A 55,655-nucleotide genomic window follows, 5' to 3' on the forward strand; every position below is an offset into this window, starting at 1 on the left:
GGGCGGGGTTTGTGGGGGTTTGGGGTGGGTGGGGTGGCCCCGGGTGTGGGGCGCGGTGGGCGCTGCGTCAGGATGAGACCGATACGCAGGCACAGCCGAGGAGCTCACGATCGCCAGAAAGCCTCAACCCGAGGGCGGCCAGGCCCCCGTCGTCCAGCGGGTCCGTATCCGGTACGCCAAGCGTGGGCCGCTGCGGTTCACCTCGCACCGGGACTTCGCCCGGGCCTTCGAGCGCGCGCTGCGCCGGGCCGGCGTGCCGATCGCCTTCTCTCAGGGGTTCACCCCGCACCCGAAGATCTCGTACGCCTCGGCCGCCCCGACGGGAGTGGCGAGCGAGGCCGAGTACCTGGAGATCGGGCTCCGTGAGCCGGTCGACCCGGCACGGCTGCGTGAGGCGCTCGACGCCGCTCTCTCGCCCGGGCTCGACGTGATCGACGCGGTGGAGGCCGTCGGTGGCAGCCTGGCGGACCGGATCGAGGCGTCGTACTGGCGGATCGAACTGCCCGAGGTCGACCCGAAGGTGCTCGCGGAGGCCGTGGCTGCCTTCACGGCTGCCGAGGAGATCCAGGTCGAGCGGATGACCAAGCAGGGGCGGCGTACCTTCGACGCCCGTGCGGCAGTGGTGTCGATCGATGCCATGGCTCCGGCTGAGACGCCTTCCGGGGCGGCGGCCGTACCGTGTGCGATACTCGAACTGGTCGTGCGGCAGGTCACCCCGTCCGTTCGGCCCGATGACGTCCTGTCCGGCCTCCGTGCGGTGGCCGCCCTGGAGCCGCCGGTCACCCCGAAGGTGATCCGGCTGGCGCAGGGCACGCTGACCGCGCAGGGCGAGATCGTCGATCCGTTGGAAGCGGATCGCGACGGGGCAACCATCGGAGAGCGCTGACCGTCGGTCAACGCTCTGGCAGGCAGACTTCGGCGGTCGCGCGTTTGCGCGCCCGGCGGAAACACCTTTGCGGCAACCCTGCGTGGCAGCGCTCACCCGCGCCCGGGGCGGCCAGAACTGGAGAACGTCCATGCTCGAGAACGAGCCCGAGGGCGGCGAACGGACCGGCGCAGAGCCGGCCGGGACGACCGCCGACAGCGCCACCACCGCCTCCGGCAGCGCCGCGAGCGCGACCTCTGCCGGCGCCGGGGGAGCCACCACGGAAGGCACCGTGGAGGGCGTCGCGGAGACCAAGCCGCCCGCCCGTAAGCGGGCCAGCCGCCGCAAGGCCGCTCCGCTGAACCAGCCGGAGCAGACCGACGCGCCGGTCGAGGCGTCCACAACGGTGACCGGCAGCGGCGAGTCGCCGCAGGCCGAGGTGCTCGCGCCGGTGGCCGGTGAGTTGGACACCGCGCCGAAGACCACCCGGCGGCGTCGTAAGGCGACGCCGGCGAAGGCGGTCGAGGAGCCGGTGGCCGCGGCCGGTGTGGAGGCCGCCTCGGAGGAGGTCGTGCCGCCGGTCAAGGTGACCCGGACCCGCCGTCGCAAGGCCACGCCGGCTGCCGAGACCGTCGCGCCGGACGAGACCACCGCCGCGGGGCAGGCGCCCGCGGACGGCGTGATCGACGGACCGGTCTCCGCGCCCGGTGGCGACCTGATCGCCGAGGGACGCGCCGACATCGACGGCGGCGAGACCGCCGCACCGGGCGAGGCCGTCACCGCGGGTACCGCCGCCGAGACTGCACCGCAGGCCCCCACCGGCCGGCGCAGGGCCACCACCAGCAGGACCAAGGCCGCCGGCGCCGGCAAGGCGAGCACCGGCGGCATCGGTGAGACCACCGGCGAGGACGTCGAGGACGCCGAGGCCGAGGCCGTGGCAGACGCGAGCGCCGCGGCTGCGCGTACCGAAGAGGTGAACCTGGCCCGCAGCGGCGGCCCGGCCGACGCGACGGGCGTCGTGTCGACGGGTGCCGCCGTGCCGCGCGCGGCCGAGGAGCCGGCCGAGACGCCGCCGGCCACCAGCCGCCGGCGTCGTGCCGCGCTCTCCGCGCCGACCGTCCTGTTCATGGCGCCGCAGCCCGACGAGGCGCCGGCCGTCCAGGTGACGTACCCGGCCGCCGAGGAGCCGATCGAGGAAGCGGTCGAGACCGGCCGGCGCCGCCGTCGCGGCCGCCGTGAGGTCGAGCCGGTCGAGGCCGAGGTCGAGCCGGAGGTCGCCGAGGAGGAGCTCGCCGCCGAGGCCGAGGAGACCGCCGAGGGGGACGAGGACGACGAGACGGCCGCGGGCCGGCGTCGCCGCCGCCGGGGCCGCCGGGGTCGTGGCCGGGGCAAGGGCGGCGCGGACGAGGCCGACGACGAGGACGTCGAGGAGCCCGCCGCGGCCGAGGCCGAGGGTGAGGCCGAGGAGCCGGCGGAGGACGAGGAGGCCGAGGGCGAGGGGATGACCCGTCGCCGTCGCCGTCGTCGCCGCCGGGGCGCCGGCGAGGCGGACACCGCCGCCGAGGACGGCGTGCCGACCGTCGTCAAGATCCGTGAGCCGCGCAAGCCGGTCGACGAGGTGCAGGGTGTCTCCGGCTCGACCCGGCTGGAGGCCAAGCGGCAACGCCGGCGGGACGGCCGCGAGCAGCGGCGTACGCGGCCGCCGATCCTGAGCGAGTCGGAGTTCCTGGCCCGCCGCGAGGCGGTGGACCGGGTGATGGTGGTCCGCCAGCGCGGCGACCGCACCCAGATCGCGGTGCTCGAGGACGGCGTGCTCGTGGAGCACTACGTCACGCGGAACTCGTCCGGCACGATGGCCGGAAACGTCTACCTGGGCAAGGTCCAGAACGTTCTGCCGAGCATGGAGGCGGCCTTCGTCGACATCGGGCGCGGGCGCAACGCGGTCCTGTACGCCGGTGAGGTCAACTGGGACGCCACCGGCCTGGAGGGCCGGGCCCGCTCGATCGAGCAGGCGCTGCGCTCCGGCGACTCGGTCCTGGTGCAGGTGACCAAGGACCCGATCGGGCACAAGGGCGCGCGGCTGACCAGCCACATCGCGCTCTCCGGCCGGCACCTAGTCTACGTGCCCAACGGCAACGCCTCCGGGATCAGCCGCAAGCTGCCCGACACCGAGCGCAAGCGGCTGCGGGACGTGCTGAAGAAGCTGGTGCCGGACGGCGCCGGGGTGATCGTCCGGACCGCGGCCGAGGGTGCCAGCGAGGACGAGCTGGCGCGCGACGTCAAGCGGCTCCAGGCGCAGTGGGAGGACATCCAGGCCAAGGCGACCGAGGGCGGCGCTCCGGTGCTGCTCTACGAGGAGCCGGACCTGGTCATCCGCGTGGTCCGGGACCTCTTCAACGAGGACTTCCGCGAGCTGGTCATCGAGGGCGAGCCCGCGTACGACCTGGTCGAGTCGTACCTGTCGCACGTGTCGCCGGACCTGGTGGCGCGGCTGCGCCGGCATGCCGGGGTGGCGGACGTGTTCGCCGAGTACCGGATCGACGAGCAGATCCTCAAGGGGCTGGACCGGAAGGTCTTCCTCCCCTCGGGCGGCTCGCTGGTGATCGACCGCACCGAGGCGATGACTGTCGTCGACGTCAACACCGGCAAGTACACCGGCTCCGGTGGCAACCTGGAGGAGACGGTCACCCGCAACAACCTGGAGGCGGCCGAGGAGATCGTGCGCCAGCTGCGGCTGCGCGACCTCGGCGGCATCGTGGTGATCGACTTCATCGACATGGTGCTGGAGTCGAACCGGGAGCTGGTGCTGCGCCGGCTCACCGAGTGCCTCGGCCGGGACCGTACGAAGCACCAGGTCACCGAGATCACCTCGCTCGGCCTGGTGCAGATGACCCGTAAGCGCATCGGCGCGGGCCTGCTGGAGGCGTTCAGCGAGACCTGCGAGTGCTGCAAGGGCCGGGGCGTGATCATCCACACCGAGCCGGTGCCGGAGAAGCCGCGCGGCGGGGCGGGGGAGAAGGTCAAGGCGGTCGCCTCGGCGGTCGCCGCGCCGGCCGAGGAGAAGGGCCGCCGCCGGGGCCGCAAGGCCGCCGCGGAGAAGCCCGCGGTGGAGGCCGCGCCGGAGCAGCCCTCCGCGCAGCCGCAGGCAGTCACCGAGACGCCGGCCGGCCCGGAGCGGACCGTCGCCGAGGTGGTCGAGACCGACGACGACTACTACGACACCCAGGGCTACGACCTGTCCCGGTTCGAGACGGACACGCCCGCCGCCCCGGCGATCGCGGACAGCCAGGAGGGCGACTCGGCCCGGCTGGCCGCCGCCGACGACCCGGACGCGATCGGTGACGGAGACAACGACGACGACAGCGGCGCCCCGCGTCGGCGGGCGCGCCGTGGTGGTGCCCGGCGGCGTACGCGGCCGTGAGGCTTTAGCGCGCTGACCTGCGCGAACAGGGCCCCCGATCCGCCGGGAAGAGGCGGGGCGGGGGCCCTGTCGTGTCCGCCGAGCAGGGCGGAGAGGCACCGACCGGCAGCCCGGTTTGGGGGGCGGGCCGGGTATGGCGTACGCTTGCCTGCGGCGCACTTTGGTGTGCCGAGTTCCCGCGTGCCCGCGCCGCCGGTGTCACGGCTCCCGGCGAGACGCCGTGGGAACGACCGTCGACGGTGTGACAGCCGGCAACGGTGCAATAGACGCCAGCAGCCTCAACGACAGGGAGTCCGCCTCCGATGTACGCGATCGTCAAGACCGGCGGCAAGCAGTACAAGGTCGCCGAGGGCGACGTGATCGAGGTCGAGAAGCTCGCCGGTGCCCCCGGCGACGCGGTGAAGCTCACCGCGGTGCTCCTCGTCGACGGTGACGACCTGGTGACCGAAGCGGCGAAGCTCGCCAAGGTCGCGGTGTCCGGCGAGATCGCCGCGCACACCAAGGGCCCGAAGATCCGGATCCACAAGTTCAAGAACAAGACCGGCTACCACAAGCGCCAGGGTCACCGCCAGCCGCTGACCCAGGTCAAGGTGACCGGCATCTCCAGCGGGAAGTAGGTCGTCCTCCAATGGCTCACAAAAAGGGTGCGTCCAGCTCGCGTAACGGCCGTGACTCCGCGGCCCAGCGGCTCGGCGTGAAGCGCTTCGGTGGTCAGGTCGTCAGCGCGGGTGAGATCCTCATCCGTCAGCGTGGCACCAAGTTCCACCCCGGTGACCTGGTCGGCCGTGGCGGCGACGACACGCTGTTCGCGCTGGCCGCCGGCTCGGTGCAGTTCGGCACCAAGCGCGGTCGCAAGACCGTCAGCATCGTGCCTCAGCAGTAGTTCTGTAAGCGTTGCGGGCCGCGGACCTCGAGTCCCGGCCCGCTTCGCTTTTCCCCGTGCGGGGCGGACCCCGCTGGAAGGATTGGCGTCGTGACGACGTTCGTTGACCGGGTCGTCCTGCACATGCAGGCCGGCGACGGCGGGCACGGCTGTGTCTCGATCCACCGGGAGAAGTTCAAGCCGTTCGGCGGGCCGGACGGCGGCAACGGCGGCCACGGCGGCAGCGTGTCGCTGGTGGTCGACCCGCAGGTCACCACGCTGCTCGACTTCCACTTCCGGCCGCACCTGAAGGCCGAGAACGGCAAGGGCGGCGCCGGCTCGAACCGGGACGGCGCCAACGGCCGTGACCTGGTCATCAAGGTGCCGAACGGCACCGTCGTGCAGAGCCTCGACGGCGAGGTGCTGGCCGACCTGGTCGGCGTCGGCACCACGTTCGAGGCGGCCCGGGGCGGCCGGGGCGGGCGCGGCAACGCCTCGCTGGCGAACGCCCGCCGCAAGGCGCCGGGCTTCGCCGAGCTGGGTGAGCCCGGCGACCGGCTGGACGTCGTGCTGGAGCTCAAGAGCGTCGCCGACGTGGGCCTGGTCGGCTTCCCGTCGGCGGGCAAGTCGTCGCTGATCTCGGTGATCTCCGCGGCCAAGCCGAAGATCGCCGACTACCCCTTCACCACGCTGGTGCCCAACCTGGGCGTGGTGCGGGTGGACAACCACACCTTCACCGTCGCCGACGTGCCGGGCCTGATCCCGGGCGCGGCCAGCGGCAAGGGCCTGGGCCTGGAGTTCCTCCGCCACGTCGAGCGCTGCGCCGTGCTGGTGCACGTGATCGACACCGCGACGCTGGAGCCCGGCCGCGACCCGCTCGCCGACATCGACGCCATCGAGTCGGAGCTGTCCCAGTACGGCGGCCTGGCCGACCGGCCCCGGCTGGTCGCGCTCAACAAGGTCGACGTGCCGGACGGCAAGGACCTCGCCGACATCGTCCGCCCCGACCTGGAGGCGCGCGGCCTGCGCGTGTTCGACGTCTCGGCCGCCACCCGGGAGGGCCTGCGGGAGCTGACGTACGCGATGGCGGAGCTGGTCGACCAGGGCCGCCGGGCCGCCCCACCGGCCGAGCCGACCCGGATCGTGATCCGCCCGAAGGCGGTCGACGACGCCGGCTTCACCATCGAGGCCGAGCCGGACGGCTCGTACACGGTGCGCGGCAGCCGGCCGGAGCGCTGGGTGAAGCAGACCAACTTCGACAACGACGAGGCAGTGGGTTACCTGGCCGACCGGCTGGCCCGCCTCGGCGTCGAGGAGAAGCTCGCGAAGGCCGGCGCGCAGGCCGGTGACCTGGTGCGCATCGGCGACCGGGAGTTCGACTGGCAGCCGACGCTCTACGCCGGTGTCGACTTCGTGCCCGGTAACCGGGGCACCGACGTACGGCTGGAGGAGAAGTCGAACCGTCCGTCGGCGTCCGACCGGCTGGCGGCCCGCAAGGCCCGCCGGGTCCGGCCGGAGGACGAGGTCGAGGCCGCGCCCGCGGCGGAAGCGGACGCCGAGTAGCCGTTTGCGGGTCGGTGGCGGGAAACCTGCGCGAAATCCGGCCGATCTAGCGTACGGACATGTTGATCGAGTCCCGTCCCGCCACCGATCCGGAGATCGCCGCGCTCGTCGTCGCCCAGCAGCGTGAGCTGCGCGACGCGGACGGCGGGCTGGACGGGCAGGTCACAGTCGTGCACACCGACATCCACTACCTGGCCGCCGTGGTGGGCGGCCGGGCGGTCGGCTGCGGCGGCCTCCAGGCGCTCGACGCCGGCACCGGCGAGCTGAAGCGGATGTACGTACGGCCGGCGTACCGGGGGCGGGGCATTGCCCGGCAGCTGCTCGTGGCGCTGGAGGAGCTGGCGTTCCAGCAGGGGCACCGCACTGTGTGCCTGGAGACGGGCACCTACCTGCCGGCCGCAATCGGGCTCTACCGGTCCAGCGGTTACGAGCCGATCCCGGTCTACGGCGAGTACGTGGACAACCCGTACAGCGTCTGCTTCGCGAAGCGGCTGCCGGTGGCGGCCTGACGCTCAGGCGCTCGTCTGCGCGTGCGGCGCGGTGACCGGCTTCGACTCGGGGCTGGCGTGCTGGCGCAGCACGATGCTGAGCAGGATCAGCACGCCCACGGCGAGGAACTCGCTCTGCCAGTTCTGCATCGACTGGAACCAGAAGTCGCTGGTGCCGAGGAACTGCCACGCGCTGATCGGGGCGGCGCCGCTCTCCAGCGCCTGCTCCTGGTTGTAGGCGGCCACACCGCCGAACAGGTGCCCCAGGAACGCGCCGCCGAAGATCATCAGCAGTGCGACGGCGAGGCTGTTGCGGTAGACCACGAGCGGCAGCCCGCCGGCGCGTACCGGCCAGGGCGAATCGGGGCGGGCGTGGTCGCGGTTGTCCTCCGGCCGGTCCGTCTGGTCCTCCGGCTTCGACTCGGCCGAGCCCTTCTGCACCAGGTACGCGGTGAGCAGCACGTAGCCGCCCATCTGGAGGAACTCCGACTCCCAGTTCTCGAACACCGCCTCGGCGAAGTGCCCGGTGCCGAGATAGGCCCACCAGCTCAGCGGCTCGGCGCCGTACCGGCTCAGCTCCTCGTTGTGCACCTGCCAGCCGAACACGCTCTGGAGCAGCAGGAAGACCAGGAACGCGCCGAGCATGGCGACCGAGAGCATGTTGTCGCGCAACCACCGTGGCATCGCCGGACCTCCTCGACCCGCTCGCGGTTGCCCTCCTGCCCGGCGTCGGGCCGGGGCAAACGCCGCACCGGCGTGTCGCGCCTGGTCAGGGGCGGTCGAAGGGGGCCTCCACCCGAGTGCCGGTGCCGAGGTTGTTGTTCAGCAGCAGGCCGGCGGCGAGCATGCCGAAGCCGAGGACCAGGTGCAGCCAGTTGTCGGCGTCGTTCACCGGTACGAAGTTGACCGACGTGTCCCGGTCGATGGCGAAGCCGTACAGCCACAGCACCAGGTAGAGCGCGCCGCCACCGGCCAGGAACACCCGTGCCCCGGCCAGCCGCCGGGCCATCACCAGACCGACCAGGCCGAACAGCAGGTGCACCAGGTTGTGCAGCACCGAGACCTGGAACACCCCGAGCAGCTTCGCCTCGGAGTGGTGCCCGGCGAACGTCATCTCGCCGTAGTGCGTGGTGATGCCGGGCACGAAGCCGAGCACGCCGATCAGCGCGAAGAGAGCCGCCGCCGCGAGGGCTACCTTCTGCACCGCAGGCCGGGCGGACGCGTGTTCGCGCACGTCACGTGCCATCCCTGTCACCCCCGTGGAACTCGCCGCCGCCCCGGGCGGGCAGGCACCTCATTGTCTGACCGGGGCGGGCCGGTCCCGCAGAGAATTCACGAATCAGGCATGGAGCCACCGACCTGGGGTAGGGCACTTGTCACGCGGAAACAAATCCGCGTACCCCCCGAAGACACCCGCTGGGAAGTACGAGCGGAAGGGACACCATGACTCAGGATCTTTCCCCCAGTTCGGCCACGTACCAGTCGACGAACGGTGGTGGCGGTGTGCGTGACCAGGCCCGCCAGGTCGGCTCCGACGCCGCGAACGCGGGCGGCGCCGTCGCGCAGACCGCCAAGGAGCAGGGCCGGGAGGTGGTGGGCGAGGCCAAGCGGCAGGCCCGCGACCTCTACGGCGAGACCCGCAGCCAGGTCACCGCGCAGGCCGGTCAGCAGCAGCAGCGCGCCGCCAGCGGACTGCGGTCGCTCGCCGACGAGATGCGCACCATGGCGCAGCAGGGTGGCGGCTCCGGGCCGGTCACCGAGCTGGCCCACCAGGCGGCCGAGCGCGTGCACGGCGTGGCCGGCTGGCTGGAGCAGCGCGAGCCGGGCGACCTGCTCAACGAGGTGAAGACCTACGCCCGCCGCAACCCCGGCACGTTCCTCGTCGGTGCGGCGCTGCTCGGCGTGGTCGCCGGTCGGCTCACCCGCAACATCGCCGCGATCGGCGACGACAGCACGGCGCGGCCGGCGTACGACCCGGACCGCACCGCCGTCATCCCGACCGCGCGTGAGGTGCCGGACCAGGTGCCGCCGGGCGGCTACCTCGACCCGACGCCGGGCAGCTACGCCGAGCCGGACCCGGGCTACTCCGCGCCGGGCGCGACCTACCCGGCCGGCGGCGCCCCGAACACCTGGGCCGACCCGGCGGGTGGCACCGGTCAGCCGCTGCCGCCGCCGGAGCGCACCGACCCGCTGCCGGGTGTCCCGTCGACCGGCGCTCCCCGCCCGTGACCGGCCGCACCGGCAGAAGGGAGGCGACGGCATGACCGTACCCACGCAGGACCCCGGCTATCAGGCGGCTGGTGCCCCGCCTCACGCCGACGAGGTGCGCGGCAGCTCGCTCGGCGACCTGATGCGCCAGGTCACCACCGACCTGTCCACGCTGATGCGCCAGGAGGTCGAGCTGGCCAAGGCGGAGATCCGCCAGGAGGGCAAGAAGGCGGGCAAGGCCGCCGGACTGTTCGGCGGCGCCGGCTTCGGCGGCTACATGGTGGCGCTCTTCGTCTCGATCGCGATCTGGCAGTTCCTCGACAACGTCATGGACTCCGGGCTGGCCGCGCTGATCGTGGCCGTCATCTGGGCCGCTGTCGCGGCGGTCCTGTACTCGATGGGCAAGAAGAACGCCGAGCGGATCCGCGGCCTGAAGCAGACAAACGACAGCGTGCAGCGCATCCCCGACGCGCTCAAGCCGCACCCGGAGGGAGTCATCCGATGAGCACCGATCCCGAGCAGATCCGCCGCGAGATCGAAGCCACCCGCAACAACCTCAGCTCGGACGTGGACGCCCTGGCGTACAAGGTCAGCCCGAGCCGCATCGTCGACGACCGCAAGCAGCGTGTGCGCAGCGCGCTGACGAACGTGAAGGACAAGGTGATGGGAACCGCTTCGGACCTCGGCCACAGCACCGGCCACGCCGCCCACTCGGTGGGCGACCACGCCTCCTCAATGGCCTCCTCCGTGGGCGACAAGGCGCAGTCCGCCGCCGCCACGGTGAGCGACGCCGCCCACCGTGCGCCGCAGGTGGTGCGGCGCAAGTCCGAGGGCAACCCGATCGCCGCCGGCGTGATCGCCTTCGGCGTCGGCATGCTGGTCTCCTCGCTGATCCCGGCCACTCGCCGCGAGCAGCAGGTCGCCGCGCAGGTCAAGGAGAAGGCCGCCGAGCACGGCGGGGTGGTGAAGGAGAAGCTGGGCGAGGTCGCCGGTGAGCTGAAGGAGGAGCTGCGCGAGCCGGCGCAGCACGCCGCCGAGTCGGTGAAGGCCACCGCGCAGGACGCCGCGCACACCGTCAAGGACGACGGCCGCGCCGCCGCCCACGACGTCCGGCACAGCGCCGAGCAGGTGCGGTCCTGAAGGTCCGCGCCCTCGGTAAGGAAGGGCCCCTTCTTATCGCCAGGCGATAAGAAGGGGCCCTTCCTTACACCTCGGCGCGCAACGGTGGGGGCAGCGCCCCGGTCTCCACCCAGAGCACCAGATCGTCGGGGCGGCGCCGCGTCATCCGCCGGCGCAGGACACGTGTGGGGTGGGCCGCCGTCCGCATCCGGGCGCCCGCGTAGGGCACCCCGCCGCGCAGCCGCCGGCCCACCGCCAGCCACGCGCACAGGCCGCGTTCCAGCACCCAGGCGGGAGCCGCCAGGCTGGTGTGCGCCGGGAAGACCCGGGCGCCGCCGGCCCGTCGCCGGCCCAGCTCCGCCACGGCCACCGTCGCCAGCCCGGCGCGCAGCAGCAGCCCGGGCCGGCGGGTGGCGAGCGCGACCGCCGTCGCCGGCAGCACCGCCAGCGCGGCGAGCAGCCACACCGGCCGGGCCGTCTCGTCGTACGCCTGGCGGACGCGCTGCCCGAGGAAGTGCGCGGCGGCGGGCGGTAGCCGCCGCACGTACAGCCACGCCGGGGTGGCGGTGCTGCCGCCGTACGCGCGCACGGTGCGGACCAGCTCCAGGTTCTCGAAGAGCACGTCGGGGTCGTAGCCGCCCATCGCCAGGAACGTGCTCCGCCGCACCCCGAGCGTGCCCGGCCAGTCCCCGCCGAACACGCGGGCCAGCAGCGTCCGGCCGGTGTCCCACCAGGCGTGCCAGGGCAGCGGGTCGAAGTGGTTCTGCGGCCGGACCAGGTCCACCCCGTCCAGCAGCTGGTGCACCGCGCACAGGGCCGCCCGGTCGTACCGGACGTCGTCGTCGGCGATCACCACGTGCTCGTGCCGGGCCAGCGCGACGCCGGTGAGCACGCCGAGCACCTTGCCGTTGCGCCCGCGCAGCGCCGGGTCCGGCGGTACGTGCCGGACCAGCCCGCGCCAGGCTTCGGCGTGCCGGGCGAACAGCTCCGGCGCCGATCCGTCGACCACCACCACGTCGACCCACCGGCTCAGCTCGCGCAGGTACCCGGTCAGCTCGTCCAGGCCGCCGTCGTCGTGGGCGCGCAGCGGCAGGACGTACGCCATCGGCAGCCGGACCGGCGCGGACGCGGCGCCCTCGTCGCGTGGCGGCGCGGCGGTCGGTCGGGTCATGTCGTCTCCCCTCGTGCCGGGTGACGCGACTTGCCCGGAATGCGGCTGCTGAAACCGTTTCGGGCGGGCTGTGTCGGGTAGCGCAGCCGGATATCGCGGCCGGCGAGATCGACCCCGGCTCGGCCCGGTTCAGCGCGGTGGGCGTACCCCACCGGCCGGGCGTGCGCCGTCGGCCGGGCGTACCCCGTCGAGCACCAGCCCGGCGGGCGGCAACGCCGGCATGGAGCCGAGGTCGAGCGCCAGGTCCTGCGGCGGTACGCGGTAGCTCATCGCGCCGGTCAGGTTCGTCACCGCCCGCTTCATCAGCTCGATCGTGATCCACTCACCGGCGCAGCGGTGGCCGGTGAAGTGGTCGCCGCCGCCCTGCGGGACCAGGCCGAACGGGTCGTCGCGCCAGCCGGCGAAACGCTCCGGGCGGAACCGTTCCGGCTCGGGCCACACGCCGGGGTGGTGGTTCGTGCCGTACAGGTCGAGCAGCACCCGCCGGCCCTGCGGGAACGCGTACCCCCGCCACTGGAACGAGCGGCGGACCCGGGCTGCGGCGACCGGGAAGAACGGGTAGTAGCGGCGTACCTCCTGCACGAACTGCTCGGTCGCGGCGTCGTCACCTGGTAGCCGGTCCCGCCAGTGCGGGTGGTCGTGCAGCGCCAGCGCGGCGAAGACCACGTACCGGTCCACGGCGACGGTGGGGCGCAGCACGTTCAGCAGCTCCACGGCGGCGATCCGGCGCGGCAGCGGCAGCCCTCGTTCGTCCCGGTGCCCGGCCACCACCGCCAGCGCGGTGCCCTCCGGTGCGGGCACCGCGCCCGCGCGCACCCGCTCGATCAGCTCGCCGGCCCAGCGTTGCGCGTGCCGGCGGCCGAGCCGTCCGCGCCAGTGCCGGGGGCCAAGCGCGGCCGGCGCCTCGATCATCGCGTGCATCTCGGCGGTGCGGCGCGGCACGTCGGCCTCGGCCAGCGGCACCCCGGCCCAGGCCCAGACCGTACGGGTCAGGATCTTTCCCACCTCGTCGTAGAGCACCACCGGGCCGCCCTCGGCCCAGTCGCGGATCCGGGCCCGCCACTGCTCGTCGAAGATCTCCCCGAGGCGGCGGATCGCGGCCGGCGTCATGATCGACATGAACATCGCCTTGCGGACCAGGTGGGCCTGCCCGTCGAGGCCCTGCACGCCGCCGACGCCGGTGAGCGTGCGCTGCCCGCGCATCGGCATGGCGCCGCGCCGGACGAACCGCTCCTCGTCGTAGAACAGCTCGGCGGCCTCCCGGCCGCGCAGGCAGATCGTCGGCTCCAGCAGCAGCCGGGTCTGGAAGACGTCGGTGCCGAGGCGGTCGCAGCGGTCGCCGACGAAGCGGTAGCCCTCCCGGAGGAACGCCAGCGTGCTGTCCGGGCTCCGGTCGCTCGGCATGGTGCTCATCTCGGCTGCTCCTGACGCGGTTCGGCGGCGCTGCCTACCTACCCGGGTCGGCGCGGCCGAACCCTCCATTCCAGCAGCTCCGGCCCCGTGGGGGAGGGGCCGGCCACGCGAGCCGGTGCTGGCCCCTCCCCGGGCACGGAAAAGCTGGTTGGCTCGGGTTCGCGGACCGGCGGCGACCGGCCCGCCGCCCGCCGCCGCGACGTCCGGCGGGCGTCACCGACCACGGGGGAGGGCACCGATGCGTGACGACAGGGCGGCACGACGGCACCGCGAGGCACCGGCCCGGCTGCGCGGCGACGGCCGCGACGGGCCGCTGATCGGCACGCCCCGGCGCGCCGCCGGCCGCCCGCCGCGTTACTTCACCGTGCACCTGGGCTTCGCCGCCGCCGATCCCGCCGTCGCGCGGGAGCACGCCGTGGCGTACGCCGAAGCACTCGGCCTGCTCCGCCCGGAGCTGGCGCTCGGCGCGGCGGCGCTGTCCCCGGCGGACGCCTGGCACCGCGCCGAGCGGCTGTTCTGCGACGCCGCCGGGCCCGACGGCGAGCGCTGCGCCGACGTGGCCGGTCACCCCGGCTTCCACCACGCGCCCGGCCCGGGCGGGCTCGGCTGGGGCGACGGTGACTGAGGCGCGCTCAGTCCAGGTCGAACTCGCCGTCCTGGGCGCCCGCGACGAACGCGTCCCACTCGGCCTGCGTGAAGACCAGCACCGGCCCGTCCGGCTCGGCGGAGTTGCGCATACCGATCAGGTCGTCGACGAAGGCCACTTCGACCGCTCCCTCGGAGGTGTCGCCCTCAGCCCGCTGCCAAACCGCCCGGGAGAGGTCGAAATCGCCCTTGGGGTGCTGACCCATCGCTGTTCCTCCATCGCCATGCGTAACGAGACGGCCCGAGCGGACCTCATCGGGCAGGATAAGCGGATGCCGAGCCTCACCCGTGCAGAGGCGACCGCGCGCCGCGCGTCGATCACCGTCGAGTCCTACGATGTGGACCTCGATCTGACCGGCGACGCCGAGCGGTTCCGCTCCGCCGTCACCATCCGGTTCCGGGCCACCCCCGGAGCCGAGACCTTCGTCGACGTCAAGCCGCGCCGACTCCTCGCCGCCCGCCTCAACGGCCGCGCCATCGACCCGGCCCTGCTGGCCGGCGACCGGCTGCCGCTGACCGGCCTGGCCGCGACGAACACGCTCACAGTCGAGGCCGAGATGGCCTACTCCAACACGGGCGAAGGGCTGCACCGTTTCGTCGACCCGGCCGACGGCGAGACCTACCTCTACGCGATGTCCTTCCTGGACGACGGGCCGCGCATCTTCGCCGCGTTCGACCAGCCCGACCTGAAGGCGCCGGTGACGCTGACGGTCACCGCGCCGCCGGAGTGGACTGTCGCCGCCAACGGGCCGCTCGCCGACCGCCCCGCGCCCGGGCGCTGGGAGTTCGCCACCACCGAGCCGCTGGCCACCTACTTCGTCTCGCTGATCGCCGGGCCCTGGCACGTGCTGCGCGCCGAGCACGACGGCATCCCGCTCGGCCTCTACTGCCGGCGTTCGCTCGCGGCCCACCTGGACGCCGACGCCGAGGAGATCTTCACCGTCACCCGGCAGTGCTTCGACCGCTTCCACGAGCTGTTCGCCGAGCGCTACCCGTTCGGCAAGTACGACCAGGCGTTCGTGCCCGAGTTCAACGCCGGCGCGATGGAGAACCCGGGCCTGGTCACGATCCGCGACGACTACGTCTTCCGCTCCGCCGTCACGGACACCCAGCGGGAGCTGCGCGCCACCACCATCGCCCACGAGATGGCGCACATGTGGTTCGGCGACCTGGTCACCATGAGCTGGTGGGACGACCTGTGGCTCAACGAGTCCTTCGCCGAATACCTGGGCACCCGGGTCACCGCCGAGGCGACCCGGTTCGACCGGGCGTGGACCACGTTCGCGAGCCGCCGCAAGGCGTGGGGCTACACCGCCGACCAGCGTCCCTCCACCCACCCGGTGGCACCGGAGGAGGTGGCCGACGCCGCGCAGGCGCTGCTCAACTTCGACGGCATCTCGTACGCCAAGGGCGCCAGCGTGCTGCGCCAGCTCGTCGCCTGGCTCGGTGACGAGGCGTTCCTGGCCGGGCTGAACGCCCACTTCGCGGCGCACCGGTTCGGCAACGCCACGCTCGCCGACCTGCTGGCCGCCCTGGGTACGGCGAGCGGCCGCGACCTGGACGGCTGGGCGGAACGCTGGCTGCGCCGCGCGCAGGTGAACACGCTGCGGGTCGACACCGCTGTGGACGCCGACGGGCGGTGGACCGAGGTGGCGATCGTGCAGACCGCCCCGGCGAGCCACCCGGTGCAGCGGCCGCACCGCATCGGGGTGGCCCACCACACCGCCGACGGCCCGGCGTACCGTTTCGAGGTCGACCTCGACCCCGACGCCGACGGCGGTCGCACGCCGCTGCCGGAGCTGGTCGGGCGGCCCGCCACCGGGCTCGTGCTGCCGAACGCCGGTGACCTGACGTTCGCCAAGATCCGCCTCGACCCGGCCTCGGCGGACGCGGTGCCGCTGCTGCTGCCGGGGCTCGACGATTCGCTGGCCCGGGCGCTGCTCTGGGCCGAGACGCTGGACGCGGTCACCGACGGGGAACGGCCGGCCGGCGCGCTCGCCGGGCTGATCGCGGCGGCGCTGCCCGCCGAGACCGAGGTGACGATCGTCGAGGACGTGCTGCTGCTCAGCCGCCGGCTGATCGACCGCTACCTCGGCCCGCTCGCCCGGGACGCGGCGCTGCTGCGGGTGGCGACCGCCTGCGGGGCGCTGCTCGACTCGGCGCCCGCTGGCGGCTCCCTGCAACTGGCGGCGGTGCGAGGTCTGATCGGCGCCACCACCGACACGGCCATGCTGACCGGCTGGCTCGCCGGCAAGGACGTGCCGCCGGGGCTCGCGGTCGACGCCGACCTGCGCTGGGCGGTGCTGCGCCGGCTCGTGGTGCTCGGTGCCGCCGGTGCGCCGGAGATCGACGCCGAGGCGGACGGCGACCGCAGCGCCACCGGCGCCGAGCAGGCCGCCGCGTGCCGGGCCGCGCTGCCCGACGCCGACGCGAAACGGGCCGCCTGGGAGATCGTCACCCGCAGCACCGAGCTGTCCAACCGGCTCGTCGAGGCGACCGCCGAGGGCTTCTGGCAGCCCGAGCAGGCCGAGCTGACCGCCGGGTACGTGGAGCGCTACTTCACCGACATGCCGGCGGCGGCGCGTCTGCGTACCGCGTGGGTGGCCGACGCGGTCACGGTGGCCGCGTACCCCCGCTACGCCGTGTCGCAACCCACCCGGGAGATGGCCGCGGCGCTGCTGGCCCGCGACGACCTCACGCCCGGCCTGCGGCGATGGGTGACCGACCTGGACGACGACATGCGCCGGGCGCTCGTGGCCCGGACGGCTGTGGCCGCCGCGTCGGCCTGACCGGGGCACGCCGGGCGGGCTGATCCGCCCGGCGTGGCCGACCCCGCCCGGGCCCGTCCGGCGCGCGGCCTACGATCGCTGGGTGGAGGAAGACATCCGGCGGGTCGGCATCATGGGCGGCACGTTCGACCCGATCCACCACGGGCACCTGGTGGCGGCGAGCGAGGTGGCCGACCGGTTCGGCCTGGACGAGGTCGTCTTCGTGCCGACCGGGCAACCGTGGCAGAAGGCGGAGGAAGCGGTCACCCCGGCCGAGGACCGCTACCTCATGACGGTGATCGCCACCGCCTCCAACCCGCGTTTCCAGGTGAGCCGGGTCGACATCGACCGGGGCGGTCCCACCTACACCGTCGACACGCTGCGCGACCTGCACGCCGAGTACGGCCCGAAGGCGCAGCTGTTCTTCATCACCGGCGCGGACGCCCTGGAGCGCATCCTCTCCTGGAAGGACCTGGACGAGGCGCTCGAACTGGCCCACTTCATCGGCGTGACCCGGCCCGGCTTCGAACTCACCGACAAGCACCTCCCCGCCGACTCGGTGAGCCTGGTGCAGGTGCCCGCGATGGCCATCTCCTCGACCGACTGCCGCGCGCGCGTCGCCCGCGGGGAGCCGGTGTGGTACCTGGTGCCCGACGGTGTGGTGCAGTACATCGCGAAACGGCGCCTCTACCAGCGATGATTCGCCCCCTTGCATCCCGGTTCATGCCTGAAATCGACCAGAACTGACAAGTCGCCGCACCGCCGGGTGTGAGAGGCTTGGAGGGTCGCATGGTTGATCGAAGGAGAACGGTGACAGTTTCCGAACGCGCGCACGAGCTGGCGATGGCCGCCGCCCAGGCCGCGGCCGACAAGAAGGCACAGGACATCGTCATCATCGACGTGGGCGACCAGCTCGCGATCACCGACGCGTTCCTGCTGGCCGCCGCTCCGAACGAGCGTCAGGTGCTCGCCATCGTCGACGCCATCGAGGAGCGCCTGCTGGAGCTGCCGGAGAAGGCCAAGCCGGTGCGCCGCGAGGGCGAGCGGGGTGGCCGCTGGGTGCTGCTCGACTACGTCGACATCGTGGTCCACGTCCAGCACACCGAGGAGCGCGAGTTCTACGCGCTCGACCGGCTCTGGAAGGACTGCCCGCAGATCCCGTTCACCGATCGCGACCTGGCCGACTCGGCCGCCGGCACCGCCACCGCGGAATGATCCGCCTGATCATCTGGCGGCACGGCAACACCGACTGGAACGCCGCGAGCCGGGTCCAGGGTCAGACCGACGTGCCGCTCAACGACCTCGGCCGGGAGCAGGCCCGCGCCGCGGCGCCGGTGCTGGCCGCGCTGCGCCCGGACGCGATCGTCGCCAGCGACCTGCGCCGGGCCGCCGACACCGCCGCCGCGCTCGCGGCGCTGACCGGGCTGCCGGTCCGCTCCGACGCCCGGCTGCGCGAACGGCACTTCGGCCAGTGGCAGGGCCTCACCCTGACCGAGGTGGCCGAGCGGTTCCCCGACGAGTACGCCCGCTGGCGGGCCGGCGACCCCGACCCCGGCGCCGGCATCGAGCCCCTGGGCGACCTGGGCGCCCGGCTCGGCGCCGGGTTCCAGGACGCGGCCGACCTCGCCACCGGCGGCACCGTCGTGGTGACCACCCACGGCGGCGGCGCCCGGCAGGGCGTCGGGCACCTGCTCGGCTGGGACCACACGGTGCTGCGCAGCCTCGGCTCGCTGGCGAACTGCCACTGGACCGAGCTGCGCCACGACGACGTCCGGGGCTGGCACCTGCGCGCACACAACGTCGGCCTGATCACCCAGCCGGCGCTCACCGACGCGGTCTGACACCTCCGGCCCCGGCACGTCACAGCACCATCGGCTAGCGTGCCGGTCATGCCCGTCGCGGTCGTCACCGACTCCACCGCCTACCTGCCCCCCGACCTGGTCCGCGCACGCGGGCTCACAGTCGTCCCGCTCACAGTCGTCCTCAACGGCGCGGAAGGGCTGGAGGGCGTCGAGACCTCCCCGGCCGACGCCACCCGCGCGCTGAGCGGCCGGCGGGTCTCGGTGAGCACGTCCCGGCCCGCGCCCGAACAGTTCGCGCAGGTCTACCGCGCGCTGCTCGCCGAGGGCGCCGACGGCGTGGTGTCGGTGCACCTGTCCGCCGAACTGTCCGGCACCGTCGAAGCCGCCCGGCTGGCCGCCGCCGAGGTCGGCAACGACCGCGTCACAGTCGTGGACAGCCGATCCACAGGCATGGGCCTCGGCTTCCCGGCGCTCGCCGCCGCCGCGGCCGCCGCGCGGGGCGCCGACCTGACCGGGGTACGCGACGCGGCGCTGGACGCGGTCGCCCGGACCACCATCTACTTCTACGTCGACACGCTGGAGTTCCTGCGCCGGGGCGGCCGGATCAACGCGGCCGAGGCACTGCTCGGCACCGCCCTCTCGGTCAAGCCGATCATGCACATGCCGGACGGCGCGATCGTGGTCAAGGACAAGGTCCGTACCGCCAGCCGGGGCGTGGCACGCCTGGTCGACCTCGCAGTCGAGGCGGCAGGGGACGCCCCTGTGGACATCGCGGTGCACCACCTCGCCGCGCCGCAGCGGGCCGAGCAGTTGCTGGCGGCGCTGACCGAGCGGCTGGGCGACCGCCTGCGCGACACGTACGTCACCGAGGCCGGAGCCGTCGTCGCCGCCCACGCCGGACCCGGGCTGGCCTGCGTGGTGGTTCACCGCCGCACGCCCTAGGGTGGCCGGATGAGCCCCCTGTCGTACGTCGTCACCGGCGGCGGGCGCGGCGTCGGGCGGGCCGTCGTCGAACGGCTGGCCGCCGACGGTGGCACAGTGGTCGTGCTCGAGCGGGATACCGGCGCGCTGGACTGGCTGGTCCGGCATCCGCTCGCCGACCGGCTGCACGCCGTGACCGGGGACGCCGGCGACGAGACGGTCACCGGCCGGGCCGCCGACCGCGCCGAGGCGTACGCGCCGCTGGCCGGCTGGGTCAACAACGCCGCCGTCTTCCGCGACGCCGACCTGCACCGCGCGCCCGCGGGCGAGGTCGTCGACCTGATCGCGCTCAACCTGCGCCCCGCCGTGGCCGGGGCCGCCACCGCCGTACGCCGGTTCCTTGCGGCCGGGACCGGCGGCGCGATCGTCAACGTCTCCTCCCACCAGGCCCGCCGGGCGGTGCCGGGCGCCCTGCCGTACGCCACCGCGAAGGCCGCGCTGGAGGGGCTGACCCGGGCGCTCGCCGTCGACTACGGTCCCCGCGGAATCCGCGCCAACGCGGTCGCGCTCGGCTCCATCCACACCGAACGGCACGCCGCCTACCTCGCCGGGCTCGACCCGGAGGAGGCGGCGCACGTCGACGCGGAGATGGCCCGGCTGCATCCGGCCGGCCGGATCGGGCGTACCGACGAGGTGGCCGAGGTGGTCGCGTTCCTGCTCTCCGACCGCGCCTCGTTCGTCAACGGCGCGACGGTGCCGGTCGACGGGGGACGGGCGGTGCTCGGGCTGGACCCGGAGGCACGCTGACGTGACCATGCCCGCTGCCGGCGATCCGTCACCCGGGCACACCTAGCAGAGTCGGGGCTTGATCGGGTGCCTGTCCACAGTGCCCGTGCTGTCCACAGGCGAGGACTCACCGGCCGATGCGGGGCGAGCCGTCGCCGTAGCGTCCCGAGCCGTGCCAGACGACGAGGAGACGACGGTACGGCGGCGGCTCGCCCGGCTGTTCGGGTTCACGGATGCCGCTGCTGTTCCGCCGATCCCCGCCGACAGCTTGGGCGAGGCGGGTAGAGCGGAGCGGTCCTCGCGACGGCCGGGGCCGTCCCTGTCCGGGCCCGGTACCGTGTCCGGGCCCGGCAGCGTGTCCGGTCTCGGCCGCGTCTCCGGGCCCGGTCGCGTGTCCGGTCTCGGGGAAGCCGGGCCGGTCTTCGGGGCCGGTGCCGGCGCCGGGCCCGCCCTCGGCGCCCCCTGGCCCGATCTCCGAGCTCGGCCCGGGCCTGCTACGGACGAGATCGAGCCGGTTCCCGGCCTGCGCCCCGGATTTCCAGAGCACGACAGCGGGCGGGAGCATTCGTTCGGGACGGAGCCGGCCTCCGCCGATCCGGACGCCGACGGCATAGGCGACGCTCCGGCAACCGAGCGTGGGCTCGCGTCGCGGCTGCCCGGCCCCGGGGCGTTCGATCCCGGCCGCCGGGGCGTACGCGCGCTCGCGGCGGTGGCCGCAGTGGTGGTCGTGGCGGCTGCCGTCTGGGCGTGGCGCGCGCGTCCCAGCGCCGAGCCCGTCCAGCCGGTCGCGGCCTCCTCCGAGGCGCCGGTGAGTGCCACGACCGGCGCGGTTCCCGGAGCGCCGATGTCGGCGGGCTCACCCGGTCAGGTGGTCGTCGCGCTGGCCGGCAAGGTCCGGCGCCCCGGCCTCGTCCGCCTGCCGGCCGGCGCGCGGGTGGCCGACGCGATCGAGGCGGCGGGCGGTGCGCTGCCCGGCGTCGACGTGGCGCTGCTCAATCCCGCCCGCAAGGTCACGGACGGGGAGCTGATCCTGGTCGGCGTCACCGCCCCACCCGGGCAGGCCGTACGCGGCCCGGCGGCGGGCGGCGGTGCGCCGGGCGGCTCGGCGGCGCCCGCCGGCCTGGTCAACCTCAACACCGCGACGCTGGCCCAGCTCGACGCGCTACCGGGCGTCGGCCCGGTGCTCGCCCAGCGGATCCTCGACCACCGGGACCGCAACGGCGGGTTCCGGTCCGTGTCCGACCTGCGGCAGGTCGACGGCATCGGCGACGCCCGGTACGAGCAGCTCAAGGAACTGGTGACGGTGTGACCGCCCGTCGCGGACCGCGCCGGGCGCCGGATCGCCCCGGCCTCGCCGGTGAGAACGTCCCGAATCGAGTGGGTGCTGCGGCGATCGGCGCGGAGCGGGTGTTGCCCGGCGCTGCGGAGGGTGGTGAGCGTGGCCGGGGCGTTTCCGCAGCCTCCGGCACCACCGATGGTAAGGCGCCGGACCGCGACGTGCCCGACCTGCGGCTGGCCGGACTGGCGGTGGCTGCGTGGCTCGCCGCGCTGGCCGGGCTGCACCTGAGTGTCCGGTCGACCGTGTGGGTGGCCGCTGTCGCCGCCGCGCTGGCTCTGCTCACGGGCCTGCACCTGGGCGGCGTGCTGGGCCGGCCGAGCGCGACTGCCCGCCGCTACGGCTGGATCGCGGCCGCCGTACTGCTCGGTGTGCTCTGCGGCGCGGCGGCCACCGGCGCGCGGGTCGCGGTCCGCGACGCCGCCCCGATCCGCGCGCTCGTCACCGACAGTGCCCCGGTCACCGCCGAGCTGGTGCTGCGCGACGATCCCCGCCCGGTACGCGGCGCGCCCGGCCGGCCGCCGATGCTGCTGGTCCGAGTGGATCTGATCCGGCTCACCGGACCCGACGGCGTCCGGGTCACCGGCCCCGTACGCGCCCTGGTGCTGGCCACCGACCCGGCCTGGCGTCCACTGCTGCCGGGGCAACGGGTCACCAGTCGGGGGAGGCTGGCCGCCCCGCGCGGCGGCGACCTGACTGCCGCCGTGCTCTCCACCGCCGACCCGCCCACGCTGCGCGGCGACGCGTCGTGGCCGCAACGAGCGGCAGGGGTACTGCGGGCCGGGCTGCAACGGGCCTGCGAGCCGCTGCCCGATGCGCCGGGCGGGCTGCTGCCGGGTCTGGTGGTGGGCGACACCAGCCGGCTGCTGCCGGAGGTGGAGGAGGACTTCCGGGCCACCGGGATGACGCATCTCAACGCGGTGTCCGGCTCCAACGTGGCGATCGTCGTCGGAGCGGTGCTGCTGCTGGCCCGCTGGGCGCGCGCCGGTCCGCGTACCGCCGCCGTGCTCTGCGTCCTCGCGCTCGTCGGGTTCGTCATCCTGGTGCGGCCCTCGCCGAGCGTGGTGCGTGCCGCCGCGATGGGCGCGATCGGGCTCGCCGCGCTCGCCGCCGGGCGGTCCCGGTCGGCGCTGCCTGCGCTCGCCACCGCTGTCACCGGGCTGGTCCTGTACGACCCGGACCTCGCGGGCGACCCGGGTTTCGCGTTGTCGGTCTGCGCCACCGGGGGACTGCTGCTGCTCGCGCCGGGATGGCGGGACGCGTTGCGGCGCCGGGGCGTGCCGGCCGGGCTCGCCGAGGCGCTCGCGGTGCCGGCCGCCGCGCAACTGGCCTGCGGCCCGGTGATCGCCGGACTGTCCGCGACGGTGAGCCTGGTGGCGGTACCGGCGAACCTGCTCGCGGTGCCGGCCGTCGCGCCGGCCACCGTACTCGGCGTGCTGGCGGCGGTGCTGTCGCCGCTGTGGCCGGGCGGCGCGGAGTTCCTCGCCTGGCTGGCGAGCTGGCCGGCGCGCTGGCTGGTGGCGGTGGCCGCGTACGGCGCGGACCTGCCGGCCGGGAACCTACCGTGGGCGGGTGGGGTGGCAGGGGCCCTGCTGCTGGCGGCGGTGAGCGTGGCGCTGCTGCTCGCCTTCCGGCGACGCCGGGCGCGGCGGCTGATCGCTGTCGTCGTGGTGGCGGTGGTGCTCGGCGCGGTGCCGGTGCGGCTGCTCGCCTCGGGCTGGCCGCCGCGCGGCTGGGTGGTGGTGGCGTGCGCGGTGGGGCAGGGGGACGCGGTGGTGCTGCCGGTCGCCGCCGGCCGGGCCGTGGTGGTGGACGCCGGCCCGGACCCGTCCGGCGTGGACGCCTGCCTGCGCCGCCTGCGCGTACGCGAGGTGCCGTTGCTGGTGGTCAGCCACTTCCACGTCGACCACGTCGGCGGCGTGGCCGGGGTGTTCCGGGGCCGGCGGGTGGGCGCGGTGGTGGGTCCGTCCTGGTCCGAGCCACCCTACGGCGCTGCCCAGGTACGCGAGGCAGCCCGCCGGGCCGGTACGTCGCTCGCTGCGGTGCAGGCGGGCTGGCGGTGGCGGGCGGGCGCGGTGGACCTGGTCGCGGTCGGGCCGCCGTACCCGCTGCGGGGCAGCCGGTCGGATCCGAACAACAACTCGCTGGTTCTGGCTGCCACCGTGGGCGGGGTACGGATCCTGCTCACCGGTGACGCCGAGACGGAGGAGCAGCGGGCGATGCTGGAAACGACGCCGGCCGCCGCGATCCGGGCCGACGTGCTGAAGGTCGCCCACCACGGGTCGGCGTACCAGGCGCCGGAGTTTCTGTCCGCGGTACGCCCGGCGGTGGCTCTCGTGTGCGTGGGCGTCGACAACGACTACGGGCACCCCAACGCCGGGCTGCTGGACCGGCTGACCCGGGGCGGTGCGCGGGTGCTGCGTACCGACACCGACGGGGACGTCGCGGCGGTCCAGGCGGGTGGCGGTCTCGCGGTGGTGAGGCGCGGCGCCGAGTCGGGAGCGCCACGCTGAACCAGGGGGATCTTGTTGCGGTAGATGGGGAATCAAGTCAAATGTCTGGATTTGCGCTGTGTGCGGGCTGCGCCGTCACAGTCCCCGATGAGCAGGCCCGGCCGGGTCGGAGGGCGTGCGAGTATGGGCGACGTGACCCCCGCCGACCTGCCTCCTATTGTGCTCGTCCTCGGCGACGAGGAGCTGCTCGCCACGCGAGCGGTCACCGAAGCCGTCGCCCGGGCCCGCGAGGTCGACCCCGACGTGGACGTGCGGGAATACCAGGCCGGGACGCTCACCGTCGGCGAGATCGCCGAGATGCTCAGCCCGTCGCTGTTCGGCGGTCGCCGGGTGCTCGTGCTCCGCTCCGGCCAGGACGCCCGCAAGGACCTGTCCACCGCGCTGCTGGCGTACGCGAAGAATCCCGACCCGGACGTTCAGCTCGTGGTGCTGCACCTGGGCGGGGCCAAGGGCAAGGCGTTCGCCGACGGTCTGCGGGCGGCGGGCGCCACTGTGGTGCCGGCGGTGAAGCTCAAGGGTGACCGCGAGCGGGCCGCCTTCGTGCGGGACGAGATCCGCCGCATCGGCGGCAAGTGCACGCCCGACGCGGCCGACGCCCTGGTCGCGGCCGTCGGGAACGACATGCGTGAGCTGGCCGCCGCCTGCTCGCAGCTGGTCGCCGACACCGACGGGCGGATCGGCGCTGACACTGTCGCCCGCTACTACCGGGGACGGGCCGAGGTGACAGGCTTCACCGTCGCCGACGCGACGATGGTCGGTGACGTGCCGGGCGCGCTGGAGGCGCTGCGGTGGGCGCTGCACGTCGGCGTGGACCCGGTGCCGATCGCCGATGCGCTGGCCGACGGCGTACGGACCGTCGCCCGGGTCGCCGCCGCCGGCCGGGGCAGCGCGTTCCAGCTGGCCAAGACGCTCGGCATGCCGGCCTGGAAGATCGAGAAGGCCCAGGTACGCGCCCGGGGCTGGACGCCGGAGGGCCTGGTCGAGGCGATGCGGGTGGCAGCCGAGTGCAACGCGGCGGTCAAGGGTGGCGCCGACGACCGGGCGTACGCGCTGGAGCGGGCCGTGTTCTCTGTGGCCGCGGCCCGGCAGGGCGGCGCCCGGTGACCCGAGCGTGGTCGACGGTGGCCACGGACGAGGAGCGGTACCGTCCGCTCTACGCCCGGGTGCTGGGACTGCGCTTCGTCAACCCGGGTGGGGTGCTCTGCTTCCTCTTCTTCGAGGGCGCGGTGGCGCTGGCCGTGCTGCTCGCGCTCGCCGAACTGGTGAGCTGGTGGGCGGTGCTGGTGCTGCCGATCGCGGTGGCGGCGATGGTCAAGCTCAACGACGTGGTGGCCGAGATGGTCGTCCGCACCGCCGCGCAGGTGCCCGAGCAGGAACGGGACCGCTTCCGCCGCCAGATGGAGCCGGTGGTCGGGCGAGCCCGGGTGCCCACGAGCGCCCACGCACTCCCGGGCGGCGCGACGAGCGTCGGGTCGCTGCCGCGCGGCGCGGTGCCGCCGAGCGCCCGCGCGTGGCCGGGCGGCGCGACCACAGACTCCCGGGGCGTCCGCTACCACCACCCGCAACGCGCGACATTCGACCACCCGAACGAGCAGTAGCGGCCCCGCGCGCCGCGCGCTCCCGACGCCCCGCGTTGCGCCCTCCGGAGGACGCCCGGCGCTGCGCCTCCCGACACCGCGCCCCGCGCTCTCCCGGATGCCTCGCGTCGTGCCTTGCCCCGCAAGGGTGCAGCTCCCGCACCTCGTCGCCCGACACCGCGCACCGCGCCCTCCGGACGCCCCGTGCTGTCCCGCCGGAGCGACCGACCGCCGAAGACACCGCCGGGGCCAGATCACCCCGAGATCTTGGTACGAAATGGCCCCCAGAGGGGCCGAAATCGTCCAAGATCTCCGCGCACCGCGCACCGCGCACCGCGCACCGCGCACCGCGCACCGCGCACCGCGCACCGCGCACCGCGCACCGCGCACCGCGCACCGTAGCGCTGGTCAGGCAGAGAACGAGGCGACGCGCTTGGCGATCGCCGACTTCCGGTTGGCCGCCTGGTTCGAGTGGATGACACCCTTGCTGGCAGCCTTGTCCAGCTTGCGGGTGGCCTCACGCATGAGCACGGTGGCCTTCTCGGTGTCGCCCGCCTCGGCAGCCTCGTGGAACTTCCGGATGGCGGTCTTCAGCGACGACTTGACCGACTTGTTACGCAGCCGGCGCTTCTCGTTCTGCCGGTTGCGCTTGATCTGGGACTTGATGTTCGCCACGCGACAGCCTCGTCTTGATAGCTCGGGTTGGTCTGCTTACGCGCACGACGAGCATGCGTCATCGCCGCGCGAAAAGCCAGGCTACCAGGTCGGCCCCGGACGAGCCAAAACGCCTCCGCCCAGCCTGGTCGAGCGGCGCGCCACGTCGGGGAGGTGGTGGGGTCAGGGCCCGTGGGATGCCGCCACCTCGCCGAACTGGTGTGGATCAAGGGGCAGGGGTGGGGCGTGCCCAGGACCAGCCCCGGCGCTCGGCCAGCCAGCCGAGCGCCTGCTCCCCGCTCCAGCGCTGGTGGGCGCGCAGGTGCGGGGAGGCGGTGGACGGTCCGGCGGCGGCGCCGGTGAGGAAGTAGCCGGCCAGCGCGGCGAGCGTCACGTCCAGCGCATCAGCGGGCGCACCTGCCGTCGCCGGGTGGCCGGCGAACGCGGCGTCCGCGTCCAGGCCGCCGGCGTACGCGGTGAGCAGCAGCCCGGCCAGGTCGAACCAGGCCGGCCCGTGGCAGAGCCAGGGCCAGTCGCACAGCCAGGCCCGCCCGTCGGGGTCGATCAGGAGGTTGTCCACCCGCAGGTCGCCGTGGGCCAGTCCGGGGGCGGCGTCGGCGTACCCGGGCAGGCGCGACTCCAGCGCGACCAGCTCGGCCAGCGGAGCGCCGGCGGCCTGCTCGGGCAGCGGCTCGCGCCGGGCGGCCACCTCGCCCCACCAGAGGATGTCGTCGCGGGCCAGGTCCGCGAGGCGGGGGAGCCGGAGCGCGGCCAGCTCCGCGGGCGGTTCGGCGAGCGCGGCGGCCACCTGGGCGTACGTGGCGAGGGCGGCGTCCAGCTCGGCCGGCGCCCAGGGCAGCCGGGGGGTGTGACCGTCGATCGCGTCGAGCGCGAGTGCGTACCAGCCGGACTCGGTGAGCGCCCAGCGCGGCCGGGGCACCGGCAGGCCGGCCGGGAGCCGGGCCAGGATCGCTGCCTCGTGGGCGTACCAGTCGACCAGGTGCCGCTGCCCGTCGAGTGCCGCCGCCTTGACGAACACGCTCTCCCCGGCAGGGCCGGTCAGCACGGCGGCGAAGCCGCTGGTGAACCCGCCACCGGCCACCCGGACCGCCGCCGGCGGGCCGCCGATCCGGGCGGCCAGCGCGTCCCGCAGCCCGGCCGGCAGGTCGGCCCAGCCGGGCCGTACGGCCGTCGACCCGTACGGAACGGGCGGTAGGGAGATCGCGCGCACCGCATCATGCTGCCGCACCGCCGCACCGCCGCACCGCCGCACCGCCGCACCGCCGCACCGCCGCACCGCCGCACCGCCGCACCGCCGCACGTCGCACCGGCACGTCGGTGGGCTCTGCCAGACTGCCCACCATGAGGACCGACGAGTTCTGGCAGTTGATCGACGAGGCCCGCGCCGGCGCCGGGGGAGAGCCCGACGCGGTCGCCGCCCGGGCGGTCGCGCTGCTGGCCGAGTGCGACCCGGAGGAGATCGTCGGATACGCCCACCACCAGCGGCGGGTGCTCGCCGCCTCCTACAAGGTCGACCTGTGGGGCGCGGCCTACCTGATCAACGGGGGCGCCTCGGACGACGGCTTCGAGTACTTCCGGGGCTGGCTGATGACCCAGGGCCGGGCGGTGTTCGCGCGGGCGGTCGGCGACCCGGACGCGCTGGCCGAGCTGCCGCAGGTCCGGGCCGCCGCGCTCAGCGGCGAGGAGTTCGAGTGCGAGCAGATGCTGGCGGTGCCGTGGGACGCGTACCGGAAGGCCACCGCGTCCGACCTGCCGGCCGAGCGTGACCCGGTCCCGGTGCCCGATCTGAACGACTTCTGGGACTTCGACGACGAGGAGGAGGCCCGCCGCCGCCTGCCGAGGCTGGCCGCACTCTTCGTCGAGCCACCCGCGGAATAGTCGGGCCACCCCTGGAATAGCGGTGGAGTGAAGGGGGAGCCCGGGCGCGCCCCGGGCGACGTGGGACCATGGAGGGGGCCGGCGGCGCGCCGGCCCGCTCACGTCAGCCGACCAGAACGGACCGCTGTGCCACCGACGCTCGATCCCGGCGCGAACGCTCCTGGTGCCACCGACCCGGCGCGCATCCGGAACTTCTGCATCATCGCCCACATCGACCACGGGAAGTCGACCCTGGCCGACCGGATGTTGCAGCTCACCGGTGTGGTCGACCCGCGGCAGATGCGCGCCCAGTACCTGGACCGGATGGACATCGAGCGCGAGCGCGGCATCACCATCAAGAGCCAGGCCGTGCGGATGCCGTGGACGATCCGCGAGGGCGACCGGGCCGGTGAGACCGCCGTGCTCAACATGATCGACACCCCGGGCCACGTGGACTTCACCTACGAGGTGTCCCGTTCGCTCGCCGCCTGCGAGGGCGCGATCCTGCTGGTCGACGCCGCGCAGGGCATCGAGGCGCAGACGCTGGCAAACCTCTACCTGGCGCTCGAGAACGACCTGCACATCATCCCGGTGCTCAACAAGATCGACCTGCCGGCCGCCCAGCCGGAGAAGTACGCCGAGGAGCTGGCCCACCTGATCGGCGGCGACCCGGCGGACTGCATCAGGGTCTCCGGCAAGACCGGCGAGGGCGTGCCCTACCTGCTGGACGAGATCGTCCGGCAGTTCGTGCCGCCGGTCGGCGAGGCCGAGTCGCCGGCCCGCGCGATGATCTTCGACTCGGTGTACGACGTCTACCGGGGCGTGGTCACGTACGTCCGGGTGATCGACGGGCGGATCTCGGCCCGGGACCGGATCAAGATGATGTCCACCGGCGCCGTCCACGAGCTGCTGGAGATCGGCGTCATCTCGCCCGAGATGGTCAAGGCCGACGCGCTCGGCGTCGGCGAGGTGGGCTACCTGATCACCGGCGTGAAGGACGTGCGCCAGTCCCGGGTCGGTGACACCGTCACCATCAACAACAACCCGGCCAAGGAGGCCCTCGGCGGTTACAAGGACCCGAAGCCGATGGTCTACTCGGGGCTCTACCCGATCGACGGCTCGGACTACCCGAACCTGCGTGAGGCGCTGGACAAGCTCAAGCTCAACGACGCCGCGCTGGTGTACGAGCCGGAGACCTCCGGCGCGCTGGGCTTCGGCTTCCGCTGCGGCTTCCTCGGCCTGCTGCACCTGGAGATCATCCGGGAGCGGCTGGAGCGGGAGTTCAACCTCGACCTGATCTCCACCGCGCCGAACGTGGTCTACCGGGCCATCCAGGAGGATGGCGAGGAGATCGTGGTCACCAACCCGAGCGAGTACCCGACCGGCAAGATCGCCGAGGTGTACGAGCCGACGGTGCGGGCCACGGTGCTGACCCCGAACGACTACGTCGGCGCGGTGATGGAGCTGTGCCAGGGTCGCCGGGGCAGCCTGCTCGGCATGGACTACCTCTCCGCCGACCGGGTGGAGCTGCGCTACACGCTGCCGCTGGCCGAGATCATCTTCGACTTCTTCGACCAGCTCAAGAGCCGCACCAAGGGTTACGCCTCGCTCGACTACGAGCCCTCCGGCGAGCAGGCGTCCGACCTGGTGAAGGTCGACATCCTGCTGCACGGCGAGCCGGTCGACGCGTTCAGCGCGATCGTGCACAAGGACAAGGCGTACACGTACGGCACGACGATCGCGGCGAAGCTGCGCACGCTGATCCCGCGCCAGCAGTTCGAGGTGCCGATCCAGGCGGCCATCGGCAGCCGGGTGATCGCCCGGGAGACCATCCGCGCGATCCGCAAGGACGTGCTCGCCAAGTGCTACGGCGGTGACATCAGCCGGAAGCGCAAGCTGCTGGAGAAGCAGAAGGAGGGCAAGAAGCGGATGAAGATGGTGGGCCGGGTGGAGGTCCCTCAGGAGGCGTTCATCGCGGCGCTCTCGTCCGACTCCGGCGACGGCAAGCCCGCCGGCAAGAAGTAGCCGCCAGAGCCCACGAACCGGCCGGCGTCCCCTCGCAGGGGCGCCGGCCGTTCGCGTACCCAGGAAATTTTCAGCTGCTGGCAGCGCTCCCACCTGCGGGTTCGTCCCGGCCGGGGGAGCGGCGGCCGATGCCGCCGGTTTCGGTTTTCGATGCGTCGGGCACTTAGCGGGCACGACAGCAAACGCACAGAACGTGCGAAATCGCTTTAGGAGGACCGACCGTGGAGTTCACCGTCTGGGGCATCATCACCGCGCTCGTCGTGGGTCTGATCGTCGGCGCGCTGGGCCGGCTGGTCGTGCCGGGCCGGCAGAACATGCCGATGTGGCTGCACATGGTGATCGGTGTCGGCGCGGCGCTGCTGGGCACCGTCCTGGCCCGCGCGCTCGGCATCGCCACGCAGACCGCCGGCATCGACTGGGCCGAGCTGGCCGTGCAGGTCGTGCTCGCCGCCATCGCTGTGGCCCTGGTGGCCGGCGTCGGCCGCCGCCGCAGCGTCTCGCGTTACTGATCGACGCACCACGCGCCTCGACGGGCGCCCGGCCTCACCGGCCGGGCGCCCGTTGGCGTATTCGGGGCATTGAACCCCGTCGGTGTGCCGGGACCGCCCGCCGCGCCGGGTTTCGGGGAGAAGCAGCAGGTCAGGGTACGTCTGCACAATTCGTCATCGGAGTCGGTTTGGATTTCCGGGCGGTCGGGAACTTAGCGATCACGACAGTGAACACACAAAAACGTGTGACCGGATCTTAAGGAGGAGGGCGACCATGGAGCTCACCGTTTGGGGCATCATCACCGCGCTGGTCGTTGGTCTGATCGTCGGCGCGCTGGGCCGGCTGGTCGTGCCGGGCCGTCAGAACATGCCGATCTGGCTGCACATGCTGATCGGTGTCGGCGCCGCGCTTCTGGGCACGATCGTGGCCCGGGCCTCCGGCTTCGCCGAGACCGCCGGTATCGACTGGCGCGAGCTGATGCTGCAGGTGCTCTTCGCCGCGATCGGCGTGGCCCTGGTGGCCGGCGTCGGCCGTCGCCGCGGCGTCTCGCGCTACTGACCCCGCACCACGCGCCTCGACGGGCGCCCGGCCTCACCGGCCGGGCGCCCGTCGGCGTATGTGAGCCCTGAACTGCCCGGACGGCATCGATGTCGGCCGGGCCTCCGGCTGCGATACGGTCGCCTGTGCCCTCCGTCACGAACACCCCCTGTTGTAAAGGAAATTTTCCTACTAAGGTGCGGCGGAGAAGGTTAGTGCCAAACGGCCCTGAGGGAGATATGGCGTGAACAGGTGGAAGCGGCTGGCTCCGGTCACCGCCATCGTGGCGTCGGCCGCGTTGGTGCTGACCGCATGCGGTGGCTCCGGCGACGACGACAAGGCCGCCGACAACAGCAAGCTCACTGTGTGGATGATGGGTGAGGGCGGCGACGCCCAGACCAAGTTCCTCGACAGCGTCGAGGCGGAGTTCAAGAAGAAGCACCCCGAGACCGACGTCGTGGTGCAGTACATCCCCTGGCTCGAGGCGCCGAAGAAGTTCCAGGCCGCGCTCGCCGGCGGGGAGGGCCCGGACGTCACCGAGCTGGGCAACACCGAGACCCAGGGCTGGGCCGCGCAGGAGGCCCTGGCCGACGTCTCGGACAAGTTCAACGGCTGGTCCGAGGGCAAGGACATCCTGCCCGACCTGGTCAAGAACGCCCAGCTCGACGGCAAGCAGTACGGCGTGCCGTGGTACGCCGGCGTCCGCGCCGTCTACTACCGCACCGACTGGTTCGCCGAGGCGGGCGTGAAGACGCCGACCAACTGGGACGAGATGGTCGCCGCCGCGAAGGCCGTGCAGGCCAAGAAGCCGGGCACCTACGGCATCGCCCTGCCCGGCAACTCCGAGCTGCCGTTCTACTCCTTCCTCTGGGGTGCCGGCGGGGAGATCGCGACCAAGGAGGGCGACAGCTGGAAGTCCGGCTACAACACCCCCGAGGCGCAGAAGGCGGTCAAGTTCTGGACCGACCTGGTGACAGTGCACAAGGTCGCCCCGCCGGCCGCCGCCGGGTGGAACGAGGTCGACGCCCGTACCCAGTTCGCCACCGGCAAGGCCGCCATGGCGTTCGCCGGTAGCTGGCAGGGCGGCGCGATGAAGAAGGACAACCCCGACATCGAGAAGGTGTGGGGCACGTTCCCGATCCCCGGCCCGGACGGCAAGCCCGCCCCGGCGTTCGCCGGCGGCTCCGACATCGCCATCTGGAAGGACAGCGAGCGGCAGGCGCTGGCCTGGGACTACATGACCGTGCTGCTGAGCAAGCAGAAGGACAAGGAGTTCGCCAGCAGCCTCGGCTTCTTCCCGGTCTACCAGGATCTGGTGAGCAGCGGCGACTACGCCAGTGACAAGGTGATGGCCGCGTTCGCCACCGCCATCCAGAACACCAAGCTGACCCCGCTCACCCCGAAGTGGGTCGAGGTCAGCCGGACCAAGACGGTGACCCAGGCGATGAACAGCTCGGTCATCAAGGGCCAGAAGACGGTCGAGAAGGCCACCGCCGACGCGGCCACCGAGATGGAAAGCATCCTCAACGCCAAGTGACCACGCTGACCGAGGCCACCGGCGAGGCCGCCGCGCGGGAGACCCCCGCGCGGCGGCGCCGTCGCCGGGTGGACCACCTTCCGTACCTGCTCCTCCTGCCCTGCCTGGCGATCATCGCCGTGCTGCTGCTCTGGCCGCTCGGCCAGGTCGTGTGGATGTCCTTCCACAAGCTGGACAGCGTCCGGCAGCTGCGCGGCGACCGCGAGTGGCCGTGGGTCGGCCTGGCCAACTACGCGCAGATCCTCGGCGACCCGTTCTTCCGTACGGTGCTGCGCAACACGGTGCTGTTCGCGCTCGCCAACGTGGCGCTCACGATGATCCTCGGCACGCTGGTCGGGCTGCTGCTCAACCGCCTGGGCAAGAAGATGGCCACGTTCGTGGCGAGCTGCGTGATGCTCGCCTGGGCCACCCCGGCGCTGACCGGCACCATCGTCTGGAAGTGGATCTTCGACGACACGAGCGGCCTGGTCACCTGGCTGTTCAACAAGCTCCCGGACGGGCTCTCGACGGCGCTGTTCGGGCGCAGCGACTGGACCGGGTACGGCTGGTTCAACGACCCGCTGCTGTTCTTCGCCATCCTGACGCTCGTGGTGGTCTGGCACTCGTTCCCGTTCATCGCGGTGAGCGTCCTGGCCGGGCTCAAGAGCGTGCCGACGGAGTTGCAGGAGGCGGCCCGGGTCGACGGCGCCGGGCCGTGGAAGGTCTTCTGGTCGGTGACGTTCCCGGTCCTGCGGCCGGTCTTCGGCATCCTCGTGGTGCTCTCCACGATCTGGGACTTCAAGGTCTTCACCCAGCAGTTCGTGCTGGCCGGCGGCACCCAGGACCGGTCCACGTTCATGCTGTCGATCTACTCGTACGCGGAGGCGTTCTCACCACCGCCCAAGTACGGCCTCGGCTCGGCCATCGCGGTCATCCTCACCGTGATCCTGCTCGTGGTGACCGCCCTGTACGTCCGCATGGTGCTGCGGCAGGAGGACGAATGATGAAGAAGATCGCCCTCAACGGCGCGGGCCTGCTGGTCGCGCTCTTCGCCGCGTTCCCGGTCTACTGGATGGTGGCGACCTCGCTGAAGCCCAACCGGGAGATCTTCTCGTCCACGCCCCGGCCGGTGCCGGCGGAGCCGACGCTGGAGCACTACCGGGAGATCCTCACCGGCAACCTGATCCCGGGCGTCACGTTCGCCGACTTCTTCCTCAACAGCGCCCTCGTCGCGCTGGCGACGGTGCTGCTGAGCGGGCTGGTCGCGCTGCTCGCCGCGACCGCTGTGGCCCGGTTCCGGTTCAAGCTGCGCACCACGTTCCTGATCATGCTGCTGGTGGTGCAGATGATCCCGCTGGAGGCGCTGGTCATCCCGCTGTTCCTGATGATCCAGCGGCTCGGCCTCTACAACACGCTGCCCAGCCTGATCCTCACGTACCTCGCCTTCTCGCTGCCGTTCGCGGTCTGGATGCTGCGCGGCTTCGTCGCCGCGGTGCCGAAGGAACTGGAGGAGGCCGCCGCCATCGACGGCGCCAGCCGGGCCCAGACGTTCCGCAAGGTGCTGTTCCCGCTCGTCGCGCCCGGCCTGGTCGCCACCAGCATCTTCTCGTTCATCACCGCGTGGAACGAGCTGATCTTCGCGCTGACCTTCATGAACGACCAGCAGAAGTACACGCTGCCGGTGGCCATGACGTTCTTCTTCGGCCGGGACGACACCGCCTGGGGCTCGGTGATGGCGGCGTCCACGCTGTTCACCCTGCCGGTGATCGTCTTCTTCCTGCTGGTGCAGCGCCGGATGGTCTCCGGCCTCGTCGCGGGAGCCGTGAAGGGCTGACCCGGCGGGCCGGTCAGGCCGCGGCGAACACCTCGGCCCGCACCTCGGTGGCCGGGTCGCCCTTCACCCGGGCCCAGGAGCCCTGCGCGGCGGTCCACTCCAGGTTGCCGAAGCGGACCTTCTTCACGCCGTGATCGTCGGCGTGCGAGACCAGCCAGTGCGCGTACCGCCAGCCGTTGCGGTCGTCGCCCGCCGGCACGGTGAGCGCGGTCAGGTCCGTCGCAGTGGCCAGCCGGGGCAGCCCCCAGTCCAGCGACAGGCTCTCCAGCACGGCGCTGGCGGCAGCCGGCCCGCGCATCGTCGGCGGCGAGCTGACCGTGCAGGCCACCGCGCCGGTCGCGTGGCCGAGCAACGCGCGGGTGAGGACCTCCGACTCGTCCGCCCACTTCTGGTACGCCTCGGGGAACGCCGACCGCTGCACCCGCTGGGCGGCGTCGGTGATCCGCATCCGCTCCCAGCCCTTGACCTTCTTCAGCGCGGCGTAGAACTTGTTCGCCGCGTACCGCGGGTCCTGGATCTCCTCCGGGCTGCCCCAGCCCTGGCTCGGGCGCTGCTGGAACAGGCCGAGCGAGTCGCGGTCGCCGTGGGCGATGTTGCGCAGGTGCGACTCCTGGTAGGCGGTCGCCAGCGCCACCACCACCGCCCGCTCGGGCATCCGGCGCTGCATCCCGATGGCCGCGATGGTGGCCGCGTTCGCCATCTGGTCGGCGCCGAGCACCACCTCGCCGTCGGCCTTCACGGTGCAGGTCCGGCTGGCCAGGGGGAGCCGCAGGTGCTCGCCGAACTGCTTGGTCACGACGTAGACCGCGAGCAGTGCCAGCACGCACACCGCCACCCCAGATGCCACGATCGCCGCTCGCGTCCGCACCCGCACCCCCTGTCCCGACAGTCCGACAAGCGTACGTCCCACCCGCCACGGCGGGTCTCGGCCGACCGGCGGGCCCCGCGTCGGCCGGAGCGGCTCCCGCGGGGCCCGCCGCGAACCTCAGTCTCCGGCGGGCACCCAGGCGGCGGGACGCTTCTCCCGGAACGCCATGACGCCCTCGCGTCCCTCGTCGGAGAGGAAGTACCCGGTCGACAGGGCGGCCAACTCGGCGATCTCGGCCCGCAGGTCGGGACCGGCGGGCCGGCGCAGCAGCTCCTTCGCCCCGGCCAGCGCCCCCGGGGCGCCCTTCACCAGCGAGGCGCAGTAGCGCTCGACGGCGGCGTCCAGCTCGTCGGCCGGCACCGCTGCGGTGACCAGGCCGATCTCGGCGGCGCGGCGGCCGTCGAACGTGTCGCCGGTCAGGTACAGCTCGGCGGCGGCCCGCTGGCCCAGCCGGGGCAGCACGGTCGCCGAGATCACCGCCGGGATCACGCCGATCCGCACCTCGGTGAACGCGAACGTCGCCTCCTGCGCGCAGACCGCCAGGTCGGCGGCGGCGATCAGGCCCAGCCCGCCGGCCCGGGCCGGCCCGGCGACCTTCGCCACCACCGGCTTCGGGCACTCCCGCACCGCGACCAGCACGTCGCCGAGCATCCCGGCGGGCACCGTGCCGCTGGCGTACGCGGCGGCTGTCTCCTTCAGGTCGGCGCCGGAGCAGAAGACCGGGCCGGTGTGGTCGAGCACGATCGCGCGTACCGCGTCGTCGGCGACCGCGTCGGCCAGCCCGGCCAGCAGCTGGGTCATCAGGGGCGTCGAGAGCGCGTTGCGATTGTGCGGGCTGTCCAGGGTGAGGGTGGTCACCCCACGGGCCGTGGCGACTCGCACGAGAGCGTCCGGAGAGGTCATGCCGGGCACACTAGTGGCCATGCCCGGCGTCCTTCCAGAAGGCGAACCCGTCCCGCGCGACGGATCGCTGCCCGCCACCGCCCGTCGCGCCGTCGGCGCGCGCGGCTTCGGCGTGTACGTCCACGTCCCGTTCTGCGCCAGCCGGTGCGGTTACTGCGACTTCAACACGTACACCGCCTCGGAGCTGGGCGGCGGGGCGAGCCGGGAGACGTACGCCGACTCGGTGCTGGCCGAACTGGCGCTGGCCGCCCGGGTGCTGGGCGACTCGCCGCCACCCCGGGTCGACACGGTCTTCGTCGGCGGCGGCACGCCCACCCTGCTGCCCGCCGACGACCTGGCCCGGATCCTCGACGGCATCGACCGCGTCTGGGGGCTGGCCGCCGACGCCGAGGTGACCACCGAGGCCAACCCCGAGTCGGTGAGCCCGGAGTCGCTCAAGACGCTGCGGGCCGCCGGGTACACCCGGATCTCGCTCGGCATGCAGTCCGCCGCGCCGGGGGTGCTCGCGGTGCTGGACCGGCGGCACAGCGCGGGCCGGGCCACCGCCGCCGCGCTGGAGGCGCGCGACGCCGGGTTCGAGCACGTGAACCTGGACCTGATCTACGGCACGCCGGGCGAGACCGCAGACGACTTCGCCGCCTCGCTGGCCCAGGTGGTCGACGCGGGCGTGGACCACGTCAGCGCGTACGCCCTGATCGTGGAGGACGGCACCCGGCTGGCCGCGCGGATGCGCCGCGGCGAGCTGCCGTACCCCTCCGACGACGTGGCGGCGGACCGCTACCTGGCTGCGGAGGCCGCGCTCGGCGAGGCCGGATTCTCCTGGTACGAGGTGTCGAACTGGGCCCGGTCGGCGGCGGCGGCGTGCCGGCACAACCTGCTCTACTGGACCGGCGCCGACTGGTGGGGCCTGGGCCCGGGGGCGCACAGCCACGTCGGCGGCGTGCGGTGGTGGAACGTCAAGCACCCGAGCGCGTACGCGGCCCGGCTGGCCGAGGGCGCCTCGCCCGCGCTGGCCCGGGAGCAGCTCACCCCGGACGAGCAGCACATGGAGGACGTGATGCTGCGGGTGCGGCTCGCCTCCGGGCTGCCGCTGGACGTGCTGGACGAGCCCGGCCGGGCGGGCGCCGAGCGGGCCCGGGACGCCGGGCTGCTCGACGCCGGGGCGTACGCGCGAGGGCTTGTGATGCTGACGCTGCGCGGCCGGCTGCTGGCCGACGCGGTGGTACGCGACCTGCTGCCGTGACCGGCACCGGCCGGCCGCCCCCTCGGCCGGCCGGCGGTGTCACTTGATGAAGTTGTAGGTCATCGGGTAGCGGTAGAGCACACCCTCGTTGGCCTTGACCCCGCCGATGATTCCGAAGATCAGCGGCACCAGCCAGACCAGCATCGGGACGAAGAACAGGATCCCGCAGGTGATGACCGTGATCACCCAGGCGAGCACGCTGGCGATGGCCCAGGTGATCTGGAAGTTCAGCGCCGCGACCGCGTGGGCGCGGACCGTCGGGGACTGCTGACCGCGGGTCATCATCGCGATCAGCGGGGCGACCCAGCCGAGCAGACCGCCGCCGACGATGACACCCGCGGCACCACCGAAGTGCGCCACCAGGGCCCACGTCTTCTCGTCGTTGTTGGCGTACGCGGCGGGGCCGTACCCGCCACCGGCGGGGTAGCCGGCGCCGTAGCCGGGCGTGCCGCCCGGCGGAGGGTAACCACCGGGGGGCGGGTAGCCGCCCGGAGGCGGATAGTCACCGGGCGGGGGATAGCCGCCGGTGCCCGGCGCCCCGGACAGTGGAGCGGTGGGCGGTTCGCTGCCCGGCGACGAGCCGTAGGGCGCCGACGGGTCGGGCTGGGGGCCGGAGTCCCCTGCCCCTGGAGGGCGAGGAGGTTCTGTCATGGTCGCCACGGTAGGGGCACCGGTCAACTCGCACCAGAGCGACACAGACCGACGATGACCGGCTGTTCGGCCCTGGTGGGCGGCGTTGTGTGGTGGGCCGCACCGCAGGTCCGTCGGGCGATCATCGCGCCGGCGGGGGTGCCGACGTAGACTGGCACTCGCTACAGTCGAGTGCCAGCCGCCCGGCGGATGCCGCGTGCCGGCCCGGCCGAGGTGCGTCAGGAGGTGGGGAATGGGTCTCGACGACCGCAAACTCGCCGTGCTGCGCGCGATCGTCGAGGACTACGTCGCCACGCAGGAACCGGTCGGCAGCAAGGCCCTGGTCGAGCGGCACCAGCTCGGCGTCTCGCCGGCCACCGTGCGCAACGACATGGCGGTGCTGGAGGAGGAGGGCTACATCCGGCAGCCGCACACCAGTGCCGGTCGGGTGCCCACCGACCGCGGCTACCGCCTCTTCGTCGACCGGCTGTCCCGGGTCAAGCCGCTCAGCCCGGCCGAGCGCCGGGCGATCGAGCGCTTCCTGGTCGGCGCCGTCGACCTGGACGACGTGGTGCACCGCACGGTCCGGCTGCTCGCCCAGCTCACCCGGCAGGTGGCAGTGGTGCAGTACCCGAGCCTGGCCCGCTCCAAGGTGCGCCACCTGGAGCTGGTGCCGATCTCCACCACCCGGCTCATGGTCGTCATGATCGCCGACACCGGCCGGGTCGAGCAGCGGCTGGTCGAGCTGCCCGCCCCGGTGCCCGCCGACGACGTGACCGACCTGCGCCGGCTGGTGAACGAGAAACTCGTCGGCAGCCAGCTCGCCGAGACGCCGCCGCTGGTGCAGGCGCTCGTCGAGGAGTCCGCGCCGCATCTGCGCCCGGCCATGACCACGCTCTCCACCGTGCTGCTGGAGACGCTCGTGGAACGGCACGAGGAGCGCCTCGCGCTGGCCGGACAGGCCAACCTCACCCGGGGCGGCCTGCTCGACTTCCAGGGCTCGCTGCGGCCCATCCTGGAAGCGCTCGAAGAAGAGGTCGTGCTGCTCAAGCTGATCGGCGAGACGGAGCCGAGCACCACCCGGGTGCTCATCGGCGACGAGAACGAATTCGACAACCTGCGGGCCGCCTCGGTGGTCAGCACCGGCTACGGACCGGGCAGCACGATCGTCGGTGGACTCGGCGTGCTCGGGCCGACCCGGATGGACTACCCCGGCAATATCGCCATGGTGAGGGCCGTGGCACGCTACGTGGGCGAACTGCTGGCCCAGAACTGACCAGTCAGGGCCGACGGCCGGTTCCGGCCGACGACCGGAGCGACGCGAGACGAACATGAGGACACCTAACGCAGTGGCCAGGGACTACTACGGCATTCTCGGCGTGAGCCGGGACGCCTCCGACGACGAGATCAAGCGCGCCTACCGCAAGCTGGCGCGGCAGTTCCACCCGGACGTCAATCCGGACCCGGAGGCCCAGGAGAAGTTCAAGGACATCAACGCCGCGTACGAGGTCCTCTCGGACGACCGGAAGCGGCAGATCGTCGACCTGGGTGGCGACCCGCTCGCCCCGGGCGGCGGCGGCATGGGCGGTCCCGGCGGCCCGGGCGGCGCCGGTCCGTTCGTCGGCTTCCAGGACATCATGGACGCGTTCTTCGGCGGCGCCGCGGGCGGCAGCCGGGGGCCGCGTCCGCGCACCCGCCCCGGTGCGGACGCGATCCTGCGCCTGGAGCTGGACCTCAACGAGACCGCGTTCGGCGTCGAGGCGCCGATCACCGTCGACACCGCCGTGCTCTGCACCACCTGCTCCGGGGCCGGCACCGCCGCCGGCACCCACCTGGCCACGTGCGAGGCGTGCGGCGGCCGGGGCGAGGTGCAGTCGGTGCAGCGGACCTTCCTCGGCCAGGTGGTCTCCGCCCGGCCGTGCACCGTCTGCCAGGGCTACGGCACCACCATCCCGCACCCCTGCCCGACCTGCGCCGGCGACGGCCGGGTGCGCACCCGCCGCTCGCTCACGGTGAAGATCCCGGCCGGGGTCGAGGACGGCATGCGGATCCGCCTGGCCCAGCAGGGTGAGGTCGGCCCGGGTGGCGGCACCGCCGGTGACCTCTACGTCGAGATCCACGAGCGGCCGCACGACGTCTACTCCCGCAAGGGCGACGACCTGCACTGCCGGGTCACCGTGCCGATGACCGCGGCCGCGCTGGGCACCCGGCTGACCATCAAGACGCTGGACAGCGAGGAGACGGTCGACGTCAAGCCCGGCACCCAGCCCGGAAGCACGATGCGGCTGCGCGCCCGGGGCGTACCGCACCTGCGCGGCACCGGCCGGGGCGACCTCTACGTGCACCTGGACGTGCGTACCCCGACCAAGCTCGACGCCGACCAGGAGCGGATGCTGCGCGACTTCGCCAAGACCCGCGGCGAGGAGGTCGCCGAGCTGACCAAGCAGGGCGGCTTCTTCTCCCGGATGCGCGACGCCTTCAACGGGCACGCCTGAGGTGTCCGCCCCGCTGTTCCTGGTCGAGGCGCTGCCCACCGGTGACACGCTGACGCTGGACGGCCCGGAGGGCCACCACGCGGCCACCGTGCAGCGGCTGCGCGCCGGCGAGGAACTGGTGCTCGCCGACGGCCGGGGCGGCACCGCCGCCGCGGTGGTCACCGCCGTCGGCCGCGGCACGCTCGACCTGCGGGTCACCAGCCGGGGGTACGCGGACGCGCCGGTACCCCGGCTCGTCGTGGTGCAGGGCATCGCCAAGGGCGACCGGGGTGAACTCGCCGTGCAGGCGATGACCGAGGTCGGCGTGGACGAGATCGTGCCGTGGGCGGCGTCCCGCTCGGTGGCGCAGTGGCGCGGCGACCGGGGCGGACGGGCCCGGCAGAAGTGGGTCGCGACCGCCCGGGAGGCGGCCAAGCAGGCCCGCCGCCCGTGGCTGCCGGTGGTGGCCGGCGCGCCCGACGAGTCCACCGCCTCGGTGGCCCGCCGGATCGCCGGTGCGGCCGGCGCGTTCGTGCTGCACGAGGGTGCCCACGACCGGCTGACCACAGTCGACCTGCCGGCCACCGGCGAGATCGTGCTGGTGGTGGGCCCGGAGGGCGGCATCGCCGACCACGAGCTGGCCGCGTTCGCCGACGCGGGCGCCCGTACGGTCCGCCTGGGCCCGTCGGTCCTGCGCACGTCCACGGCTGGCGTGGCAGCCCTGACGGTCCTGGCCACCCGCCTGACCCACTGGTAACCCGCGCCGCGCCCCTTCCGCGCCCCCCTTCCGCGTTGATCTTGCAGTTTCGGCCCGTGTCGCGCCCCTTTTGCGACGCTTTGTCGGGGCCGAAACTGCAAGATCGCGGAGGGCGTGGGGGTCAGGAGCGGAGGTAGGAGGCGCCGTTCAGGTCGATGATGGTGCCTGCGGCCCACTCGGCCTCGGGGCTCGCCAGCCAGTGCACCGCCGCCGCGACCTCCTCCGGCCGGGCCACCCGGTGGAACGGGGACTGGGCGCGTACCGCCTCGCCCCGCTCGCTCTTCAGGTGCTCGTTCGTCATGTCGGTCTCGACGAAGCCGGGCGCCACACAGGCCACCCCGATGCCGTACGGCGCCAGGGCCACCGCCAGCGACTGGGCCATCGCGTTCATCCCGGCCTTGCTGGCCCCGTACGCCGGGTTGGCCGGCTCGCCCCGGAACGCGCCCCGGGACGAGACGTTCACGATCCGGCCCCCGCGTTCGCGCATGTGCTGCGCGGCGCACCAGGCGGCGTTCGCGGCGCCGACGAGGTTGGTGTCGAGCACCTCCCGCCAGCGCGCCCGCCACTGCTCGTAGCTGCTCTCGAAGACCGGGTGCGGGGGATCGGCCGGCCCGAACACCCCGGCGTTGTTCACGAGTACGTCGAGGCCGCCGAGCCGCTGGGCCGCCTCGTCCACCATGGTCCGTACCGCGTCGGCGTCGGCCAGGTCGGCGCGGACCACAACGTGCCCGTCACCCGGCAACTCGGCGCGCAGCCGCTCGGCCAGCTCGGCCGAGTCCCGGTGGTGGATCGCCACCCGGTCTCCACCTGCGGCGAACGCCCGCGCCACCGCCCGCCCGATGCCCCGCGAGGCCCCCGTCACCAGCACCGCCCGTCCCGACATGGCGGCCATCCTGCCGCACCGGGCCAGACTGTTAAAAAGGGCCCCTTCCCATACCGGAGGCGTTAAGCAGGGGCCCCTCCTTACACTGCTGCGATGGACTGCCTCTTCTGCCGGATCGTCGCCGGGGAGATTCCGGCCACCATCGTCCGCGAGACCGCCACCACCCTGGCCTTCCGGGACATCGACCCGAAGGCGCCCACCCACGTGCTGGTGATCCCCAAGGAGCACTACGCGGACGTGGCCACGCTGGCCCAGGGTGCGCCCGAGCTGGCCGGCGAGGTGCTCCAGACCGCCGCCGTGGTCGCCGAGGAGGAGGGCCTGACCGTGGACGGGTTCCGGCTGATGTTCAACACCGGCCCGTACGGCGGCCAGGAGGTCTTCCACGTGCACGCCCACCTGCTCGGCGGCGCGCCGCTCGGCCCGATGCTCTGCCGATGACCGACGTCTCCGACCGGCTCGGCCGGATGGTGCGCCAGGCGCAGGCCACCGGGCGGATCCCGGCGGTGTCGGCCGCCCTGCACCGGGCCGACCGGCCGCTATGGACCTGCGCCGTTGGCGACACCGGCAACGACACCCCGCTGGGGCCGGAGACGGTGTTCCGGATCGGCTCGGTCACCAAGACCTTCACCGCGGTGCTCGTCATGCAGTGCCGCGACGAGGGCCTGCTCGACCTGGACGACCCGATCGGGCGGCACCTGGACCTGCCCGCGCACGGCGACGCGACAGTACGCCGGCTGCTGTCGCACACCGCCGGCCTGCAACGCGAGCCGCACGGCGACGTGTGGGACAGCCTGCGCGCCCCGGCCGTCGACGAGCTGCTGGCCGACCTGGCCCGGGTCGAGCGGGTGCTGCCCACCGGCCGCCGCTTCCACTACTCCAACCTCGGCCTGGCGCTGCTCGGCGAGGCGGTCGCCCGGCTGCGCGGCGGCACCTGGGCCGAGGTGCTGGCCGACCGGGTGCTCACCCCGCTCGGGCTGACCGCCACCGGCCCGTACCCGACCGAGCGTGCCGCGACCGGGTTCCTGGTCGACGCGTACTCCGACGAGGCCCACCCGGAACCACCCGCCGACTTCGGCGCGGTGGCCCCCGCCGCGCAGCTCTGGAGCACCGCGACGGACATGGCCCGCTGGGCCGCGTTCCTGGCCGACCCGGCGGCGGTGGACCCGGACGGCGCGGTGCTCGCCGCGACGACTGTCGAGGAGATGCGCTGGCCGCTCACGCCCACCGACGAGTCGGTCTGGTCGGCCGGCTTCGGGCTGGGGCTGATCCTGGTCCCGCAGGCGGACCGGGTGATCCACGTGGGTCACGACGGCGCGATGCCCGGATTCCTCGCCGCTGTCTACGGGCGGCGCGGCGGGCAGGGCACCGCCGGGGCGATGGGCGTCGCGGTGCTCGGCTCGTCCGGCACCGGCGTGGAGGTGTTCGACCTGTCACACCGGCTGCTCGCCGCCGCCGCCGAGCACGACCCGGCGGAGATCGAGCCGTGGCGTCCCGGCCCGCCCGCGCCCGACCACCTGCGTGGCGTGCCGGGCCGCTGGTGGGGCGAAGGCTTCGAGTACGTCTTCTCCTGGCACGACGGGACGCTGCGGGCGCGTGGCGCGGACGATCCGGCCGGGAAGCCGCCGGCGGTGTTCGCGCCGCTGCCGGACCGGCCGGACGTGTTCCGCACGGTCTCCGGCCGCGAGGTGGGGGAGCTGCTGCGGCTGACCCGCGACGAACGGGGCGTGGTGGTCCGGATGCACTGGGCGACCTACCGTTTCACCCGCACCCAGGAGACCTTCGACGGGTACGACTTCCGCGCCGGCGACTGACCGCCGGCCACCGGAAATGGGCGCGGTGCGTACGGTGCCGACCCGATACGATGGAGGTAACCGAACGCCGCGCCGGCAGGGCCCGGCGCCCGAGAAGCGGAGAGCAGGTGGCGCAGGGCCCGACGGCCCGACCTATGACCGGCACCCCACCTCCCGGCACGCCGCGTGTGCAGACCAGGATCACGGTCCCCGACCAGAAGATCATGGTGAACCTGCTCGGCGCGGGCGACGAGATCCTGCGGCTCGTCGAGCGCTCGATCGACAGTGACGTCCACGTCCGCGGCAACGAGATCACCATCACCGGCGCCCCCGCCGACAACGCCCTCGCCGAGCGTCTCTTCAGTGAGCTGCTCGAACTGATCGAGAAAGGCGAGACCCTGACCACAGACGCGGTACGGCGTACCGTCGGCATGCTCGAACAGGGCGGCGCCGAGCGGCCCGCCGAGGTCCTGACACTCAACATCCTCTCCCGGCGCGGCCGCACCATCCGTCCCAAGACGCTGGGGCAGAAGAAGTACGTCGACGCGATCGACGCCCACACCATCGTCTTCGGCATCGGCCCGGCGGGTACCGGCAAGACGTACCTGGCCATGGCGAAGGCCGTGCAGGCGCTCCAGGCCAAGCAGGTCAACCGGATCATCCTGACCCGGCCGGCGGTCGAGGCGGGGGAGCGGCTGGGCTTCCTGCCCGGCACCCTGAACGAGAAGATCGACCCCTACCTGCGCCCGCTCTACGACGCGCTGCACGACATGCTCGACCCGGAGACCATCCCGAAGCTGATGGCCGCCGGCACGATCGAGGTGGCGCCGCTGGCATACATGAGGGGCCGCACCCTTAACGACGCGTTCATCATCCTGGACGAGGCGCAGAACACCACGCCCGAGCAGATGAAGATGTTCCTCACCCGGCTCGGCTTCGGCTCCAAGATCGTCGTCACCGGTGACGTCACCCAGGTGGACCTTCCCGGCGGGACGACCAGCGGCCTGCGGGTGGTCCGGGAGATCCTGAACAACGTCGAGGACGTGCACTTCGCCCAGCTCTCCAGCTCCGACGTGGTGCGTCACAAGCTGGTGGGCGACATCGTCGACGCGTACGCCCGCTGGGACGCCGAGCGGGAGACCCAGCAGGCGCAGAGCGTGCACGCCGTACCGGGGCGGACCGCCCAGGGCGGCCGGGCCGGCCGGCGCCGCTGACCCACCGGCGGAAGCCGTCACATCATCAGAGGAAGACAGTTGTCCATCGAGATCGCCAACGAGTCGGGTGTCGACGTCGACACCGACGCCGTGCTCGCCGTCGCGCGGCACGCCCTCGACGAGATGGGGGTCAACCCCCTCGCCGAGCTGTCCGTGCTGCTCGTCGACATCGAATACATGTCGGAGCTGAACCACCGCTGGATGGGTGGCGACGGCCCGACCGACGTGCTCGCCTTCCCCATGGACGAGGGCAGCGTCGACCACGGCCCGGGGGAGAGCAACCCGGCCGGCGGCGAGCCCGCCCTGCTCGGCGATATCGTGCTCTGCCCGGAGGTGGCGGCCAAGCAGGCCGCCGTGGCCGGGCACTCGGCCGCCGACGAGCTGCACCTGCTTACCGTGCACGGCGTGCTGCACCTGCTGGGCTACGACCACGCCGAGCCCGAGGAGGAGCGGGAGATGTTCGGTCTCCAGGCCCGGCTGCTGGCCAGCTGGCGGTCGACCCGGTCGCGGTGATGGACACCTTGGCGGCGGTCCGCACCCCCGCCGGTCTGCCTGATCTTCAACTCCTGGTCTTCGCCGCCGGGCTGGTGGTGCTCGCCGGCCTGATCGCGATGACCGAGGCGGCGCTCGCAGCGGTCTCGCCGGCCCGTGCCGCGGAGCTGACCCGGGACGGTGCCCGCGGCGGGCGTGCTCTCCAGGCGGTCGCCGGTGACGTGGTCCGCCATCTGAACCTGCTGCTCCTGCTGCGTCTGCTGGCCGAGCTGACCGCCACCACGCTCGTCGCGCTGGTGGCTGTCGACACGTTCGGCGCGGGCTGGCGGGCGGCGCTGGTGACCGCCGGCGCGATGACAGTGGTGAGCTTCGTCGTGGTCGGTGTCGGCCCCCGGACGATCGGCCGCCAGCACGCGTACGCGGTCGGCCGCGCGGTCGCGCCGCTGGTGCGCTGGCTGGGCCGCGCGCTCAACCCGCTGGCCTCGCTGCTGATCCTGATCGGCAACGCGGTCACCCCCGGCAAGGGCTTCCGTGAGGGGCCGTTCGCGACCCAGGTGGAGCTGCGGGAGCTGGTCGACCTGGCCGAGCAGCGCGGCGTGGTGGAGCACGGCGAGCGTCAGATGATCCACTCGGTCTTCGCGCTCGGCGACACCATCGCCCGCGAGGTGATGGTTCCGCGTACCGAGATGGTGTGGATCGAGGAACGCAAGACGCTCGCGCAGGCGCTGGCGTTGTTCCTGCGCTCCGGGTTCTCCCGCATCCCGGTGATCGGCGAGAACGTCGACGACGTGCTCGGTGTGCTCTACCTCAAGGACCTGATCCGGCGGGTGCAGGGCGACCAGGCCGCCCGGCAGATGCCGGTGGCCGAGCTGATGCGCCCGGCCACGTTCGTGCCGGAGTCCAAGCCGGTGGACGACCTGCTCTCCGAGATGCAGGCGGCCCGCAACCACCTGGTCATCGTGGTCGACGAGTACGGCGGCACCGGCGGGCTGGTCACCATCGAGGACATCCTGGAGGAGATCGTCGGGGAGATCACCGACGAGTACGATGTCGAGCGCCCGCCGGTCGAGCACCTGCCGGACGGGGCCGTGCGGGTGACCGCGCGGCTGCCGGTGGAGAATCTGGGCGAGCTGTTCGACACCGAGCTGCCCACCGACGAGGTGGAGACGGTCGGTGGCCTGCTCGCCCAGGCGCTCGGCCGGGTGCCCATCCCGGGCGCCGAGGCCGAGGTGGCCGGCCTGCGGCTGGTGGCCGAGGGCACGACCGGCCGGCGCAACCGGATAGACACGGTTCTGGTGAGCCGGGTCGACCGGGGTGACGCGCCGGAGGGCACCAACCGAAGCGATCCGCCCGATTCCCGTGGCGACAACAACCGTTCCGAGGAGAGGCAACCCGCCGATGCCTGAGTCACCCGCCGTACCGGCCGCCATGCCCACCCCCGCCGACCCGGCCGAGCTGAGCGCCGAGGACGCCAAGCTGGTCGTCCTGGCCCGGGGGGCGCGGAGCCGGGTGGCGGCCGTGGAGGGCGCCGCGGTCCGCGACCAGGACGGCCGGACGTACGCGGCGGCGAGCGTGGCGCTGCCGTCGCTGACCCTGACCGCGCTCCAGCTCGCTGTCGCCTCGGCGGTGGCGGCGGGCGCGAGCCGGCTGGAGGCCGCTGTGGTGGTGACCGAGGCGTCGACGCTGGACGGGGCCGGGCACGCCGCGGTGCGTGACCTCTCCGCCGACGCGCCGGTCCACGTGGCCGCGCCGGACGGCACCGTCCTCGGCACGGTGGTCGAGTGACCACGCCCGAGGCGCGCCCCTACCGGGCCGGTTTCGCCTGTTTCGTCGGGCGGCCGAACGCCGGCAAGTCGACGCTCACCAACGCGATCGTCGGCACCAAGATCGCGATCACCTCGAACAAGCCGCAGACCACCCGGCACATCATCCGGGCGGTGCTGCACCGGCCGGACTCGCAGCTCGTGCTCGTCGACACCCCGGGTCTGCACCGGCCCCGCACGCTGCTCGGCGAGCGCCTCAACGACCTGGTCCGGGAGACCTGGAGCGAGGTCGACGTGATCGGCCTGTGCGTACCGGCGAACGAGCCGGTCGGCCGGGGCGACCGCTTCATCACCGGCGAGCTGGCCAGCCTCAAGGCAACAGTGCTGGCGGTGGTCACCAAGACCGACCTGGTCGACAAGAAGCGGCTGGCCGAGCAGTTGCTCGCGGTGAGCGAGCTGGGCGAGTTCGCCGACGTGGTGCCGGTCAGCGCGGTCTCCGGCCACCAGGTCGACACGCTCGTCGACGTGATGACCGGCTACCTGCCGCCCTCGCCGCAGCTCTACCCGGACGACATGCTCACCGACGACCCGGAGCAGGTGCTCGTGGCGGAGCTGGTCCGCGAGGCGGCGCTGGAGGGCGTACGCGACGAGCTGCCGCACTCCATCGCCGTGGTGGTCGAGGAGATGATCCCGGAGGGCAACCTCACCAAGATCTACGCCGACGTGTACGTGGAGCGTTCGAGCCAGAAGGCCATCGTCATCGGCCACCGGGGCAGCCGCCTCAAGCACGTGGGCACCACCGCCCGGCGGCAGATCGAGGAGCTGCTCGGCACCCGGGTCTACCTCGACCTGCACGTACGCGTGGCGAAGGACTGGCAGCGCGACCCGAAGCAGTTGCGCAAGCTGGGCTTCTGACAGGCGGCCGGGGCGGGCCCCGGGGGTCGGTGATCAGGATCAGCCAGACCTATGGGACATCTCACTTTCCATAGGTGTTCTTGGCTGTTTCACAGCGTCCCGGAGCAGGGTAGGGACCATTGTCTCTGCCCCCGGACCCCGCCGTGAGCTGATGCGAAACCGCTATCTGGACCTGCTCCGCTTCCTGGCCATCCTGCGAGTCGTCACCTACCACGTCACCGGCTACGCCACGCTCACGCTGGTGTTTCCGGCGATGTCGGTGATGTTCGCCCTGGCCGGGTCGCTGATGGCGGCGTCACTCGACCGCAGCGGGGTACGCGCGGTCGGGCGCCGGCTGCGCCGCCTCCTGCCGTCGCTGTGGGTGGTGGCCGCGGTCTTCGTGCCGGCCATGCTGCTCACCGGGCTGACGTTCAGCCCGAAGGTGCTGCTCTGGCTCTTCCCGATCAGCGACCCGCCGGCCAACTACTGGGGTGGGCTGGCGCTCAGCCCCATCTGGTACCTGCGGGACTACCTGTGGTTCGTGCTCGCCTCGCCGTTCGTGCTCTGGCTGTTCCGCCGGGCGCCGCTGCCCACGCTCGCCGCCCCGTACCTGCTGCTGGTCGCGATCGAGATCGGCGTCCTGGCGAACCCGCCGACGGTGCTGCGCGAGTTCGGCCTCTACTTCGGCGCCTGGCTGCTCGGCTTCGCCCACCACGACGGGCTGCTGCGCCGGATGCGCAACCGGGTGCTGCTGCCGGTGGCCGCCGTGGTCGGCGCCGCCGGGCTGGCCTGGATCGTCACCCATCCGGGCCCGCGCGGATTCGACATCAACGACATCCCGCTGGGCAACGCGCTCTGGTCGGCCGCGTTCATCCTGGTGGCGATCGGCCGGGCCCCGGCCGGGGTGACCTGGGTCGACCGCGTGCCGGCGCTCGGCCGGGCGGTGACGGTGGTGAACCGGCGTGCGCTGACGATCTACCTCTGGCACATGCCGTTCGTGGTGCTCCTCACCCCGCTCGTCGGCCTGGTCGGCTGGTCGCCGCGCGACCCGGTGGGCCTGTGGCTGCGGGTGGGGCTGGTCTTCGCGCTCGTCGGCGTGGTGACGCTTCTGGTCGGCTGGGTCGAGGACGTCGCAGCCCGGCGTACCCCCGAACTGGTCCCCGGCAAGCCGCGGCGGACCGTGGCCGACCGGGCGGCGGCCGCCCCGGCCAGCCCGGCCCCCGCCGGGGCGGAGGACGCGCTGGTGAGCGTCGGGGCGCGGGTGCCGGCGCCGCGCCGCCCGGCCGAGGACCCCGGCCGGGGCGACGGCGTCCGGGCGGCCCGGCGGGACACGCCCGGCGGCGACTGAGCGGCCACCGGGCGCGGCCCGACTGAGCGGCCACCGGGCGCGGCCCGCCCAGGTGCGCCGTCCGCTCAGCGGGTGCTGACCGTGACGTTGCCGCTGGTGGCGGACGCTTCGAGCTGCACCGACGCTGTCGGGTCGTCGGTGACGCGCACGTCGGTGTCGCCGGACGTCGCGGTGGCGCGCACCCGGTAGCGGCCCGCCGGCACGGCCAGGTCCACGTCTCCGCTCGTGGCGTGCACCCGGGCCGGTGCCGGCTGGTCCAGCTCGACGACGATGTTGCCGGACGTGGTCTCGGCGTCGATCGCGGAGGCGAGCCGGCGGGCCTCGATGTCACCGGAGCGGGCACGCAGCCGCACCGGGCCGGCCGCCTCGACGACCCGGATGTTGCCCGACGTGGTGGAGGCGCGGACCTCGCCGGTGGCGCCCCTGATGGTCAGGTCGCCGGAGCTGAGCGTGAACTCCACCGCGCCGACGTCGCTGAGGTCGACGTTGCCCGAGCCGGTGCCGCCGTGCACCACCACGCCGGGCGGCGCGGTCACCTCCCAGGAGATGCTGCACCGGTGCCCGCAGTCGGTGGGCAGGACGAGTTCGTCTCCCTTGATCTCGTACCGGCTGGTCGGCTCGTCGCCCTGGTAGCGGACCACGCGCTTGATGCGTACCTGGTCGGCGGGGCCGTTCGCCCGGACCACGACGTCGCCGGCGCCGTCGTCGTCCACGGTGATCTTCGTGATCTTCGTCCGCTCCGTCTGGTCGAAGTCGAGGCGGCGGAACGAGAGGGTGTCACACCCGGCGAGGACGATGAGGGCGCTGGCCGCGGTAGCGGCCACCACGCCACGTAGCCGGAAAGCGCCACGTAGCCGGAAAGCGCTGCGTAGCCGGGGAGCGGTGTGGAGCGAAGCCATGGCCAGCACACTAGGTCCGGCCCGACGCCCGGCACATCGGGGATCGCCCGACCGTCCACCCCGAGCCGACCCTGAGATCGCACCCGGAGGGAGAATGGCCTGATGGCCGGGTACCGCCGACAGCTCTACCGCGACGACGCGGTGGTGCTGCGTGTGCAGAAGCTGGGCGAGTCCGACCGCATCATCACGCTGTTCACCCGCCGGCACGGGCGGCTGCGCGCGGTCGCCCGGGGCGTGCGGCGCACCACGAGCCGGTTCGGCGCGCGGCTGGAGCCGTTCGGGCACGTCGACCTCCAGCTCGCCGGTGATCCCAAGGGCAACCAGGGCAGCTCGCTGCACACCGTCAGCCAGGTCGAGGCGATCGAGCTGTACGGCAAGCGGTTCCTCGGCGACTACCCCCGCTACACAGCGGCCAGTGCGATCGCCGAGACCGCCGAGCGACTCACCCCGGTCGAACGCGAGCCGTCGCTGCGGCTGTTCCAGCTCACCCTCGGCGCGATGAAGTCGCTGGCCCGGGGCGAACACGCCACCACGCTCGTGCTCGACGCGTACCTGCTGCGCGGCATGGCGTTCGCCGGCTGGGCGCCGGCGCTCGTCGCCTGTGCGGTGTGCGGCGAGCCGGGCCGGCACCGCGCGTTCTCCGTACCGGCCGGCGGCGCCGTCTGCCCGGACTGCCGGCCCCCCGGCGCCGCCCACCCCGCGCCCGCCACGCTGGAGCTGATGTCCGCGCTGACCTCCGGCGACTGGGGGTACGCCGACGCCGCAGAGACCGGCGTACGCCGGGAGTGCAGCGGACTGGTCGCGGCGCACCTCCAGTGGCATCTGGAGCGCGCGCTACGCTCGCTGCCGCTGGTCGACCGGGGTGCCCCGGCGGCCGGCGCGGTCCCGTCGCCCGGCGGCGCGGGGCCGGATGTGGTCCCGCCGCGCTCCGGCGCCGGGCCCGTCGCCGGAGTGAACAGGGAGATGACCGAGTGATCCGATCGACGAGGGCGACCCGCCGCGAGCCGGTGCCGCCGACCCCGCACCCCTCCGGCGCCCGTCCGCCGGCGCTGCCGCCCGCCGCGGTGCCCCGGCACGTCGCCATCGTGATGGACGGCAACGGCCGCTGGGCCAAGGAGCGTGGGCTGCCCCGCACCAAGGGGCACGAGCAGGGCGAGCACAGCCTGTTCGACGCCGTCGAGGGCGCGATCGAGATGGGGATCCCCTACCTGTCGGCGTACGCGTTCTCCACCGAGAACTGGCGGCGCTCGCCGGACGAGGTCCGCTTCCTGATGGGCTTCAACAGGGACGTCATCCGCCGCCGCCGCGACCAGCTCGTCGACCTGGGCGTCCGGGTGGTCTGGTCGGGCCGTGCCGGCCGGCTGTGGAAGAGCGTCATCTCCGAGTTGCAGACCGCCGAGGAGATGTCGCGCGGCAACTCGACGCTGACGCTGCAGTTCTGCGTCAACTACGGCGGCCAGGCGGAGATCGCCGACGCCGCCGCCGGGATCGCCCGCGACGTCGCGGCCGGCCGGCTCGACCCGGCCAAGGTGAACGAGAAGACGGTGGCGCGCTACCTCTACCACCCCGAGGTGCCCGAGGTCGACCTGTTCCTGCGCCCCTCCGGCGAGCAGCGCATCTCCAACTTCCTGCTCTGGCAGACCGCGTACGCCGAGCTGGTCTACCTGGACACGCTCTGGCCCGACTTCGACCGCCGCCACCTCTGGTACGCCTGCGAGCTGTACGCCCAGCGCGACCGCCGCTTCGGCGGCGCCCTGCCCAACCCGGTCGCCCCGGGCGCCTGAGGTCACGCTTACCGACGGGCCGCGCTGGGTACCGATACCTCCAGACAGCAAACGCGGAGGTGAACCACATGATTCAGAAGCGGATCGCGCAGTGGGCGGTCATGGCGGTCGCCGTGCCGCTGGCGGCGGCCGGCGCGCGCCGGCTCAGCCACACCCTGGAGGCCCGTCGTGGCCCGTCCGGGGTGAGCCGTCTGCTGACCAAGGGCGCCGACCTGATCCGGCCGCAGAAGGCCAGGCGTCGCCGGTTCTTCTGACCGCGACGTCCGGCCCGACCGTGACGCCCCGCATCCGGCTTTCCCGCCGGGCGCGGGGCGTTCCGCTCTACGATCGGCGCAGGGCGCGCCGCCGGGTGCGCGCCCGCCACGGGGGTGGAGGATGCGCGATCTCCGGTACGAGATGACTGCTGCCCTGGCCGCCGCCGACCTGGTGGAGCCGGCCCGCCGGGACGCGGTGGCCGCACTGTGCGCCGACGTCGCCCAGCGGTGGTGCGCGGACCTCGGGCACACCCCGGCGGTCCGCTCCGGTGAGATCGGCGAACTGGCGTCGGGTGAGCCGGCCGCCGGCTGGGCGCCCGACCCGGACGGTCAGCGGGCCTGGTGAACCGTCCGGCGGGGCTGTCTGCGCGGCTCACGCCTCCACTTCGGAGCGGTCGCCCGCCCAGAGGGTGTGGAACGAACCGTCCCGGTCCACCCGGTGGTAGGTGTGCGCGCCGAAGTCGTCCCGCAGGCCCTGGATCAGCGCGGCCGGCAGCCGCTGCGCCCGCAGCGCGTCGAAGTAGGCCAGCGACGACCCGAAGGCCGGGGCCGGCACGCCCGCCCGGGCCGCGTCGGCCACCACCCGTCGCCAGGCCGGTACGCCGTCGCTGACCCGCTCGGCGAACCACGGCGCGACGAGCAGCGTCGACAGGTCCGGCTCCGCGTCGTACGCCTCCCGGATCCGGTCCAGGAAACCGGCCCGGATGATGCAGCCGCCCCGCCAGATGGTGGCCGTACCGCCCAGGTCGATGTCCCAGTCGTACTCCCGGCTGCCGGCCCGGATGTGGTCGAACCCCTGCGCGTACGCGACGATCTTGCTGGCGAGCAGTGCGCGGCGCACGTCCTCGACGAACGCGTCCCGGTCGTCCACCTGCCACTTCTCACCCGCGTCGGCGAACACCCGGCGGGCTGCCTCGCGCTGGTCGGCGTGGCCGGACAGCGACCGCGCGAATGTGGCCTCGGCGATGCCGGTGATCGGGATGCCGAGGTCGAGCGCGCTCTGCACGGTCCAGCGGCCGGTGCCCTTCTGCTCGGCCTGGTCGAGCACGATGTCCACGAACGCCTGGCCGGTGGCCGCGTCGGTGTGGCCGAGCACGTCGGCGGTGATCTCGATGAGGAACGACCCCAGCTCGCCGCCGTTCCACTCCCGGAAGATCTCCGCGATCTCCGCCGGGCTCGCCGACAGACCGGCCCGCAACAGGTCGTACGCCTCGGCGATGAGCTGCATGTCGGCGTACTCGATGCCGTTGTGGACCATCTTCACGAAGTGGCCCGCGCCGTCCGGCCCGATGTGCCGGCAGCAGGGCTCACCGTCCACCTGCGCGGCGATCTTCTCGAAGATCGGCCCGAGCTTGCGGTACGACTCGGCCGACCCGCCGGGCATGATGCTCGGACCGAGCAGCGCGCCCTCCTCGCCGCCGGACACTCCGGTGCCGACGAAGTGCAGCCCGTGCGCGCGCAGCGCCTCCTCCCGGCGGCGGGTGTCGGCGAAGTGCGCGTTGCCGCAGTCGACGACGATGTCGCCCTCCTCCAGCAGCGGGACCAGTTCGTCGATCACCGCGTCGGTGGGCGCGCCGGCCTTCACCATCACGATCACCGCGCGGGGCCGCTCCAGCGAGCCGACGAAGTCCGCGAGCGACTCCGACGGCACGAACGTGCCCTCGTCGCCGTGCTCGGCGACCAGGCTCCGGGTACGTTCCGGCGACCGGTTGTGCACCGCCACGGCGAAGCCGTTGCGGGCCAGGTTCCGGGCCAGGTTGCGGCCCATCACCGCCAGACCGGTGACCCCGATCTGCGCCGTCGCCTGCTCTGCCATGCGTACCGCCACCTCTCGTTCGTGCTGCCGTTCTGCGACCGTATCGCGGTCGCCGGGGGAGCGGGCGGGGACGTCGACAGGGCGTGATCGCCGGGTGGCCGTGCGTCTCGCGCGGGCGCGTTCGCGTTCTCTCCCGGTAAATCGGGTGCGGGTTTCCGGGCGGCGGGATAGCGTTGCCGCATGCGTAAGTGACGCCCCACCTCCGAGCCCGGTCCACCGCCGCCAGTGCCGTGGACCCGTCCTGCTCCGGGCGTCCGCATTCCTTCCCGCCACCGTCGGTCGCGGTGTCTGTCGTGATCGGAACGCACCGGAGCCCCCGCTCGGCGCGTCCCGGTCGGCGCGCCCGCACGACAGGAGGCCCGCGAATGCCCGCGAAGCGCAATCCGAAGAAGTCCCGCAAGCAGTCGTCGCCGCAGGTGACCCCGCCGAAGCTCGACGCGCTCACGCTGACGCCACCCGCGGTGGTGCTCCCCACGGAGCCGGTGGCGTCCGCCGTGTCCCCGGACTCGGTGCCGCCCTCGGAGTCCCTGGAGACCCCGGTCCTGCCGGGCGCATCCGCGACGCCGCCCCGGTCCGGCCCACCGGCAGGGCGGCAGGCCCGGAACACCGGGCGTAGTCAGCGCGCCGGCCAGACCCGGTTCTACGCCTTCCGCCGCAGCTGACCGACAGCCCTTTCCCGGTCAGCCGCTCACCGGGCAGGCCCCTCATCGGGGGCCTGCCCGGGCGTCCCCCCGGAGATCTTGGACGATTCCGGCCCCTAGAAGGGCCATCCCATACCAAGATCCACTCCAGCCCTGTCGATCATGAAGTTGGCGGCGACAAAACGGGCAACCGGTGCCGTCAACTTCATGATCAACAGGGCGAGGGTGGCGGGGACGGGGTCAGCCGATCAAGGGGCGGAAGGTGCCCAGGGCGATGCTTGTGGCCAGGGCACCGCCGGCCAGCAGCGCGGCGCCCGCCACGAGCAGGGCGTCGGCGCGGGTGAAGCGCTGCGGGCGGGCCACGGTGCGCGGCGTACCCGCGTCGAAGCCCCGGGCGTCCATCGCCACGGCCAGCCGGGTACCCCGCCGGATCGCGCCCACCAGCAGCGTGAACGCGGTGGACGCGAACAGCCGCAGCTTCGCCACCGGGTTGCGGCCGGCGTCCACGCCGCGGGCCCGGCGGGCCATGCTGATCATCCGCCACTCCTGTTCCAGCAGCGGCACCATCCGGAACGCGGCGAGCGCCCCGATGGCGAACCGGGCGGGCGTCT

The 55,655-nt window shown here is 73.4% G+C and carries 58 protein-coding genes (1 of these 58 running past the window's edge); 44 read left to right on the forward strand and 14 right to left on the reverse strand.

The genetic code is table 11. The features are described 5' to 3' along the window. Window positions 1-166: 166 nt before the first annotated feature. The 6 genes from IF06_RS0128060 to IF06_RS0128085 all read left to right on the forward strand — a co-directional run bounded on the left by IF06_RS0128060 (window position 167) and on the right by IF06_RS0128085 (window position 7,220). Window positions 167-886, forward strand: coding sequence for a TIGR03936 family radical SAM-associated protein (locus IF06_RS0128060; RefSeq protein WP_083395316.1), 720 nt, complete (start codon window positions 167-169; stop codon window positions 884-886). 130 nt (window positions 887-1,016) lie between these two features. After that, on the forward strand, window positions 1,017-4,286 hold the full coding sequence (locus tag IF06_RS0128065) for an Rne/Rng family ribonuclease (RefSeq protein WP_030274600.1): 3,270 nt from the start codon (window positions 1,017-1,019) through the stop codon (window positions 4,284-4,286). Window positions 4,287-4,588: 302 nt separating this feature from the next. Next, a complete protein-coding gene (gene rplU / locus IF06_RS0128070; RefSeq protein WP_013288011.1) occupies window positions 4,589-4,903 on the forward strand; it encodes a 50S ribosomal protein L21 in 315 nt (104 codons plus the stop codon). An 11-nt stretch (window positions 4,904-4,914) separates the two neighbouring features. Next, the gene (rpmA, locus tag IF06_RS0128075) at window positions 4,915-5,169 is read left to right on the forward strand and encodes a 50S ribosomal protein L27 (RefSeq protein ID WP_013288010.1); all 255 of its coding nucleotides are present in this window, start codon (window positions 4,915-4,917) and stop codon (window positions 5,167-5,169) included. Window positions 5,170-5,259: 90 nt separating this feature from the next. Next, the gene (gene obgE / locus IF06_RS0128080; protein ID WP_013288009.1) at window positions 5,260-6,711 is read left to right on the forward strand and encodes a GTPase ObgE; all 1,452 of its coding nucleotides are present in this window, start codon (window positions 5,260-5,262) and stop codon (window positions 6,709-6,711) included. A gap of 59 nt (window positions 6,712-6,770) precedes the next feature. Continuing rightward, window positions 6,771-7,220 carry a GNAT family N-acetyltransferase gene (locus IF06_RS0128085; protein ID WP_030274603.1) on the forward strand — a complete coding sequence of 150 codons (450 nt, stop codon included), beginning with the start codon at window positions 6,771-6,773 and terminating at the stop codon, window positions 7,218-7,220. Between the two features lie 3 nt (window positions 7,221-7,223). Here IF06_RS0128085 and IF06_RS0128090 read toward each other — a convergent pair whose 3' ends face one another. Next, window positions 7,224-7,883, reverse strand: a complete 660-nt coding sequence (locus tag IF06_RS0128090; RefSeq protein ID WP_030274605.1) for a DUF6766 family protein — start codon at window positions 7,881-7,883, stop codon at window positions 7,224-7,226. An 85-nt stretch (window positions 7,884-7,968) separates the two neighbouring features. Next, entirely contained in the window at window positions 7,969-8,433 is a 465-nt protein-coding gene (locus IF06_RS0128095; RefSeq protein ID WP_030274607.1) for a DUF4383 domain-containing protein, read from the reverse strand. Window positions 8,434-8,642: 209 nt separating this feature from the next. Between IF06_RS0128095 and IF06_RS0128100 the strand changes: the two genes are divergently transcribed. Genes IF06_RS0128100 through IF06_RS0128110 form a run of 3 tightly spaced genes read left to right on the forward strand, consistent with a single transcriptional unit; the run spans window position 8,643 to window position 10,547 of the window. After that, complete coding sequence (locus IF06_RS0128100; protein ID WP_013288005.1) at window positions 8,643-9,428, forward strand: hypothetical protein; 786 nt, start codon at window positions 8,643-8,645, stop codon at window positions 9,426-9,428. A 31-nt stretch (window positions 9,429-9,459) separates the two neighbouring features. Beyond that, window positions 9,460-9,912, forward strand: coding sequence for a phage holin family protein (locus tag IF06_RS0128105; RefSeq protein WP_013288004.1), 453 nt, complete (start codon window positions 9,460-9,462; stop codon window positions 9,910-9,912). Beyond that, on the forward strand, window positions 9,909-10,547 hold the full coding sequence (locus IF06_RS0128110; protein WP_013288003.1) for a DUF3618 domain-containing protein: 639 nt from the start codon (window positions 9,909-9,911) through the stop codon (window positions 10,545-10,547). The genes IF06_RS0128105 and IF06_RS0128110 overlap by 4 nt, the downstream gene beginning before the upstream one ends. A 64-nt stretch (window positions 10,548-10,611) precedes the next feature. Here IF06_RS0128110 and IF06_RS0128115 read toward each other — a convergent pair whose 3' ends face one another. Next, complete coding sequence (locus IF06_RS0128115; RefSeq protein WP_030274609.1) at window positions 10,612-11,697, reverse strand: glycosyltransferase; 1,086 nt, start codon at window positions 11,695-11,697, stop codon at window positions 10,612-10,614. A gap of 129 nt (window positions 11,698-11,826) precedes the next feature. Beyond that, window positions 11,827-13,110 carry a cytochrome P450 gene (locus tag IF06_RS0128120; RefSeq protein ID WP_030274612.1) on the reverse strand — a complete coding sequence of 428 codons (1,284 nt, stop codon included), beginning with the start codon at window positions 13,108-13,110 and terminating at the stop codon, window positions 11,827-11,829. Between the two features lie 238 nt (window positions 13,111-13,348). Between IF06_RS0128120 and IF06_RS0128125 the strand changes: the two genes are divergently transcribed. Then, complete coding sequence (locus IF06_RS0128125; RefSeq protein ID WP_030274615.1) at window positions 13,349-13,735, forward strand: hypothetical protein; 387 nt, start codon at window positions 13,349-13,351, stop codon at window positions 13,733-13,735. Window positions 13,736-13,742: 7 nt separating this feature from the next. On the opposite strand, the gene IF06_RS0128130 is transcribed toward IF06_RS0128125, so the two are convergent. Continuing rightward, window positions 13,743-13,961 (reverse strand): DUF397 domain-containing protein, encoded by a 219-nt coding sequence (locus IF06_RS0128130; RefSeq protein WP_013287999.1) that lies wholly within the window; start codon window positions 13,959-13,961, stop codon window positions 13,743-13,745. 66 nt (window positions 13,962-14,027) lie between these two features. Here IF06_RS0128130 and pepN point away from each other — a divergent pair, with 66 nt between their 5' ends. The 10 genes from pepN (at window position 14,028) to IF06_RS0128180 (ending at window position 25,479) form a co-directional block, all read left to right on the forward strand. After that, the gene (gene pepN / locus IF06_RS0128135; protein WP_030274618.1) at window positions 14,028-16,544 is read left to right on the forward strand and encodes an aminopeptidase N; all 2,517 of its coding nucleotides are present in this window, start codon (window positions 14,028-14,030) and stop codon (window positions 16,542-16,544) included. Window positions 16,545-16,626: 82 nt separating this feature from the next. Then, window positions 16,627-17,223, forward strand: a complete 597-nt coding sequence (nadD, locus tag IF06_RS0128140; RefSeq protein WP_013475510.1) for a nicotinate-nucleotide adenylyltransferase — start codon at window positions 16,627-16,629, stop codon at window positions 17,221-17,223. Window positions 17,224-17,333: 110 nt separating this feature from the next. After that, complete coding sequence (rsfS, locus tag IF06_RS0128145) at window positions 17,334-17,738, forward strand: ribosome silencing factor (protein WP_013287996.1); 405 nt, start codon at window positions 17,334-17,336, stop codon at window positions 17,736-17,738. Then, window positions 17,735-18,364, forward strand: a complete 630-nt coding sequence (locus IF06_RS0128150) for a histidine phosphatase family protein (protein ID WP_030274620.1) — start codon at window positions 17,735-17,737, stop codon at window positions 18,362-18,364. The genes rsfS and IF06_RS0128150 overlap by 4 nt, the downstream gene beginning before the upstream one ends. A 48-nt stretch (window positions 18,365-18,412) precedes the next feature. Next, window positions 18,413-19,267 (forward strand): DegV family protein, encoded by an 855-nt coding sequence (locus IF06_RS0128155; RefSeq protein ID WP_030274622.1) that lies wholly within the window; start codon window positions 18,413-18,415, stop codon window positions 19,265-19,267. 9 nt (window positions 19,268-19,276) lie between these two features. Then, window positions 19,277-20,053, forward strand: coding sequence for an SDR family NAD(P)-dependent oxidoreductase (locus tag IF06_RS0128160; protein ID WP_030274624.1), 777 nt, complete (start codon window positions 19,277-19,279; stop codon window positions 20,051-20,053). A 502-nt stretch (window positions 20,054-20,555) separates the two neighbouring features. Further along, complete coding sequence (locus tag IF06_RS33320) at window positions 20,556-21,341, forward strand: helix-hairpin-helix domain-containing protein (RefSeq protein ID WP_412535509.1); 786 nt, start codon at window positions 20,556-20,558, stop codon at window positions 21,339-21,341. A gap of 188 nt (window positions 21,342-21,529) precedes the next feature. Then, a complete protein-coding gene (locus tag IF06_RS0128170; protein WP_030274627.1) occupies window positions 21,530-23,881 on the forward strand; it encodes a ComEC/Rec2 family competence protein in 2,352 nt (783 codons plus the stop codon). A 123-nt stretch (window positions 23,882-24,004) separates the two neighbouring features. Further along, the gene (holA, locus tag IF06_RS0128175; RefSeq protein WP_013287990.1) at window positions 24,005-24,985 is read left to right on the forward strand and encodes a DNA polymerase III subunit delta; all 981 of its coding nucleotides are present in this window, start codon (window positions 24,005-24,007) and stop codon (window positions 24,983-24,985) included. Beyond that, window positions 24,982-25,479: a hypothetical protein gene (locus IF06_RS0128180; RefSeq protein ID WP_030274629.1), complete on the forward strand. Its 498-nt coding sequence runs from the start codon at window positions 24,982-24,984 to the stop codon at window positions 25,477-25,479. The genes holA and IF06_RS0128180 overlap by 4 nt, the downstream gene beginning before the upstream one ends. Window positions 25,480-25,866: 387 nt before the next feature. Here IF06_RS0128180 and rpsT read toward each other — a convergent pair whose 3' ends face one another. Next, window positions 25,867-26,133, reverse strand: a complete 267-nt coding sequence (gene rpsT, locus IF06_RS0128185) for a 30S ribosomal protein S20 (RefSeq protein ID WP_013287988.1) — start codon at window positions 26,131-26,133, stop codon at window positions 25,867-25,869. 205 nt (window positions 26,134-26,338) lie between these two features. After that, the gene (locus IF06_RS0128190) at window positions 26,339-27,343 is read right to left on the reverse strand and encodes an aminoglycoside phosphotransferase family protein (protein WP_084588862.1); all 1,005 of its coding nucleotides are present in this window, start codon (window positions 27,341-27,343) and stop codon (window positions 26,339-26,341) included. 131 nt (window positions 27,344-27,474) lie between these two features. On the opposite strand from IF06_RS0128190, the gene IF06_RS0128195 reads away from it, so the two are divergent. From IF06_RS0128195 to IF06_RS0128225, 7 genes are all read left to right on the forward strand, one after another. Next, window positions 27,475-28,011, forward strand: coding sequence for a DUF4240 domain-containing protein (locus tag IF06_RS0128195; protein WP_013287986.1), 537 nt, complete (start codon window positions 27,475-27,477; stop codon window positions 28,009-28,011). A gap of 126 nt (window positions 28,012-28,137) precedes the next feature. Further along, window positions 28,138-30,015, forward strand: a complete 1,878-nt coding sequence (gene lepA, locus IF06_RS0128200) for a translation elongation factor 4 (protein ID WP_013287985.1) — start codon at window positions 28,138-28,140, stop codon at window positions 30,013-30,015. Window positions 30,016-30,236: 221 nt separating this feature from the next. Then, window positions 30,237-30,524: a GlsB/YeaQ/YmgE family stress response membrane protein gene (locus IF06_RS0128205; protein WP_013287984.1), complete on the forward strand. Its 288-nt coding sequence runs from the start codon at window positions 30,237-30,239 to the stop codon at window positions 30,522-30,524. A gap of 253 nt (window positions 30,525-30,777) precedes the next feature. After that, the gene (locus tag IF06_RS0128210) at window positions 30,778-31,062 is read left to right on the forward strand and encodes a GlsB/YeaQ/YmgE family stress response membrane protein (RefSeq protein WP_013287983.1); all 285 of its coding nucleotides are present in this window, start codon (window positions 30,778-30,780) and stop codon (window positions 31,060-31,062) included. Between the two features lie 223 nt (window positions 31,063-31,285). Then, entirely contained in the window at window positions 31,286-32,578 is a 1,293-nt protein-coding gene (locus IF06_RS0128215; protein WP_013287982.1) for a sugar ABC transporter substrate-binding protein, read from the forward strand. Next, entirely contained in the window at window positions 32,575-33,561 is a 987-nt protein-coding gene (locus IF06_RS0128220; protein ID WP_013287981.1) for a carbohydrate ABC transporter permease, read from the forward strand. The genes IF06_RS0128215 and IF06_RS0128220 overlap by 4 nt, the downstream gene beginning before the upstream one ends. Continuing rightward, entirely contained in the window at window positions 33,558-34,391 is an 834-nt protein-coding gene (locus IF06_RS0128225) for a carbohydrate ABC transporter permease (RefSeq protein ID WP_030274633.1), read from the forward strand. Before IF06_RS0128220 ends, IF06_RS0128225 begins: the two co-directional genes overlap by 4 nt. Before the next feature lie 13 nt (window positions 34,392-34,404). On the opposite strand, the gene IF06_RS0128230 is transcribed toward IF06_RS0128225, so the two are convergent. Beyond that, window positions 34,405-35,265 (reverse strand): hypothetical protein, encoded by an 861-nt coding sequence (locus IF06_RS0128230; protein WP_030274634.1) that lies wholly within the window; start codon window positions 35,263-35,265, stop codon window positions 34,405-34,407. Between the two features lie 111 nt (window positions 35,266-35,376). Then, window positions 35,377-36,162 (reverse strand): enoyl-CoA hydratase-related protein, encoded by a 786-nt coding sequence (locus IF06_RS0128235; RefSeq protein WP_013287978.1) that lies wholly within the window; start codon window positions 36,160-36,162, stop codon window positions 35,377-35,379. A gap of 19 nt (window positions 36,163-36,181) precedes the next feature. Between IF06_RS0128235 and hemW the strand changes: the two genes are divergently transcribed. Beyond that, entirely contained in the window at window positions 36,182-37,405 is a 1,224-nt protein-coding gene (hemW, locus tag IF06_RS0128240) for a radical SAM family heme chaperone HemW (protein ID WP_030274637.1), read from the forward strand. Window positions 37,406-37,444: 39 nt separating this feature from the next. On the opposite strand, the gene IF06_RS33330 is transcribed toward hemW, so the two are convergent. Then, entirely contained in the window at window positions 37,445-38,056 is a 612-nt protein-coding gene (locus IF06_RS33330; RefSeq protein ID WP_084588863.1) for a DUF4870 domain-containing protein, read from the reverse strand. A gap of 232 nt (window positions 38,057-38,288) precedes the next feature. Here IF06_RS33330 and hrcA point away from each other — a divergent pair, with 232 nt between their 5' ends. The 3 genes from hrcA to IF06_RS0128260 all read left to right on the forward strand — a co-directional run bounded on the left by hrcA (window position 38,289) and on the right by IF06_RS0128260 (window position 41,266). Then, the gene (hrcA, locus tag IF06_RS0128250; RefSeq protein ID WP_013287975.1) at window positions 38,289-39,311 is read left to right on the forward strand and encodes a heat-inducible transcriptional repressor HrcA; all 1,023 of its coding nucleotides are present in this window, start codon (window positions 38,289-38,291) and stop codon (window positions 39,309-39,311) included. A gap of 73 nt (window positions 39,312-39,384) precedes the next feature. Continuing rightward, window positions 39,385-40,530 carry a molecular chaperone DnaJ gene (gene dnaJ / locus IF06_RS0128255; protein WP_030274641.1) on the forward strand — a complete coding sequence of 382 codons (1,146 nt, stop codon included), beginning with the start codon at window positions 39,385-39,387 and terminating at the stop codon, window positions 40,528-40,530. A 1-nt stretch (window position 40,531) separates the two neighbouring features. Beyond that, window positions 40,532-41,266 (forward strand): 16S rRNA (uracil(1498)-N(3))-methyltransferase, encoded by a 735-nt coding sequence (locus IF06_RS0128260; RefSeq protein ID WP_013287973.1) that lies wholly within the window; start codon window positions 40,532-40,534, stop codon window positions 41,264-41,266. A 121-nt stretch (window positions 41,267-41,387) separates the two neighbouring features. On the opposite strand, the gene IF06_RS0128265 is transcribed toward IF06_RS0128260, so the two are convergent. Continuing rightward, complete coding sequence (locus IF06_RS0128265) at window positions 41,388-42,149, reverse strand: SDR family NAD(P)-dependent oxidoreductase (RefSeq protein WP_030274643.1); 762 nt, start codon at window positions 42,147-42,149, stop codon at window positions 41,388-41,390. Window positions 42,150-42,242: 93 nt separating this feature from the next. On the opposite strand from IF06_RS0128265, the gene IF06_RS0128270 reads away from it, so the two are divergent. From IF06_RS0128270 to IF06_RS0128305, 8 genes are all read left to right on the forward strand, one after another. Next, window positions 42,243-42,587, forward strand: coding sequence for a histidine triad nucleotide-binding protein (locus tag IF06_RS0128270; RefSeq protein WP_013475524.1), 345 nt, complete (start codon window positions 42,243-42,245; stop codon window positions 42,585-42,587). After that, the gene (locus IF06_RS0128275) at window positions 42,584-43,960 is read left to right on the forward strand and encodes a serine hydrolase domain-containing protein (protein ID WP_013287970.1); all 1,377 of its coding nucleotides are present in this window, start codon (window positions 42,584-42,586) and stop codon (window positions 43,958-43,960) included. The genes IF06_RS0128270 and IF06_RS0128275 overlap by 4 nt, the downstream gene beginning before the upstream one ends. Window positions 43,961-44,094: 134 nt before the next feature. Then, on the forward strand, window positions 44,095-45,153 hold the full coding sequence (locus tag IF06_RS0128280) for a PhoH family protein (RefSeq protein ID WP_030274645.1): 1,059 nt from the start codon (window positions 44,095-44,097) through the stop codon (window positions 45,151-45,153). 39 nt (window positions 45,154-45,192) lie between these two features. Next, window positions 45,193-45,666 (forward strand): rRNA maturation RNase YbeY, encoded by a 474-nt coding sequence (gene ybeY / locus IF06_RS0128285; RefSeq protein ID WP_013287968.1) that lies wholly within the window; start codon window positions 45,193-45,195, stop codon window positions 45,664-45,666. Next, window positions 45,642-47,051, forward strand: a complete 1,410-nt coding sequence (locus IF06_RS0128290) for a hemolysin family protein (protein WP_174361814.1) — start codon at window positions 45,642-45,644, stop codon at window positions 47,049-47,051. Before ybeY ends, IF06_RS0128290 begins: the two co-directional genes overlap by 25 nt. Then, window positions 47,044-47,430, forward strand: coding sequence for a hypothetical protein (locus IF06_RS0128295; RefSeq protein ID WP_013287966.1), 387 nt, complete (start codon window positions 47,044-47,046; stop codon window positions 47,428-47,430). Before IF06_RS0128290 ends, IF06_RS0128295 begins: the two co-directional genes overlap by 8 nt. Then, window positions 47,427-48,323 (forward strand): GTPase Era, encoded by an 897-nt coding sequence (gene era, locus IF06_RS0128300; RefSeq protein ID WP_013287965.1) that lies wholly within the window; start codon window positions 47,427-47,429, stop codon window positions 48,321-48,323. Before IF06_RS0128295 ends, era begins: the two co-directional genes overlap by 4 nt. 151 nt (window positions 48,324-48,474) lie before the next feature. Beyond that, entirely contained in the window at window positions 48,475-49,650 is a 1,176-nt protein-coding gene (locus IF06_RS0128305) for an acyltransferase family protein (RefSeq protein WP_013287964.1), read from the forward strand. A gap of 65 nt (window positions 49,651-49,715) precedes the next feature. Here the strand turns inward: IF06_RS0128305 and IF06_RS0128310 are convergent, their stop codons facing one another. After that, the gene (locus IF06_RS0128310) at window positions 49,716-50,474 is read right to left on the reverse strand and encodes a DUF4097 family beta strand repeat-containing protein (protein ID WP_232236785.1); all 759 of its coding nucleotides are present in this window, start codon (window positions 50,472-50,474) and stop codon (window positions 49,716-49,718) included. Window positions 50,475-50,651: 177 nt separating this feature from the next. On the opposite strand from IF06_RS0128310, the gene recO reads away from it, so the two are divergent. From recO to IF06_RS0128330, 4 genes are all read left to right on the forward strand, one after another. Continuing rightward, on the forward strand, window positions 50,652-51,524 hold the full coding sequence (recO, locus tag IF06_RS0128315; protein WP_030274647.1) for a DNA repair protein RecO: 873 nt from the start codon (window positions 50,652-50,654) through the stop codon (window positions 51,522-51,524). Between the two features lie 32 nt (window positions 51,525-51,556). After that, a complete protein-coding gene (locus IF06_RS0128320; RefSeq protein WP_030274649.1) occupies window positions 51,557-52,333 on the forward strand; it encodes an isoprenyl transferase in 777 nt (258 codons plus the stop codon). Between the two features lie 68 nt (window positions 52,334-52,401). Beyond that, on the forward strand, window positions 52,402-52,587 hold the full coding sequence (locus IF06_RS0128325) for a hypothetical protein (RefSeq protein WP_013287960.1): 186 nt from the start codon (window positions 52,402-52,404) through the stop codon (window positions 52,585-52,587). Between the two features lie 121 nt (window positions 52,588-52,708). Next, window positions 52,709-52,933 carry a hypothetical protein gene (locus tag IF06_RS0128330; RefSeq protein ID WP_013287959.1) on the forward strand — a complete coding sequence of 75 codons (225 nt, stop codon included), beginning with the start codon at window positions 52,709-52,711 and terminating at the stop codon, window positions 52,931-52,933. A gap of 27 nt (window positions 52,934-52,960) precedes the next feature. Here the strand turns inward: IF06_RS0128330 and gndA are convergent, their stop codons facing one another. After that, window positions 52,961-54,403, reverse strand: coding sequence for an NADP-dependent phosphogluconate dehydrogenase (gene gndA, locus IF06_RS0128335; protein WP_030274650.1), 1,443 nt, complete (start codon window positions 54,401-54,403; stop codon window positions 52,961-52,963). Window positions 54,404-54,768: 365 nt separating this feature from the next. On the opposite strand from gndA, the gene IF06_RS0128340 reads away from it, so the two are divergent. Beyond that, window positions 54,769-55,065: a hypothetical protein gene (locus IF06_RS0128340; protein ID WP_030274653.1), complete on the forward strand. Its 297-nt coding sequence runs from the start codon at window positions 54,769-54,771 to the stop codon at window positions 55,063-55,065. Window positions 55,066-55,284: 219 nt separating this feature from the next. Here the strand turns inward: IF06_RS0128340 and IF06_RS0128345 are convergent, their stop codons facing one another. Beyond that, window positions 55,285-55,655, reverse strand: the 3' end of a protein-coding gene (locus IF06_RS0128345; RefSeq protein ID WP_030274655.1) for an energy-coupling factor transporter transmembrane component T family protein. Its footprint extends 430 nt past the window's final position; 371 of the gene's 801 nt are visible here — the last part of the coding sequence; its start codon lies off the right edge, out of view; it ends in the stop codon at window positions 55,285-55,287.

It is taken from the genome of Micromonospora globosa, assembly GCF_000717585.1.
In the GTDB taxonomy this organism is placed as follows: Bacteria; Actinomycetota; Actinomycetes; order Mycobacteriales; family Micromonosporaceae; genus Micromonospora; species Micromonospora aurantiaca.

Excerpts from the sequence above, each read along its gene's own strand:
- IF06_RS0128065 (WP_030274600.1), top strand. The coding sequence starts at position 1,017 with ATGCTCGAGAACGAGCCCGAGGGCGGCGAACGGACCGGCGCAGAGCCG.
- rplU (WP_013288011.1), top strand. The coding sequence starts at position 4,589 with ATGTACGCGATCGTCAAGACCGGCGGCAAGCAGTACAAGGTCGCCGAG.
- rpmA (WP_013288010.1), top strand. The coding sequence starts at position 4,915 with ATGGCTCACAAAAAGGGTGCGTCCAGCTCGCGTAACGGCCGTGACTCC.
- IF06_RS0128085 (WP_030274603.1), top strand. The coding sequence starts at position 6,771 with ATGTTGATCGAGTCCCGTCCCGCCACCGATCCGGAGATCGCCGCGCTC.
- IF06_RS0128090 (WP_030274605.1), bottom strand. The coding sequence starts at position 7,883 with ATGCCACGGTGGTTGCGCGACAACATGCTCTCGGTCGCCATGCTCGGC.
- IF06_RS0128100 (WP_013288005.1), top strand. The coding sequence starts at position 8,643 with ATGACTCAGGATCTTTCCCCCAGTTCGGCCACGTACCAGTCGACGAAC.
- IF06_RS0128105 (WP_013288004.1), top strand. The coding sequence starts at position 9,460 with ATGACCGTACCCACGCAGGACCCCGGCTATCAGGCGGCTGGTGCCCCG.
- IF06_RS0128110 (WP_013288003.1), top strand. The coding sequence starts at position 9,909 with ATGAGCACCGATCCCGAGCAGATCCGCCGCGAGATCGAAGCCACCCGC.
- IF06_RS0128115 (WP_030274609.1), bottom strand. The coding sequence starts at position 11,697 with ATGACCCGACCGACCGCCGCGCCGCCACGCGACGAGGGCGCCGCGTCC.
- IF06_RS0128120 (WP_030274612.1), bottom strand. The coding sequence starts at position 13,110 with ATGAGCACCATGCCGAGCGACCGGAGCCCGGACAGCACGCTGGCGTTC.
- IF06_RS0128125 (WP_030274615.1), top strand. The coding sequence starts at position 13,349 with ATGCGTGACGACAGGGCGGCACGACGGCACCGCGAGGCACCGGCCCGG.
- IF06_RS0128130 (WP_013287999.1), bottom strand. The coding sequence starts at position 13,961 with ATGGGTCAGCACCCCAAGGGCGATTTCGACCTCTCCCGGGCGGTTTGG.
- pepN (WP_030274618.1), top strand. The coding sequence starts at position 14,028 with ATGCCGAGCCTCACCCGTGCAGAGGCGACCGCGCGCCGCGCGTCGATC.
- IF06_RS0128150 (WP_030274620.1), top strand. The coding sequence starts at position 17,735 with ATGATCCGCCTGATCATCTGGCGGCACGGCAACACCGACTGGAACGCC.
- IF06_RS0128155 (WP_030274622.1), top strand. The coding sequence starts at position 18,413 with ATGCCCGTCGCGGTCGTCACCGACTCCACCGCCTACCTGCCCCCCGAC.
- IF06_RS0128160 (WP_030274624.1), top strand. The coding sequence starts at position 19,277 with ATGAGCCCCCTGTCGTACGTCGTCACCGGCGGCGGGCGCGGCGTCGGG.
- holA (WP_013287990.1), top strand. The coding sequence starts at position 24,005 with ATGGGCGACGTGACCCCCGCCGACCTGCCTCCTATTGTGCTCGTCCTC.
- IF06_RS0128195 (WP_013287986.1), top strand. The coding sequence starts at position 27,475 with ATGAGGACCGACGAGTTCTGGCAGTTGATCGACGAGGCCCGCGCCGGC.
- IF06_RS0128210 (WP_013287983.1), top strand. The coding sequence starts at position 30,778 with ATGGAGCTCACCGTTTGGGGCATCATCACCGCGCTGGTCGTTGGTCTG.
- IF06_RS0128225 (WP_030274633.1), top strand. The coding sequence starts at position 33,558 with ATGATGAAGAAGATCGCCCTCAACGGCGCGGGCCTGCTGGTCGCGCTC.
- IF06_RS0128235 (WP_013287978.1), bottom strand. The coding sequence starts at position 36,162 with ATGACCTCTCCGGACGCTCTCGTGCGAGTCGCCACGGCCCGTGGGGTG.
- hemW (WP_030274637.1), top strand. The coding sequence starts at position 36,182 with ATGCCCGGCGTCCTTCCAGAAGGCGAACCCGTCCCGCGCGACGGATCG.
- IF06_RS33330 (WP_084588863.1), bottom strand. The coding sequence starts at position 38,056 with ATGACAGAACCTCCTCGCCCTCCAGGGGCAGGGGACTCCGGCCCCCAG.
- hrcA (WP_013287975.1), top strand. The coding sequence starts at position 38,289 with ATGGGTCTCGACGACCGCAAACTCGCCGTGCTGCGCGCGATCGTCGAG.
- IF06_RS0128265 (WP_030274643.1), bottom strand. The coding sequence starts at position 42,149 with ATGTCGGGACGGGCGGTGCTGGTGACGGGGGCCTCGCGGGGCATCGGG.
- IF06_RS0128270 (WP_013475524.1), top strand. The coding sequence starts at position 42,243 with ATGGACTGCCTCTTCTGCCGGATCGTCGCCGGGGAGATTCCGGCCACC.
- IF06_RS0128275 (WP_013287970.1), top strand. The coding sequence starts at position 42,584 with ATGACCGACGTCTCCGACCGGCTCGGCCGGATGGTGCGCCAGGCGCAG.
- IF06_RS0128280 (WP_030274645.1), top strand. The coding sequence starts at position 44,095 with ATGACCGGCACCCCACCTCCCGGCACGCCGCGTGTGCAGACCAGGATC.
- IF06_RS0128295 (WP_013287966.1), top strand. The coding sequence starts at position 47,044 with ATGCCTGAGTCACCCGCCGTACCGGCCGCCATGCCCACCCCCGCCGAC.
- IF06_RS0128305 (WP_013287964.1), top strand. The coding sequence starts at position 48,475 with ATGCGAAACCGCTATCTGGACCTGCTCCGCTTCCTGGCCATCCTGCGA.
- recO (WP_030274647.1), top strand. The coding sequence starts at position 50,652 with ATGGCCGGGTACCGCCGACAGCTCTACCGCGACGACGCGGTGGTGCTG.
- IF06_RS0128325 (WP_013287960.1), top strand. The coding sequence starts at position 52,402 with ATGATTCAGAAGCGGATCGCGCAGTGGGCGGTCATGGCGGTCGCCGTG.
- IF06_RS0128330 (WP_013287959.1), top strand. The coding sequence starts at position 52,709 with ATGCGCGATCTCCGGTACGAGATGACTGCTGCCCTGGCCGCCGCCGAC.
- gndA (WP_030274650.1), bottom strand. The coding sequence starts at position 54,403 with ATGGCAGAGCAGGCGACGGCGCAGATCGGGGTCACCGGTCTGGCGGTG.
- IF06_RS0128340 (WP_030274653.1), top strand. The coding sequence starts at position 54,769 with ATGCCCGCGAAGCGCAATCCGAAGAAGTCCCGCAAGCAGTCGTCGCCG.